51 protein-coding genes (1 of these 51 running past the window's edge) are annotated in these 57,671 nt (G+C 50.4%); 43 read left to right on the top strand and 8 right to left on the bottom strand.

The features are described from left to right. The 6 genes from rsmI to FD07_RS01855 form a co-directional block, all read left to right on the top strand. Positions 1 to 353 carry the end of a 16S rRNA (cytidine(1402)-2'-O)-methyltransferase gene (rsmI, locus tag FD07_RS01880; protein WP_020088170.1) on the top strand. The gene continues 529 nt to the left of window position 1, outside the view, so only the last 353 of its 882 coding nucleotides appear in the window; its start codon lies beyond the left edge, outside the window; it ends in the stop codon at positions 351 to 353. A 5-nt stretch (positions 354 to 358) separates the two neighbouring features. Continuing rightward, positions 359 to 1,102, top strand: coding sequence for an acyl-[acyl-carrier-protein] thioesterase (locus tag FD07_RS01875; protein ID WP_020088171.1), 744 nt, complete (start codon positions 359 to 361; stop codon positions 1,100 to 1,102). Positions 1,103 to 1,381: 279 nt separating this feature from the next. Further along, positions 1,382 to 2,104: a tRNA (adenosine(37)-N6)-threonylcarbamoyltransferase complex dimerization subunit type 1 TsaB gene (tsaB, locus tag FD07_RS01870; protein WP_020088172.1), complete on the top strand. Its 723-nt coding sequence runs from the start codon at positions 1,382 to 1,384 to the stop codon at positions 2,102 to 2,104. Then, complete coding sequence (gene rimI / locus FD07_RS01865) at positions 2,088 to 2,732, top strand: ribosomal protein S18-alanine N-acetyltransferase (RefSeq protein WP_033388466.1); 645 nt, start codon at positions 2,088 to 2,090, stop codon at positions 2,730 to 2,732. Before tsaB ends, rimI begins: the two co-directional genes overlap by 17 nt. Positions 2,733 to 3,292: 560 nt before the next feature. Further along, the gene (gene tsaD / locus FD07_RS01860; protein ID WP_020088174.1) at positions 3,293 to 4,336 is read left to right on the top strand and encodes a tRNA (adenosine(37)-N6)-threonylcarbamoyltransferase complex transferase subunit TsaD; all 1,044 of its coding nucleotides are present in this window, start codon (positions 3,293 to 3,295) and stop codon (positions 4,334 to 4,336) included. Positions 4,337 to 4,366: 30 nt separating this feature from the next. After that, positions 4,367 to 5,440, top strand: a complete 1,074-nt coding sequence (locus FD07_RS01855; RefSeq protein ID WP_020088175.1) for a winged helix DNA-binding domain-containing protein — start codon at positions 4,367 to 4,369, stop codon at positions 5,438 to 5,440. A gap of 82 nt (positions 5,441 to 5,522) precedes the next feature. On the opposite strand, the gene FD07_RS01850 is transcribed toward FD07_RS01855, so the two are convergent. Continuing rightward, a complete protein-coding gene (locus FD07_RS01850) occupies positions 5,523 to 7,475 on the bottom strand; it encodes an ABC-F family ATP-binding cassette domain-containing protein (RefSeq protein ID WP_020088176.1) in 1,953 nt (650 codons plus the stop codon). 388 nt (positions 7,476 to 7,863) lie between these two features. On the opposite strand from FD07_RS01850, the gene FD07_RS01845 reads away from it, so the two are divergent. From FD07_RS01845 to groL, 3 genes are all read left to right on the top strand, one after another. Beyond that, positions 7,864 to 8,502 carry a redox-sensing transcriptional repressor Rex gene (locus FD07_RS01845; protein ID WP_020088177.1) on the top strand — a complete coding sequence of 213 codons (639 nt, stop codon included), beginning with the start codon at positions 7,864 to 7,866 and terminating at the stop codon, positions 8,500 to 8,502. Between the two features lie 707 nt (positions 8,503 to 9,209). Further along, a complete protein-coding gene (gene groES / locus FD07_RS01840) occupies positions 9,210 to 9,494 on the top strand; it encodes a co-chaperone GroES (protein ID WP_020088178.1) in 285 nt (94 codons plus the stop codon). A gap of 67 nt (positions 9,495 to 9,561) precedes the next feature. Next, the gene (gene groL, locus FD07_RS01835) at positions 9,562 to 11,184 is read left to right on the top strand and encodes a chaperonin GroEL (RefSeq protein ID WP_020088179.1); all 1,623 of its coding nucleotides are present in this window, start codon (positions 9,562 to 9,564) and stop codon (positions 11,182 to 11,184) included. A gap of 84 nt (positions 11,185 to 11,268) precedes the next feature. Here groL and FD07_RS12745 read toward each other — a convergent pair whose 3' ends face one another. Further along, entirely contained in the window at positions 11,269 to 12,111 is an 843-nt protein-coding gene (locus FD07_RS12745) for a CatB-related O-acetyltransferase (protein ID WP_020088180.1), read from the bottom strand. A 600-nt stretch (positions 12,112 to 12,711) separates the two neighbouring features. Between FD07_RS12745 and FD07_RS01825 the strand changes: the two genes are divergently transcribed. Beyond that, on the top strand, positions 12,712 to 14,547 hold the full coding sequence (locus tag FD07_RS01825) for an APC family permease (protein ID WP_020088181.1): 1,836 nt from the start codon (positions 12,712 to 12,714) through the stop codon (positions 14,545 to 14,547). A 145-nt stretch (positions 14,548 to 14,692) separates the two neighbouring features. Here the strand turns inward: FD07_RS01825 and lrgB are convergent, their stop codons facing one another. The 4 genes from lrgB to FD07_RS01805 all read right to left on the bottom strand — a co-directional run bounded on the left by lrgB (position 14,693) and on the right by FD07_RS01805 (position 17,828). After that, on the bottom strand, positions 14,693 to 15,499 hold the full coding sequence (gene lrgB / locus FD07_RS01820; protein ID WP_020088182.1) for an antiholin-like protein LrgB: 807 nt from the start codon (positions 15,497 to 15,499) through the stop codon (positions 14,693 to 14,695). Positions 15,500 to 15,523: 24 nt separating this feature from the next. Next, the gene (locus FD07_RS01815) at positions 15,524 to 15,973 is read right to left on the bottom strand and encodes a CidA/LrgA family protein (RefSeq protein ID WP_020088183.1); all 450 of its coding nucleotides are present in this window, start codon (positions 15,971 to 15,973) and stop codon (positions 15,524 to 15,526) included. A gap of 336 nt (positions 15,974 to 16,309) precedes the next feature. Continuing rightward, the gene (locus FD07_RS01810; RefSeq protein ID WP_020088184.1) at positions 16,310 to 17,116 is read right to left on the bottom strand and encodes an LrgB family protein; all 807 of its coding nucleotides are present in this window, start codon (positions 17,114 to 17,116) and stop codon (positions 16,310 to 16,312) included. 271 nt (positions 17,117 to 17,387) lie between these two features. Then, the gene (locus FD07_RS01805) at positions 17,388 to 17,828 is read right to left on the bottom strand and encodes a CidA/LrgA family protein (protein WP_020088185.1); all 441 of its coding nucleotides are present in this window, start codon (positions 17,826 to 17,828) and stop codon (positions 17,388 to 17,390) included. Between the two features lie 401 nt (positions 17,829 to 18,229). Between FD07_RS01805 and FD07_RS01800 the strand changes: the two genes are divergently transcribed. Beyond that, positions 18,230 to 19,324 (top strand): glycosyltransferase family 4 protein, encoded by a 1,095-nt coding sequence (locus FD07_RS01800; RefSeq protein WP_020088186.1) that lies wholly within the window; start codon positions 18,230 to 18,232, stop codon positions 19,322 to 19,324. 134 nt (positions 19,325 to 19,458) lie between these two features. Here FD07_RS01800 and FD07_RS01795 read toward each other — a convergent pair whose 3' ends face one another. After that, on the bottom strand, positions 19,459 to 20,121 hold the full coding sequence (locus FD07_RS01795; RefSeq protein ID WP_020088187.1) for a YigZ family protein: 663 nt from the start codon (positions 20,119 to 20,121) through the stop codon (positions 19,459 to 19,461). 77 nt (positions 20,122 to 20,198) lie between these two features. On the opposite strand from FD07_RS01795, the gene FD07_RS01790 reads away from it, so the two are divergent. The 30 genes from FD07_RS01790 (at position 20,199) to whiA (ending at position 55,200) form a co-directional block, all read left to right on the top strand. Next, positions 20,199 to 21,515: a DEAD/DEAH box helicase gene (locus FD07_RS01790; protein WP_020088188.1), complete on the top strand. Its 1,317-nt coding sequence runs from the start codon at positions 20,199 to 20,201 to the stop codon at positions 21,513 to 21,515. Beyond that, positions 21,512 to 22,189, top strand: a complete 678-nt coding sequence (locus tag FD07_RS01785; RefSeq protein ID WP_051089581.1) for a ComF family protein — start codon at positions 21,512 to 21,514, stop codon at positions 22,187 to 22,189. Before FD07_RS01790 ends, FD07_RS01785 begins: the two co-directional genes overlap by 4 nt. A gap of 138 nt (positions 22,190 to 22,327) precedes the next feature. Next, on the top strand, positions 22,328 to 22,882 hold the full coding sequence (gene hpf, locus FD07_RS01780; RefSeq protein WP_020088190.1) for a ribosome hibernation-promoting factor, HPF/YfiA family: 555 nt from the start codon (positions 22,328 to 22,330) through the stop codon (positions 22,880 to 22,882). Positions 22,883 to 23,807: 925 nt separating this feature from the next. Next, positions 23,808 to 26,171 (top strand): preprotein translocase subunit SecA, encoded by a 2,364-nt coding sequence (secA, locus tag FD07_RS01775; RefSeq protein ID WP_020088191.1) that lies wholly within the window; start codon positions 23,808 to 23,810, stop codon positions 26,169 to 26,171. A 262-nt stretch (positions 26,172 to 26,433) separates the two neighbouring features. Beyond that, positions 26,434 to 27,550, top strand: a protein-coding gene (prfB, locus tag FD07_RS01770) for a peptide chain release factor 2 (protein WP_155823016.1) whose coding sequence is annotated in 2 segments (ribosomal slippage) — positions 26,434 to 26,505 and positions 26,507 to 27,550 — 1,116 coding nt in all. Because the reading frame shifts where the segments join, the coding sequence is not laid out codon by codon here. Between the two features lie 208 nt (positions 27,551 to 27,758). Beyond that, positions 27,759 to 28,928, top strand: coding sequence for a PDZ domain-containing protein (locus FD07_RS01765; RefSeq protein ID WP_020088193.1), 1,170 nt, complete (start codon positions 27,759 to 27,761; stop codon positions 28,926 to 28,928). 3 nt (positions 28,929 to 28,931) lie between these two features. Then, positions 28,932 to 29,639, top strand: coding sequence for a response regulator transcription factor (locus tag FD07_RS01760; RefSeq protein ID WP_020088194.1), 708 nt, complete (start codon positions 28,932 to 28,934; stop codon positions 29,637 to 29,639). Beyond that, positions 29,636 to 30,985: a sensor histidine kinase gene (locus FD07_RS01755; RefSeq protein WP_020088195.1), complete on the top strand. Its 1,350-nt coding sequence runs from the start codon at positions 29,636 to 29,638 to the stop codon at positions 30,983 to 30,985. Before FD07_RS01760 ends, FD07_RS01755 begins: the two co-directional genes overlap by 4 nt. Before the next feature lie 296 nt (positions 30,986 to 31,281). Next, positions 31,282 to 33,024 (top strand): DUF5776 domain-containing protein, encoded by a 1,743-nt coding sequence (locus FD07_RS12575; RefSeq protein ID WP_020088196.1) that lies wholly within the window; start codon positions 31,282 to 31,284, stop codon positions 33,022 to 33,024. 514 nt (positions 33,025 to 33,538) lie between these two features. Beyond that, positions 33,539 to 34,423 carry a phosphate ABC transporter substrate-binding protein gene (locus FD07_RS01745; RefSeq protein WP_020088197.1) on the top strand — a complete coding sequence of 295 codons (885 nt, stop codon included), beginning with the start codon at positions 33,539 to 33,541 and terminating at the stop codon, positions 34,421 to 34,423. Beyond that, positions 34,423 to 35,352 carry a phosphate ABC transporter permease subunit PstC gene (gene pstC, locus FD07_RS01740; protein WP_020088198.1) on the top strand — a complete coding sequence of 310 codons (930 nt, stop codon included), beginning with the start codon at positions 34,423 to 34,425 and terminating at the stop codon, positions 35,350 to 35,352. Before FD07_RS01745 ends, pstC begins: the two co-directional genes overlap by 1 nt. Positions 35,353 to 35,354: 2 nt before the next feature. Next, complete coding sequence (gene pstA, locus FD07_RS01735; protein ID WP_027825863.1) at positions 35,355 to 36,239, top strand: phosphate ABC transporter permease PstA; 885 nt, start codon at positions 35,355 to 35,357, stop codon at positions 36,237 to 36,239. 49 nt (positions 36,240 to 36,288) lie between these two features. Then, the gene (gene pstB / locus FD07_RS01730) at positions 36,289 to 37,077 is read left to right on the top strand and encodes a phosphate ABC transporter ATP-binding protein PstB (RefSeq protein ID WP_235804776.1); all 789 of its coding nucleotides are present in this window, start codon (positions 36,289 to 36,291) and stop codon (positions 37,075 to 37,077) included. Between the two features lie 17 nt (positions 37,078 to 37,094). Continuing rightward, complete coding sequence (gene pstB, locus FD07_RS01725; RefSeq protein WP_020088201.1) at positions 37,095 to 37,853, top strand: phosphate ABC transporter ATP-binding protein PstB; 759 nt, start codon at positions 37,095 to 37,097, stop codon at positions 37,851 to 37,853. 11 nt (positions 37,854 to 37,864) lie between these two features. Further along, complete coding sequence (gene phoU, locus FD07_RS01720; protein ID WP_020088202.1) at positions 37,865 to 38,542, top strand: phosphate signaling complex protein PhoU; 678 nt, start codon at positions 37,865 to 37,867, stop codon at positions 38,540 to 38,542. An 847-nt stretch (positions 38,543 to 39,389) separates the two neighbouring features. Continuing rightward, a complete protein-coding gene (locus tag FD07_RS01715; protein WP_020088203.1) occupies positions 39,390 to 39,728 on the top strand; it encodes a PspC domain-containing protein in 339 nt (112 codons plus the stop codon). Between the two features lies 1 nt (position 39,729). Next, positions 39,730 to 40,101 (top strand): phage holin family protein, encoded by a 372-nt coding sequence (locus FD07_RS01710; RefSeq protein WP_020088204.1) that lies wholly within the window; start codon positions 39,730 to 39,732, stop codon positions 40,099 to 40,101. An 89-nt stretch (positions 40,102 to 40,190) separates the two neighbouring features. Continuing rightward, positions 40,191 to 41,126, top strand: a complete 936-nt coding sequence (gene hprK, locus FD07_RS01705) for an HPr(Ser) kinase/phosphatase (RefSeq protein WP_020088205.1) — start codon at positions 40,191 to 40,193, stop codon at positions 41,124 to 41,126. Between the two features lie 5 nt (positions 41,127 to 41,131). Further along, positions 41,132 to 41,995, top strand: coding sequence for a prolipoprotein diacylglyceryl transferase (lgt, locus tag FD07_RS01700; protein ID WP_020088206.1), 864 nt, complete (start codon positions 41,132 to 41,134; stop codon positions 41,993 to 41,995). A gap of 15 nt (positions 41,996 to 42,010) precedes the next feature. Beyond that, positions 42,011 to 43,024, top strand: a complete 1,014-nt coding sequence (locus FD07_RS01695; protein ID WP_020088207.1) for an NAD(P)H-dependent glycerol-3-phosphate dehydrogenase — start codon at positions 42,011 to 42,013, stop codon at positions 43,022 to 43,024. Positions 43,025 to 43,053: 29 nt separating this feature from the next. Next, complete coding sequence (galU, locus tag FD07_RS01690; protein ID WP_020088208.1) at positions 43,054 to 43,959, top strand: UTP--glucose-1-phosphate uridylyltransferase GalU; 906 nt, start codon at positions 43,054 to 43,056, stop codon at positions 43,957 to 43,959. Between the two features lie 63 nt (positions 43,960 to 44,022). Next, a complete protein-coding gene (gene trxB, locus FD07_RS01685; protein ID WP_020088209.1) occupies positions 44,023 to 44,964 on the top strand; it encodes a thioredoxin-disulfide reductase in 942 nt (313 codons plus the stop codon). Between the two features lie 146 nt (positions 44,965 to 45,110). Beyond that, positions 45,111 to 45,749 carry a YfbR-like 5'-deoxynucleotidase gene (locus FD07_RS01680; protein ID WP_020088210.1) on the top strand — a complete coding sequence of 213 codons (639 nt, stop codon included), beginning with the start codon at positions 45,111 to 45,113 and terminating at the stop codon, positions 45,747 to 45,749. A 2-nt stretch (positions 45,750 to 45,751) separates the two neighbouring features. Beyond that, complete coding sequence (locus tag FD07_RS01675) at positions 45,752 to 46,273, top strand: hypothetical protein (RefSeq protein WP_020088211.1); 522 nt, start codon at positions 45,752 to 45,754, stop codon at positions 46,271 to 46,273. Between the two features lie 264 nt (positions 46,274 to 46,537). Further along, entirely contained in the window at positions 46,538 to 48,544 is a 2,007-nt protein-coding gene (gene uvrB, locus FD07_RS01670) for an excinuclease ABC subunit UvrB (RefSeq protein ID WP_020088212.1), read from the top strand. Positions 48,545 to 48,565: 21 nt separating this feature from the next. After that, positions 48,566 to 51,415, top strand: a complete 2,850-nt coding sequence (gene uvrA / locus FD07_RS01665) for an excinuclease ABC subunit UvrA (RefSeq protein ID WP_020088213.1) — start codon at positions 48,566 to 48,568, stop codon at positions 51,413 to 51,415. Between the two features lie 155 nt (positions 51,416 to 51,570). Next, entirely contained in the window at positions 51,571 to 52,113 is a 543-nt protein-coding gene (locus FD07_RS01660; protein ID WP_020088214.1) for an HdeD family acid-resistance protein, read from the top strand. A 249-nt stretch (positions 52,114 to 52,362) separates the two neighbouring features. Next, positions 52,363 to 53,247: an RNase adapter RapZ gene (rapZ, locus tag FD07_RS01655; protein ID WP_020088215.1), complete on the top strand. Its 885-nt coding sequence runs from the start codon at positions 52,363 to 52,365 to the stop codon at positions 53,245 to 53,247. Continuing rightward, a complete protein-coding gene (locus FD07_RS01650) occupies positions 53,244 to 54,257 on the top strand; it encodes a gluconeogenesis factor YvcK family protein (protein ID WP_020088216.1) in 1,014 nt (337 codons plus the stop codon). The genes rapZ and FD07_RS01650 overlap by 4 nt, the downstream gene beginning before the upstream one ends. Positions 54,258 to 54,261: 4 nt before the next feature. Next, complete coding sequence (gene whiA / locus FD07_RS01645; protein WP_020088217.1) at positions 54,262 to 55,200, top strand: DNA-binding protein WhiA; 939 nt, start codon at positions 54,262 to 54,264, stop codon at positions 55,198 to 55,200. 158 nt (positions 55,201 to 55,358) lie between these two features. Here whiA and clpP read toward each other — a convergent pair whose 3' ends face one another. After that, positions 55,359 to 55,955: an ATP-dependent Clp endopeptidase proteolytic subunit ClpP gene (gene clpP / locus FD07_RS01640; protein WP_020088218.1), complete on the bottom strand. Its 597-nt coding sequence runs from the start codon at positions 55,953 to 55,955 to the stop codon at positions 55,359 to 55,361. Between the two features lie 308 nt (positions 55,956 to 56,263). On the opposite strand from clpP, the gene FD07_RS01635 reads away from it, so the two are divergent. Beyond that, a complete protein-coding gene (locus FD07_RS01635; RefSeq protein ID WP_020088219.1) occupies positions 56,264 to 56,710 on the top strand; it encodes a LytTR family DNA-binding domain-containing protein in 447 nt (148 codons plus the stop codon). Between the two features lie 6 nt (positions 56,711 to 56,716). Further along, positions 56,717 to 57,454, top strand: coding sequence for a LiaF transmembrane domain-containing protein (locus FD07_RS01630; RefSeq protein ID WP_020088220.1), 738 nt, complete (start codon positions 56,717 to 56,719; stop codon positions 57,452 to 57,454). Positions 57,455 to 57,671 lie beyond the last annotated feature (217 nt).

Genomic DNA, 57,671 nt, shown 5'->3' with positions numbered 1-57,671 from the left:
AGAAGACGCTGGCCAACTTGGCTGTGGGGATGGGGGAAGATCGGCCCGCTGTTTTGTGCCGTGAACTCACGAAACGCTACGAAGAATTCTTGCGTGGAAGCCTGAGCGACTTGGCCGAATGGGCCGCCACGGATACGGTTCGGGGCGAGTTCGTTGTGTTGGTTGGGGGAAATGATCACCCAACGACTACGGCGACCGCTGCGGTTGATCTCAGTGAACCCATTGAGACACAGGTCGACCGTTTGATTGCGGCCGGTGACAAGCCCAACGCAGCTATCAAAGAAGTCGCGAACCTCCGCGGCCTGAAGAAACAAGAAGTTTATCGAACTTACCACCACTTAGATGAGGAGTGACCTGCGTGGCCGAAAATGAATTCAGTGAATCCCACCGGGTCGTCTACTACGAAACGGATGACACCGGCCATTTAACCCTCGCCATGCTAATCAACTTGTTCGTCCTGGTCTCCGAGGATCAGAACGCCGCGTTGAAATTAACCACGGACGACATCCACAGTCTAGGGGTTGGCTGGGTTGTGACACAGTATCACTTGCAGGTCGATAAGCTTCCCCAGATTGGGGATCAGGTGACCCTCAAGACGCGGGCAACGGCCTTTAATAAATACTTTGCCTACCGGGAGTACTGGTTGCTCGATACTGAGGGCAATCAGTTAGCTTACGGCGAGGGCATCTGGGTCACCATGAGCTACGCGACCCGGAAGATTGCGACGATTCCAGCAGCCATCATGGCACCGTACGGAACCGAGCCCGTCAAACGGTTACCGCGTTTACCCCGACCAGAGAAGGTTGACCAAACGGCGACCAGCGTCGCTAAGCCGTATACGGTGCGCTACTTCGATATCGATGAGAATGGCCACGTGAACAACGCCCATTACTTCGATTGGATGTTGGACACCTTGCCCGCCGAATGGCTCCGGCAACATCAGCCGGTTGACGTCCGGATTCGCTTTGAAAACGAAGTGAAGTACGGTCATCAGGTAACGAGTGAGGTTGCTCACAGTCATGCGACAACGACCCAGCACACGGTAAAGATCGGGGCAACGATCGCGGTTCTGGCCACAATCGATTGGCAACCACGGCGTTAAGGCGTCAAGGTGTGTCTGTGACGACGTGCGCTGCCCCCTTGGCGTTGAAATGAATGCGTCAGCTTTTTTGAATAAATTGATTAATTTTGATAAAGACAGGCAGAGAAGATGTGCCGTGCCAGTCTTTGTGGTAATATAAGACACTGATATGAATAGTACACGAGAAAAAGTAAGTAACCGGTTATTGGGAAGCGGCGGGCCGGGAACAACAGTCGCCGCTTTTACCAGTTTCACTACTGGCTGTGGTCACCATACACATGAAGGGGAACCCAAGCAAATATGAAGATTTTAGCAATTGATACATCGAACCGTCCGCTCAGCGTCGCTGTCTTGGATGATGCCACAGTGTTGGCCGCCATCACAGTCACGGTTCATCAGAAACATGCGGAATACCTGCTGCCAGAGATTGAACGGCTCTTGGCAATGGCGGAACTCAAGCCAACCGACCTGGATCGCGTCGTGGTTGCGGCGGGACCAGGCTCCTACACGGGGATTCGGATTGCCGTGACGACCGCCAAGACCTTGGCCGCAACGTTGAATATCGACCTGGTTGCTGTGTCGAGCTTAGCAACCCTGGCCGCCAATGTGCCGGTTGAAGGCGCCCTTGTTGCCCCAATCTTTGATGCACGGAATCAAAACGCCTTCGCCGGGTTGTACCGGATCAAGAATGGTGTGCCAACCGCAGTGATTGCGGACGCCCATACTGGAATTGCGGACTTTCTGGCCGCTGTCAACAAGTACGGTGAGCCTGTGTGGTTCTTGGGTGATGCCGCCAACTTTAGCGACTTGATTGCCACCACGATCTCCGCGGCGACACCGGCAATCAGTCCGTGGCTGAATTTGCCGCAAGTGGCCACGATTGGCTTGTTGGGGCAGAAGCTGACCCCTGTGAGTGATGTTGATCGGTTCGTGCCGAACTACCTACGTTTGACGCAAGCCGAAGCCGAATGGCGTGCTAAGAACCCAGAAGAGGATACCGAATCGTATGTTGAAAAAATTTAAAAATTGGTATAAAAATGTATTTGGTAGTCGGCGAGAAGTCGTACGCGAGGAGACCATGGATGTTAAAAATCATCGGGTCGAGATTCACGACGTCACGTATTTCGTGGCTAAGGCCCTATTTACCGATATTCCAGAAATGATTGAAATCGAGCGGGCCGTGTACGCGGGTCAAGCCCCATGGGATTCAACGGCCTTCGCCAATGAGCTCCGGCGGGAAAAGGATCGGCTGTACTTGGTTATTCGTAAGAATGACAAGTTGCTGGCGTTTATCGGGAGTACCTTTGACGAACGTAACCGCGACGCCCACATCACCAACATTGCTGTCTTACCAGAGTATCAGAGCAAGGGCCTTGGTCGTTTCCTACTGGGAATCATGATCAAGAAGGCGCGCAAGCTGAACTATAAGACGGTCAGCCTGGAAGTACGTGTATCTAATAAGAGTGCCCAACGGCTCTATCGTGACCTGCAGTTTGAACAGACCGGCATCAAGCGGGGCTACTACTTTGGTGATCACGAAGATGCCGCCGATATGGTGCTGTACCTCAATGAAAATGAGGACGAAGCACTGGCGGATGCGGACGACACTCAGGATCAGGACACAGAACGCCAGACGCGTGAACAGAATTAACAACGACAACATCAAGGCGGGCGAGGCATCGGGCCACCCGCTTTTTGTGTGTGATGGGTGTTAGCCGTGTTTAGAAACTTTCGCCGTTTCGTGGTATAGTTAATGCCGGAATTGAAGTCGGATTTGTTAAGTGAACGATCAATCCAGAATGTGGTACAAACCAAAATTAAAATAGTTAATCTATTATTTTGACTTTGGTGAGATCCACGTGACTTAGTGGTTGACCTAACATGGTAAAAAGTAGCGATAGTAGATAAGAAAAAAGGTTATTGTTTGGTCGTGTCGGTTCAGTAGATATCAGCTATGAAAGTGCTGATGACGGTGCGCGGGTTAAACCTGTGTGAGCCGTGAGGGCGGTGGCAATAGACCCTGTTGTGGGAATTCTCTAAGCGGCTGTGCCGCTTAGAGAATTGGTGTCTTTGAAACTCGGTTCGCAGAGGTTCAAAGCAAGTCCAGAGACCGTTCTTTGGCTCTGGACGTCCGCCCTCAGCGTTCCGGTCTATTGCCACCGCCCGGCAAGGCGCAAATGAGAGTTTAACCCAGTGTGAAGAGGAAGAGGAGTGAGTCCAACGGAAAAGCGAAATTTGATTTTAGCATTTGAATCGAGTTGTGACGAGACCAGTGTGGCGGTTATCGAGGACGGTCACAAGATCTTGTCCAACATCGTGGCGACCCAGATCAAGAGTCACCAACGGTTTGGCGGGGTCGTTCCCGAAGTTGCCAGTCGGCATCACATTGAAGAAGTGACGTTGTGCATTAAGGATGCGTTGGCCGAGGCCGAGGTGGGCTACGAAGATTTGGATGCCGTTGCGGTGACGTACGGTCCCGGATTGGTCGGTGCACTGTTGATTGGGGTCACAGCTGCCAAGACGGTGGCGTTCGCTCACAACTTACCGTTGATTCCAGTCAACCATATGGCGGGGCACATCTACGCGGCTCGTTACGTGGAACCCATCGAATTTCCAGCGTTAGCTTTGCTGGTTTCCGGTGGTCACACCGAGTTGGTCTACATGCCTGCCGAGAATCAATTTGAAATCATCGGTGAGACGCGCGATGACGCTGCCGGCGAGGCTTATGACAAGGTCGGCCGGGTCATGGGTGTTAACTACCCAGCCGGAAAAACGGTCGATGAGTGGGCTCATCAGGGGAAAGATACGTTTAAGTTCCCGCGGGCCATGGAGAAGGACGACAACTTTGACTTTAGCTTCAGTGGGTTGAAGAGTGCGTTCATCAACACGACCCACCACGCTGACCAAATCGGCGAAACGCTGAGCAAGCAGGACCTCTCTGCCAGCTTTCAGCAAGCCGTTGTGGATGTGCTAGCCGAAAAGACCAAGCATGCGTTGGCCGATTATCCTGTGCATCAGCTGATCTTAGCTGGTGGGGTGGCTGCCAACAAGGGCCTGCGTGAACGCTTAGAACGTGATCTGCAGAGCAACCCAACGACGCATTTGGTTAAAGCACCGCTGAAGTTGTGTGGTGATAACGCCGCCATGATCGGCGCTTTTGCCTACGTGGCGTATCAGCACGGCGTCTTTGCCGATGCTACGCTGAATGCCGATCCTAGTCTGGAGTTTGACTGGGCGGCAGATTCTGTTAAATAATAAATGCGTATAACTAGAGGAGGACGTCCCATGAATCAAGCCGAATTGTTTGCCTATCGCCTGTACCAACAGGGATTGTTAACGACGAGCGCTGAATTGGCGGCGCCCTTTTTTAATATCGTGGGGATTCAGGCACAGAACCAGCGCGCAGCGGAGCTCAACGTTGCCTTGCAAACGGGGATAACCCGACCCGAGCTCCTGAAGTTTTATCGGGAGCAAGGCATCGTCCGGTCGTGGGCCCAGCGGTGGACGATACATCTGCTGACACCGGCGGACTTACGTTTGGTTGTGTCGGCCCGCCAAAATGAGCGGCTACCCAAGGCTTACTTCTTGGGTGCCGAAGAGCATGTGCGTGCGGCGGCCACTGCGATTGACCAGCTCCTGCAACAGACGGGGCGCTTGACGCGGGCGGCATATACTGCTCATCTACAAGCAACTTTTGCCTGGTATACCGAACGGCCCCATAACTTGGATTACGCCGTTCTACAAGTATTGACGGCGCAGGGTAAGCTGCAGATGGCACCAAGTGTGAGTGGTCAGGACTGGCTGCTCCTCGCGCCCGCGACATCCACGCTATTGGATCAGCAGGCTGCGACGGCGGAATTGATTCGTCGGTACCTGCACGGCTTCGGTCCGGCAACGCTGGCTGATTTTGTGAAATGGTCCGGCATTAAGGTCAGTCAGGTCCGACCGGCTTGGCAGGTAGTTCTGCCGGAATTGACGCCGGTGATGGTTGGACAGGAACAACTCTGGACGATTGATCCAATTTCCGCTGGTCAACTCACGGCGATTGCGGATCAACTGACTCATCTGACCGTGGTTGCGGCTAGTTTTAGTTCACCCATGACGGGCTACCTTGATAAATCCTGGTTGGCGCCAGAACCGGTTCGCCAGCAGTTATGGTCGAAAAATGGCCTTCTCCGGGCACCGATTATTGCAAACGGTGTTGTCGTGGGAAAATGGACGACGCAAATCGGCCAGCGACAGATTGCGTTTGCAGTCGATGGCTGGGGGGCGTTCGACCATAATCAATTGGAAGAAGGTTTCGACCGTGTGGCCCGGTTTTTAGAGCTCGACTACGCTGGTTTTACTGAAAAGGTCTAATTCTGAAGGCTTTAGAAATAACTAAAAACGCGCCGCAACAGTTCACAATGAAGTGAGTTGTTGCGGCGCGTAGTTATTGGGGTTAATCGTCAAACTCTTCCAGTTCCAGACTCTTCTCCGTCCAAGCATCCTCAGTCTCGCTGAGTTGCGTGGTCACGGCGGTGAGTTGTTCTTGAAGGTCGGCGAGCTTGCCCGCATCGTTGAAGTTTTCTTCCTTACTCATTTCAGTTTCAACGGCGGTCTTTTGCTTTTCCAGATCACCCATTTGATCTTCCAGGGCAGTGACTTGACGACTCAGCTTACGTTTAGCCTTCGCCTGGTCCTTCTGCGCTTGGTAATCCACCTGTGTCTGCTTAGGGACGTCGACAGTAGGGTGAGCCGCCTCGGCTTCGGCAGCTTCCTTAGCGGCGTACGCGTCCTGCTCGGCTTTCTTAGACACATAGTAATCGTAATTTCCCAGGTAGCGCGTGGTACCTTCGGGGCTCAGCTCGACCACTTGCGTTGCCACTTGGTTGATGAAGTACCGGTCATGGGAAACGAACAGGATGGTCCCGTCGAATTCATTCAGGGCGGTCTCCAAGACTTCACGGCTATCGATATCCAGGTGGTTGGTCGGTTCGTCAAGCATGAGGAAGTTGTCGTGTTGCAGTGCTAGTTTCGTCAGCAGTAACCGCGCCCGTTCACCACCACTTAGGCTGTGAACGCTCTTGTCGACATCGCTCCCGGTGAAGAGAAAGCTACCAAGTATGGAGCGGATATCGCCCTCGGGGGTCGTGGGATGGTCGTCCCACAGCTCATGTAGCACGGACTTCTTGTCGTGCAGCGTGGCTTGATCCTGGTCGTAGTAACCGGTATCCACGCCGGTACCGAAGATGATCTGTCCCTGAATGGCTGGAATTCGACCGAGAATTGTCTTGAGCAGGGTGGACTTACCGATACCGTTGGGACCGACAATAGCAACGGCCTGATGTTTCTTGATATCTAAGGTAACGGGGGCCGCGAGAATCTGGCCATCGTAACCCACAGCACCGTTGACGACGTCCAGCACAACGTTACCGCTTTGGCGCTTCGGGTGAAAACTGAAACGGGCAGCTTTTTCGTCGCCTTCTGGTCGGTCCATCTTATCCATCTTTTCTAATTGTTTGCGTCGGGCCTGAGCCCGTTTAGTGGTGGATGCCCGGACGATGTTCTTGTTGACGAAGTCTTCCAGTTTACCAATCTCGGCCTGTTGCTTGTCGTATTCCTTCCAAGCTAATCGCAACCGCTCTGCCTTGGCGGCGATGTAGTGCGAGTAATTACCGGGGTAGTGGTCGAGGCCACCATGAGCCATGTCGTAGACGTCGTTGACCACGTGATCGAGGAAGTACCGGTCATGGGAAACGACGAGGATGGCACCGGGATAACCTTGCAGGTAGCCTTCCAACCAGGTCAACGTTTCAACGTCCAAGTGGTTGGTGGGTTCGTCCAAGATCAAGAGGTCGGGACGTTCTAGTAGCAGTTTAGCCAGAGCCAATTGCGTCCGTTGGCCACCGGAAAGTTCATTAATTGGCTTATCATAGTAGCTTTCGTCAAACTCAAATCCGTGGAGCACGCCACGAATTTCGGCTTGGTAGCCGTAGCCGTTTTGGTCGCTGAAATCTTGTTGGAGTTGATCGTAACTCGCCGAAACTTGTGCGAACCGTTCCTGATCGGCGGTCACGGCCGGGTCACTCATTTGCTGTTCCAACTCATGCATCCGGTTTTCCATGGCGATGAGCTTAGCAAAGACACTGAGCATTTCGTTCCAGACAGTCTTGGTTGACGCGAGACCGGCGTTCTGAGCTTGATAGCCCAGGGTCAAGCCGCGTTTGGTCGTAATCTGACCGACATCTGGGGTGGTTTCACCAGCAATCATTTTTAATAGGGTTGATTTCCCTGCACCGTTGCGGCCGACGAGGGCCACCCGTCCGTGTTCAGGAACGTCCATACTGACGTTTTCGAATAGGACGGCGGCACCAAAGCGCCGGGTAACTTGTTGGACTTGTAAAAGAATCACGGTGAGCCAACCTCCTTTAGTGGTTTTTTGTGTTAGTTTTAGGGTTAAAGTTACGTTAGAAGTTGCCGCTGTTACGAACTGGCTAGCTTGCACGGTGTTAAATGCTGCCGCTTATCCGAAGCAAGTTGCCGTTATCCCTGTTGTCGGGTGAAAATGATCCCAATGATAAGGGGAGACAGCGGACACTGATACCCACTATTTTAGCATATTCTCGAGAGAGACCGAAATTACGATTTAAATAGTGAAAAAAACTTGCAAATTCTTTCACAAGATGAACGGTTATGCTATAATCTATAAGAAAGTTGATTTCACAATCCAGACAATTATTTAAATAAGAGGCTATCGCTTGTGAACGATAGCCAGTTTCTTTGATTAGGAGGTCTCGTTTTTGACAGAACAAAAAATTCCCCGGGCGACCGCCAAGCGCTTGCCCATCTACTACCGTTACCTTAACATTTTACTCGATGCCGACAAAACCCGGGTGTCTTCGACTGAATTGTCCGAAGCCGTTAAGGTCGATTCCGCAACAATTCGTCGGGACTTCTCGTACTTTGGGGCCCTCGGTAAACGGGGCTATGGTTACGACGTTGAAAGTTTGATTAAGTTCTTTAAGAAGATTTTGAATCAGGACCGCTTAACGAGTGTTGCCCTGATTGGGGTTGGAAACTTAGGTCACGCCCTGTTGAACTTCAACTTCCATCAGGACAGCAACGTGCGGATCAGCGCCGCCTTTGACGTGAAGCAAGAGATTGCCAACACGATTCAAAGTGGGGTTCCCATCTATCCGATGACGGATCTACGGACGCAGTTGGAAGAACAGCAGATTGAAGTGGCCATCTTGACCGTTCCATCCCAAGTGGCACAAGAGGTAACCGATGAAGCCGTGTCTGGCGGTGTCAAAGGTATCTTGAACTTTACACCACTGCGAATCACCGTGCCAAAGGGTGTCCGTGTCCAAAACGTGGACTTGACCAACGAGCTTCAAACGTTGATCTACTTCCTGGAACACTACAATAATTTAAGTTAATGGTTGAATCGCAGTCCTCATTTGGGGATTGCGATTTTTTTTGATTGTCCTTATAATCTCGTCTGCGGCTGCCAGAGTTTCCGCCGGCCATGGGGACGCTTCAGACTGGGAGATCACCAGTCTTCTCGCTCGATTTGAAGCCTCGAAAATCATGAGTCTTCAAAGTCGCCCGTGCTGTAAGCTGGCTCCGGAATGAATCGCCAGCTAACACCACCTCCACGGCCGGCTACATCTCTGGCCTCCTCCGACTCTGATTGTATGCGGTCAATCCTAAATGGAAAATGGTTGTCCTAGTTGTGTCATAAGAAGGAGTGGCTCTAACGGGTAGTGTTTCCATATGATTGGGAGGATGAGTTCAGCATAACACTTCGTTATTCCGGCACTGATTCAGTTGGTGCTTAGGATGAAAGCACGCTTGGCTGGAAGCGGTCCCCACAGCGGCAGGATTCCTGGCAGTCGTAGGCGACAGTTCTCATCTAATGTGAAAAGACATCTAGACCGAAGCAACTGTTATCTGGAAAATCTAAAATTCGCTAAGCCTCTCAGCCACACCGGATAGCGCGTGGTGGGGGTGCTGAATCAAGGAATTTGTTTGTCAAATTCCTTGATTTTTAGAGGGAAAAACCATATATTAGATATTGTTGATTAGCACTTATGTTAGTCAAGTGCTAACAGTGCTAATAAGTAAGTTCATTGGAGGGATTCAAGTGTTAAAACCATTAGGAGACCGCGTCATTTTGGATCAACCAGAAGAAGAAGAAACCACGGTTGGCGGCATTGTGCTCGCAAGTAACGCTCAAGAAAAGCCACAAACGGCAAACGTTGTAGCTGTCGGTGATGGCCGTGTGTTAGACAATGGCGAAAAGGTAGCCCCAGCTGTTAAGGTTGGCGACAAGGTATTGTTTGATAAGTATTCCGGTACCGAAGTTAAGTACCAAGACACGACTTACCTTGTTTTACACGAAAAGGACTTAGTCGCAGTCGTCGACTAATCCCGTTTTCACTTAAGAAGACTATCCAAGATAATTCAAAAATTTTAGTATGAGGTGAATTTTTAAAATGGCTAAAGAATTAAAATTTTCTGAAGACGCCCGGAGCAAGATGCTTGCCGGTGTTGATAAGTTAGCTGATACGGTTAAGACTACCCTTGGACCTAAGGGACGTAACGTCGTTTTGGAACAAAGCTACGGCAACCCAACCATCACGAATGATGGTGTCACGATTGCTAAGTCCATCGAACTTGAAGATCACTTCGAAAACATGGGTGCTAAGTTGGTTTCCGAAGTTGCTTCCAAGACCAACGACATCGCTGGTGATGGGACGACCACTGCCACTGTTTTGACGCAAGCTATCGTTAACGAAGGTATGAAGAACGTGACTGCCGGTGCTAACCCTGTTGGTATCCGTCGCGGGATCGAAAAGGCTACGAAGGCCGCCGTTGATGGGTTACACAAGATGTCCCATGACGTTAAGACCAAGGACGATATCGCCCAAATCGCTTCAATTTCATCTGCTAGCCAAGACACCGGTAAGTTGATTGCCGATGCTATGGAAAAGGTTGGTAACGATGGGGTTATCACGATTGAAGAATCTCGTGGTGTTGATACCAGCTTAGACGTTGTTGAAGGGATGCAATTCGATCGTGGCTACATGTCACAATACATGGTTACCGACAACGACAAGATGGAAGCTAACTTGGACAACCCTTACATCTTGATCACTGACAAGAAGATTGCTAACATTCAAGACATTTTGCCATTGCTGCAATCCGTTGTTGAACAAAGCCGTTCACTCTTGATCATTGCCGATGACATCACTGGTGAAGCCTTACCTACCTTGGTTTTGAACAAGATGCGTGGGACCTTTAACGTTGTTGCTGTCAAGGCTCCTGGCTTTGGTGACCGTCGTAAGGCTACCTTGCAAGATATCGCCGTTCTGACTGGTGGGACTGTCATCACCGATGACTTAGGTCTTAACTTGAAGGACACGACGATCGATCAATTGGGTCAAGCACAAAAGGTCAACGTTACCAAGGACAACACCACGGTCGTTGAAGGTGCTGGTGCCAAGGATCAAATCGCTGCCCGGGTTGCTGAAATCAAGGGCCAAATCGAAGAAACGACTTCTGACTTCGACCGTGACAAGTTGAAGGAACGTCTGGCTAAGTTAGCCGGCGGGGTTGCCGTTGTTCGTGTCGGTGCCGCAACTGAAACTGAATTAAAGGAACGTAAATACCGCATTGAAGATGCTTTGAACGCAACGCGTGCCGCTGTTGAAGAGGGCTTCGTTGCTGGTGGTGGGACTGCTTTGATCAACGTCATCAAGGACGTTGCCAAGGTTGAAGCTGAAGGCGACGAATTGACGGGTGTTAACATCGTTCTCCGTGCTTTGGAAGAACCTGTTCGTCAAATCGCTGAAAACGCCGGTGTCGAAGGCTCCGTTGTTGTTGAACACCTGAAGGGTGAAAAGGAAGGCATTGGTTACAACGCCGCCGACAACAACTACGAAGACATGGTTAAGGCCGGTATCACCGACCCAACCAAGGTTACCCGTTCTGCTCTGCAAAACGCTGCATCCGTTTCCGCTCTGTTGTTAACGACTGAAGCCGTTGTGGCTGACAAGCCAGAAGACAACCCAGCACCAGCAGCTCCTGCTAACCCAGGTATGGGCGGCATGATGTAAACATTAAATCACTAGCTTGCTAGTGTGAAATTGAAGAAGCCAACCGGCGATTGTCGGTTGGCTTCTTTGTGTTAGATTAGTGGGTTAGACGTTGAGCTTACCGGCCGTAGCCAGGTCAGTAAAGGTCGTCGTCGGTGGTGTAAAGGGGTGGAGATCGCCGGTTGCCACGAGATTACCAACCGTATCGATGAAGGTTTCGATGTCGTCATCGGGAGCCACACCGTGGAAGTCCCCGAAGCCGTACTGCCACCATTTCAGATTAACGAGTTGTTCAATAATGTAACTGGGGAAACGGAACTTGAGAATGCGCGCGGGGACACCGCCCACTACCGCATAGGGGGGCACGTCCTTGGTGACGACAGCTCCGCCCGCAATCACGGCCCCATCACCCACAGTAATCCCGGTGGGGGCGAAGCGTACGTCCTGACCAATCCAGACGTCATTGCCGATGACAATTGGCCCGGCATTTGGAACGGGATTGGGTACGCGCTTGAACGTGTTGGCCGTATCTGCTAAGTAGTCGTTGAAGGCATCCACTGAGTGACTGTACGTCAGCATCGATGTGGTAAATCGCTTGGTTGGATGGCTTCCTTGCATGCGGTTCACATTACTGGCAATTGATGAGTAGCGGCCAATAATGGTGTTTACCGGTAGGGCACTGTTAGCGGAACTGAAAGCGCCCATGCTAAAGAAATGCCAGCCAGTGAGAAAGATACTGTAGGCTTCGGCCTGGAGGCCCGTTGGCACACAGATCATCCGACCAAATGGGATTCGTGGTTGCGCAGTTCTCCGGGGTTGTGTATAGATGCGTCGTTGTGTTAGGAGCCGATCAAGCTCTGGTGTATAGGGCATGAGTTGATTCTCGTGCGACCGTGTTGCCAATAGATTGTCTTGGAAAAAGGTGACGCCGTTGATTGTCGTTGTCATCGTCGAATTCCCCCCTTAAGTGTAAGTATACTATAAATTGCTTATAGGTTGATTAGCCGTGTTCGAAAGATTCAGTTGCTGGGGGACAGAACACTTGTTGACGGGATGACTTGTAGGTGACAGTTGTCTTCACCGGGGCACTGTGCGGATCCGTAATGGTTTCGTAACGGCGTTTGTGAGTCGTATAGGGCTTGATAGTTACTTGGATATAGAGGGGCTAAATGAGGGATACAGATGGGACGGAAATTAAGCGAGTTTGTACGGTAGATTAAATTAGTCATCTCGGTTAGGGCATTGTAAGCTGGGAAGAGTCGTGGTCAGGCAAGATTAGAACGGGCAAAGTTAGTGAATTTTCACAGCGGGAGTGCCCAGTGTATGAAGCGCTTTCTTTTGCCGCTGGTCGGCAATGCTGAATGGGCAGTCAATTGATGCGACCACACCGTTTGCAGTTTTCTTAGTTGCTAAGCTGAACAAGAGTGGTATTGTTGAGCTAGTTGTAGTAGAATTACGTTTGCGTTTGAAATTGAAACGATTATAGAGACTTTAAAAGGCGGGTGTAAGCCCGTTTTCATTATTTATGGAGATAAGGAGTAAGTAGTCATGTGGCGTTATTTAAAGCGGGTTTTAATTGGTAAACCCCTAAAGACCATGGATGAAGGCGGTCAGGCGTTGACCAAGTTTAAGGCATTAGCCTTACTGTCATCTGACGCGTTATCCTCCGTGGCTTATGGTACTGAGCAAATTACCACAGTCTTAATCACCTTGTCTGCAGCGGCCCTGATGTATCAATTGTGGGTTGCGGCGCTGGTCTTAATTCTGCTGTTTGCGATCACGCTTTCTTACCAACAGATCATTCATGCCTATCCGTCCGGTGGTGGCGCCTACGTGGTTGCCAGCACGAACTGGGGGCAATCGGCAGGGTTAGTTGCCGGGGGATCACTGTTGGTCGATTATATGCTGACCGTGGCCGTTTCAACGACATCTGGGACCGAGGCCATTACCTCGGCGATTCCGGCATTGTCGCCATACTCGGTGTTGATCTCAGTCCTGATTGTGATTGGGATCATGCTGTTAAACCTACGGGGGATGCGTGAGTCTGCAGCGTTCCTGACGGGGCCAGTTTATTTCTTCATTCTGATGATCTTCATCATGATCGGTGTCGGCTTCTACAACATCGTGACGGGAAATATTACCTACCACGCTTCGGCACAGTTAGGTGGGTCCGTTTCCGGTATGACGCTGTTGCTGTTCTTGCGGGCGTTCTCGTCCGGGTCTTCTTCCCTGACCGGGGTGGAAGCACTCAGTAACGCGGTGCCAAACTTCAAGAAACCGAAGAGTCATAATGCGGCGGCAACGCTGGCCATTATGGCAACGATCCTGGCCATCTTCTTTGCTGGCATCACGTTCCTCAGTTACTACATGGGGGTTCGACCACAGGCTGGCCAAACGGTCCTCTCACAGATTGCGAGCGGCGTTTTCGGTCACGGGGTCATCTACTATGTTCTGCAATTATCTACGGCACTGATCTTAGCCGTTGCGGCCAATACCGGGTTCTCGGCATTCCCAATTCTAGCGTATAACCTAGCCAAGGATAAGTTCTTACCACACGCGTACTTGGACCGGGGAGACCGGTTGGGTTACTCCAACGGGATTATTTCTCTGGCTGTCGGGGCCATCGTCCTGATCTTCATCTTCCATGGGCAAACCACGCTCCTGATTCCGCTGTATGCAATCGGGGTTTTCGTGCCATTTGTCCTGTCACAATCCGGAATGATCATTCACTGGTTCCGAACGCGTGAGGGCTTCTGGCAGGGAAAGGCGTTTATCAACCTTATCGGTGCGTTGATTTCACTAGCGCTGGTTCTGATTCTGTTGTTCATCCGCTTCGCCAATGTTTGGCCATACCTGATCATCATGCCACTGTTACTCTTATTGTTTAACCGAATTCATCAGCACTACAAGCGAGTTGCCCGGCAACTGCGGGTAGCGGCGAAGACGAAGGCGGATATGCACGAGTATGACGGCGCAACGGTCATTGTCTTGGTCAGCAATATTACGCGGGTGACGGCTGGTGCCATCAACTACGCCCGATCCATTGGGGATTATGTGATCGCGATGCACGTGTCCTTCGATGAAAATCCAGAGAAGGAACACAAGACGGCGCAGGAGTTCAAGGAAGAGTTCCCGGACATTCGGTTCGTGGATATTCACTCGTCCTACCGTTCTATTGCGACGCCAACGTTGCGGTTCTGTGACGTGATCGCCAAGCGGGCGGTTGAACGGAACTTCACGACGACGGTCTTAGTGCCGCAGTTCGTGCCGCGGCATCCATGGCAGAATATCCTGCATAACCAAACGGCGTTGCGCTTACGGACGACGTTGAACTCGCGGGAAAATATTATCGTATCGACTTATAACTATCACTTGAAAGAGTAGTGACTTCGCCCTCCAAAACCAACTTGGCTTTGGGGGGCTTTTTGATGTGAACGGTTGGTGTGGCGGATTATAAAAAACGGTCCCCCAACCGTTGACGATTGGGGGACCGGGTCATTTTTGCCGTGTGATGAGCGTGGTAGGTGAATCAACGTAAGCCAACTAAAGAGGCGAACGGTGGAACCAGGAGATCGACGACGATTGAGATGATGACGACGGCAATCGAAGCCATGGATCCTTGAATTGAGCCCAGTTGAACGGCTTTAGCTGAACCGACCGTGTGTCCGGCGGTTCCCAGCCCTAACCCAGCACCGATGGGATCTTTGTCGATTCGGAAGAATTTGACCAGCCAGTCACCTAGAGCGTAGATGATGACCGAGTTCAAGATGCAGGCGGTCGCGGTGACCGCGCCGACACCACCGATGGCATTGGAAATCGGCATTGCAATGGCCGTTGTCGCTGCTTGTGGCAGCATTGAAGCAATTCCTACCTGGTCGAGGCCAATGAGCTTAGCGGCCTCGTAAATCACTAATAACGAGATGCTGAGTCCAATGATTAGCGACAAAATAATTTCGAGCCAATACTTTTTGACAATGTCGTTCCGTCGATAGAGCGGGACGGCAAAGGCAATCGTCGCCGGGTTCAAGAACCAGAAGATGATGTCACCGCCGGGTTTGTAGGCGGACCGGTAAAAGTTGGCTGTGGTTGTGCCAAAGGTTTTGGCAAGGAGAAAGAGGACGAAGATCCCCAGGACCATCCCCACGAAGAGGGGTTGGAAGAGGAAGAAGCCCTTGCTGATTTTGAAGAGCCATTGGCCGATTAAGTAAACGACGAGTGACAAGAAGATGCCAAAGATGGCGTTACCAGCGGTGGAGCCGTCGGCGTTGGTTCCAAGACCATCGCCGAGCCATTTGCCCCACAACGCTAAATTGGGGTTTTCCGCTAAAATAATCATTTTATAACCTTCTTTATTTAGGCGCTAAAGGGTCGACTCCTGTTCGGCCGCTGTTGTCCGGCGGAACAGGTGCTGACGAAGCCAAATCAGTCCGACGGCGGTGTAGCTGACCAGCACCAGCATGACGATGGTGGCAATGAGCACGACCGCGGTAATTTGGAGTCCCTGGGCCTTCAAGATATCGAGGCTCGCGGCGAGTTGGACGCCGGCAGGGACGAAGAGAAAGGCAATCAGGCTGATCATAAAGTCAGCGAATTTTTCAACGTTACGTAATTTTAGAATGTGAGTGGCCAGTAGAATGTAGAGAATAACAATCCCGATTACTGGCGTAGGTACGGGAAGGGAGGCTGGGAACAGAGGCGAAATGAGACTTGCCACAAATAAGATGGCAGCGAAAATGCTCATTTGGCCTAGAATCGGTGTCGGTTGTTCCGCGACAGTCTCCGATGGTGTGGTGTGATTAGTCGAAGCCAAGATAAAATCTCCTTTCAAGCACGAAGCGTGCTACGGCGATTGAGGAGATTTCACAAAGAAAACCTTGGCAGAGGCAGAATGAAACTAGCTGTGAAACCGCTCTCAATCGTTCATAATCATTATATGGGATTTGAGCGGAATGCACAAGGACAATCTGCGTTATGACGCGGTTTGTCCGCTTGTTTGTGCAGTGATATAGGTCTGCAAGTAGCCAGACTAGGTTTCAAAAAGCTTTTCAGGATAACTATTTTTTCACAAGCCATCGGTTTCGGCGGCAAATGATGAAATTTAGTCAAAAAAAGAGTGAGAGATTGGTCTACGCTCTTTCGATTCGCGTTACTTTAAGCCCATAAAGGCGGCAAAAGGTGGCACGACGATATCAACCACAATTGAAATGATGACGACGGCAATTGAAGCCATGGAACCCTGAATGGACCCCAATTGTAAAGCCTTGGCGGAACCCACGGTGTGGCCGGCGGTTCCTAGACCGAGGCCAGCGCCGATGGGATCATTGTTGAGCCGGAAGAACTTAACCAACCAGCCACCCAGTGCGTAGATAATGACGGCGTTGAGGATGCAGGCCATGGCTGTGATGGCCGCATTCCCACCCGTAGCCGCCGCAATTGGCATGGCAATCGCGGTCGTGGCAGCTTGTGGTAACATGGAGGCAATCCCAACGTCGTTCAAGCCCAATAAGCGAGCAGCTCCGTAGATAAAGAACAGGGAAACCACAAGACCAATGATAAGGGACAGGGTGATTTCGAGCCAGAAACGCTTGACGATGTCGTTACGTCGGTACAGCGGAATGGCAAAGGCAATCGTCGCTGGATTCAGGAACCAGAAGATAATGTCGCCGCCTGGTTTGTAGGCCGACTTATAAAAGGTAGCGGTTGTGGTGCCAAAGACCTTGGCCATCAAAAACAGGATAAAGATACCGAGGACCATCCCAACGAAAAGGGGTTGGAATAGGAAGAAGCCTTTGCCCACTTTAAAGAGCCATTGACCAATCAGATAGACTAACAGGGACAGAAAGATACCAAAAATTGCATTACCAGCGGGGGCGCCGGCCGCGTTTGTGCCGAGTGCATCACCCAGCCATTTCCCCCAGACCGCCATGTGCGGTGCTGCTGTAAGAATAATCATGGACACTCATCTCTTTTATGCTTTATGCTAAAGATTGAAGGTTGTCGCCTGTGGTTGCCAGAATGGTGGCTAATGTGACGGTTGCCTATCGGTTAGACCAATAAGCTGTTGGCAATCGCATTAGATGGTATTCAGAGTCGGTTTGAGCCAGACAGCATTGCTATATTAAGCTGAAACAGGTTTAGGCATTTTCAATCTTTATGTTTTTGAAGAATGAAACGTGATGGGACTGACAGATTAAGCCGAAATGTTGTGGTCGCCGTTTTCTTAACTAGGATTTGACGTCAGCACTGCGATGAAAGACGTGCTTGCGAATCCAAATCATACCAGCTGTGGTGTAAGCGACAACGACCAGCATGACGATCGTTGCAATCAGAACCACGCTAACGATTTGAATCCCTTGCGCCTTGAGAATGTCGAGGCTGGCGGCCAATTGAATTCCAGATGGGACAAAGAGAAAGGCAATCAGACTGATCATGAAATCACCAAACTTTTCGACGTTCCGTAACTTAACGATGTGAGACGCCAGCAGTAGGTAAAGGATAATCAAGCCGATAACCGGTGTCGGTACGGGGAAGGATGGCGGAAACAAGGGTGAAATTAAACTGGAGACGAACAAAACTGCGGCGAAGATTGCCATCTGCACAATAATGGGAGATGGTTTCTCTTCGGTGGTGGTTTCCGTTTGGGGAACTTTATCTTGGCTAGCCATAGAAAAATCTCCTTTCAATGAAACACCAAATCCAACCAACAATTACTAAAATTTCACAAGAAAATTAGGCACTAATTATAAAAATATCAATAAGAGCTTAATTGCTCTTGAACTAACCACATTATATGGGGCCAACTCCGAATACACAAGCTTAATCTCCGCCATTTCGGCGATTACCGAATATTTATATACTTATAATTAGCGGAATCCAGTAGGCATTTGTTTTCATTGGATTTTCGCTGAACTAACTAAGCGATGATTGAAGTGGTTGTGCTTGTGAAAAGTGATGTGGGGACTTGCAAACCTTAACTTTTCTGAACATTCTTCAAATGGCGGTTGTGTTTAATTTGGGAGATTTGTATAATTAGCAAAAGATATGTAGGAAAGAAAGAGGACACTTTATGAGATTTGAGATTATTGTTAGCTTATTTGCTACCATGATTATCTCCGCAGTCCTAACGCCGTTTGTACGCCGCTTTGCGTTTCAAATTGGTGCGGTGGATAAACCGAATCAACGACGGGTCAATAAGGTGCCAATGCCGACACTTGGTGGCCTAGCAATCTTTATTGCGTTTACCTTTTCAACCATGTTTCTCTTGCGTGATCAAATGCCAACGCAACAGTTGTGGGGCCTGTTCGGTGGTGAATGTATTATCATCGCGGGTGGTATGATTGATGACGTTTTTGAATTGAGACCGCGGCAGAAGGTGATGTTTCAATTAGCTGCTGCGTTGGAAGTTTACTTTGTGGCCGGCGTTCGCATGCGCTATTTGACGCTGCCCTTTATTGGGGTCTGGCACTTTGGCTGGTTGGCATTGCCCATCACGCTGCTGTGGATCGTGGCAATCGTCAACGCCATCAACCTGATCGACGGGCTCGATGGCTTGGCAACAGGGGTGTCGATCATTGCACTGACGACGACCGGGATTATTGGTCTCTTCTTCCTTAACGTGGCAAACACCTGGGTAGCCATCATGATCTTTGCGCTGGTTGCCGCGATGGTCGGGTTCTTGCCCTATAATTTCTTCCCAGCACGGATTTACTTAGGGGATACCGGGGCCCAATTCATTGGGTTCATGATTGCCTGCTTCTCGCTATATGGGTTGAAGAACGTTACCTTTATTTCCGTCATCATCCCCGTGATTATTCTCGGGGTACCCATCACGGACACCGTGTACGCGATGATTCGGCGGATTTTAAACAAGCAGCCAATCTCACACGCCGATAAGCACCATCTGCATCACCGGTTGATGCAGCTAGGATTGACCCACCGCCAAACGGTGTTGGTCATCTACGGAATTGCACTGATTTTTTCCTTCATTTCACTGCTGTATCCGTTATCGACGATTGTGGGCTCGGTCCTCTTGACGGTAGCCATTCTGATTGGTTTGGAACTGTTCGTCGAGGCAATTGGGTTGGTAGGCTCGAACCACCAGCCGCTATTGCACTGGATCAAGCGCATCGTGAAGCAATTAACGTCTAAAAATTCAGATTAAACGAAAGCAGCACGCCGTTAAATTGGCGTGCCGCTTTTTTCATATTTATTAAATGGGGATGAAATCAGTTGTCTGCGGCTACCAGGGGTTCTACCGCGAGCCGCAGGCGAAACTGACGACTGTTTTTTACAAGGTTAGTCCGTTTCGCGGCTACTGGCGTGGATCTCAACGGGAACTTCGTGGTAGTCAATGTCACCCACAGTCACGGTCAATCGGTTGCTGAGAAGATCCGTAATGGCTTGCTGGGTGGCGTCAACTTTGTCTAAATCGACCGCAATTGTGACGGCTACGGCATCCGTGTAGGCGGTGTCTAGCGTGGTGATTTTTTCTTCGGTCAGGTAGTGGTTCAGTCGGTCGTAGTTGGCATAATCGACCGCTAGGGTCAGGGCACGTTGGCGGACACGTTTGACGACGCCAACAGCTTCGATTGCCGTCGATGTAGCGTTACTGTAGGCGCGGATTAAACCACCGGCACCTAGCTTGATGCCACCAAAGTAACGGGTGACGACGGCAATCACGTTGTGGAGCTGATTGCGTTGTAGCACCGTTAGAATAGGAACACCGGCCGTTCCCGAGGGCTCACCGTTGTCACTTTCCCGTTGAATCTCATCGTGTTCACCCAAGACGTAGGCCCAGCAATGATGGTTGGCTTTGGGTTCACGTGCACTGACGGTGGCAAGAAACGCCTTGGCTTCGTCTTCAGTCGCCACGCGAGCGATATCGGTGATAAAGCGAGATTTTTTGATTTCTAGGTCGTGTTGGCCAGTTGCTTGAATCGTTAAATAGTCGGTTTCCATAAAAAAACACCTTTCTCAAAAATATTTCGCCGCTTTTTACGGAGTTAGTTCCTGTACCACCAGATGGGAGGAACTTCATGATTAATTTATCAGAGTATTTTGGTCGCCGCTTACCAGCTACCACCGGGACGGACCGGTTGGGAACGGGAAAGCTGGCCGTAAAGCGAGTTGGTCAGCGGTATCAGTGCCAACGGTGTCAGCAGTGGTTGGCGAACTCGGATCAGCTGCCGAATGGGGCGTGGTACTGCCGCCAGTGCCTACAGCTAGGGCGGGTGACCTCACAGACTAAATTATACACTATTCCGGAGCCCAATCGGTTCTCGCCATCAGAGTCACCGCTGACTTGGACGGGAAAATTGAGTCCGGATCAGCAACGGGCCGCCGAGAAGATTCGCCAGCACGTCCAGCAGGGCCAAAGTCAATTGTTGTGGGCCGTGACTGGGGCTGGAAAGACTGAGATTGTTTACCCGGCATTGGCATGGGCTGTTGCACGAGGATGGCGAGTCGCCTGGGCTTCACCTCGGGTGGACGTCTGTTTGGAGCTCGCTCCACGAATTCAAGCGGCATTTGCGGCAGTCAGCCAGTGTGTATTGTACGGGGAGCAACCGGCTCCGTATCGCTACAGTCAGCTGACCGTCTGCACAACCCACCAGTTGTTACGGTTCGAACACGCCTTTGACTGGATCATTGTGGATGAGGTCGACGCCTTTCCATTGGCAACGAGTCCGTTACTCCAATTGGCGATTACACGCGCCGAGAAGCCCACGGGCCAGCATCTCTACCTCACAGCCACGCCAGGCGAAAAGCTGCAGCGTCAGATTCGCCAACGGACGCTGGTCGCGACTTATTTACCCTTGCGCTACCATGGTTATCTCTTGCCACAACTGCGGGTGAAATTGGCGTGGCGGTGGCGAGAATATTTACGCAAGGGGCGATTACCGCGTCCCCTCATTCAACAACTCCTAACTTATCTACAGAAGGGGCAACGATTTCTGCTGTTCGTCCCCCACGTCCGTGACCTCCCAGAGATCATGGCTGAGTTAGGACGACAAGGCATCCGTGGTGGGGTTAGTGTCCACGCCGCCGATCCAGAACGAACGTGCAAGGTTCAGGCGTTACGCGATCAACGACTCTCTTTTCTAGTGACGACCACGATTCTGGAGCGGGGGGTGACCTTTCCCAATATTGCGGTGGTGATTCTGGGTGGTGACGATGCCGTCTTTTCAACGGCGGCACTGGTTCAGATTGCCGGACGAGCTGGGCGGAGCGCAAAATTTCCAGGGGGCGAAGTGACCTGCTACGTCCAAACGCAGACCCGGGCCGTTCGGCGTGCGCAGGTGATGATTACGCGACTCAATCGACAGGGAAAGCAACGGGGAGGGCGGCGACCATGACTATCTGCGTGTGGTGTGCCCGAACTTTCGAGCCCCCGGTGACCCTGCAGGACTTGTTGCGCTGGCGACCGTTGCCGGTACCAGCCCTCTGTCTCAACTGTCAGGAGCGATTTACGCCGATTACTGGCGCTCACTGTCCGGCGTGCGGTCGGCAGCAGGCGACGACAGTTCGGTGTCATGACTGTGAGCGTTGGGGGGCAGAGACACTGACGAATCGGGCGCTTTTTCAGTACGATGCGGGGATGAAAGCTTACATGCAGCAGTATAAATTCCAAGGAGATTATGCCCTGCGTAAGGCGCTACAGACCCCACTGTACCAAGCTTTAGCCCAACAAAGTTATGATGTGTTGGTCCCAATTCCAGTGGATCAACGGACGTGGCTGACCCGGGGCTTTAACCAGGTCACAGGGTGGCTGCATGGTCAGCCCTTTCAGCAGGTGTTACGAGTGAAAGCGGATCACAAATCTCAGCCTCAATCGGCTAAGACTCGAGCAGAGCGATTGGTGACGCCACAACCGTTTATGTTGGACGCCGCTGCAGCAAAAATCATTGTGAATCAGCGGGTGTTACTGTTGGATGACGTCTACACGACGGGGAGAACATTGCGACAAGCGGCGAGCCAAATTTATTTAGGGGGCGCGAAAGCGGTTACTAGCTTGACTTTAGCGCGTTGAGCACCATTAAATTTCGTGAGAATAATTGTTTCTGATAGGGCTTTCTATTATAATAATAGTAAGCAAAGCATATTAGAAGAGTGGTCCTTCTAATGCTGAGCAAGCCAAGTGTTTCTTGGTTGAAGGGAGAGAAGTTTTATGCTCACATTTAATATTCGTGGTGAAAACATCGAAGTTACTGACGCAATACGGGATTACGTTGAAAAGCGTATCAGCAAGTTGGAGAAATATTTCGACAACAAAGTTGAGGCAATTGCGCATGTCAACCTGAAGGTCTACCAGAACAAGACAGCGAAGGTTGAAGTAACAATCCCACTCCCATACTTGACATTACGGGCAGAGGAAACTTCTCCGGACTTATATGCAAGTGTTGATTTGGTTACCGATAAGCTGGAACGGCAAATTCGCAAGTACAAGACCAAAGTTAACCGTAAGTCCCGGGAAAAAGGTTACAAGAACCTTGATTTCGCACCCGAAGCTGCGGAGCCAGAACCAGCTGAAGGTAAGGAGTTAGAGGTTGTTCGGACCAAGCGCGTTTCGTTGAAGCCAATGGATAATGAAGAGGCTGTCCTGCAAATGGACATGTTAGGCCACGATTTCTTTATCTATGAAGATGCTGAAACGAACGGCATTAGCATTGTGTACCGTCGTAATGACGGCCGCTACGGTTTGATCGAAGCCGATGACCAATAACCAATAATGTTAACTAAACTAATGAAGCACCGCCTTGTGCGGTGCTTTTTAGTTTGCACCGAGAACGTTAATGTTCATTCGCCTCACTACCACCCTCACGGCTAACCTTGATAGTCAATGTGCTATTAACGTTAGCTAAGCGACTTTTAATATAACCTCAGATTGATGATTTTCAGTTCGGTCGTTTGCCAAACAATGCGTCTTATATAAAAATAAGTTGATATTGCTGAGCATTCTGGAACGTTGGATACGCTATTTCAAAATGACTGTTATGGCGTTATTGGCAGCGTGTCGAGGATAATAGGCGTTTAGAATTACCGCTTTTGCCGGAATTGTCGAATGATTAAGGGGGCTAACCCATATGCCAATCTGTCATGGGATTGTTAAGCAACTGTTATGCAAAAAGCGATACATTCAGCGGTTAATCTGGTAAAATTAATAAGATTACTCTTAGGGACTAGACCAGCTGAAACGACGCGATTCCCGCTTGGGAGGAGGTTGGCGTAGACCTGGGGTCAATAAGGGTGATAGTTTAGTGACTATTTTAGTCAATAATCATGCGAAAGAAAGCGGTTTTACGGCATTTACATGATTAGAAAAGTTTCATATTGGCTGGGTTAGTGTTAAAATGTAGATTGATTTATTGCCAAAATAAACGGTTGAAATCACTGTCTCGTGCGCGGCAAGTTTAACTTGCTGGCAACGAGGATTATTCTTGCAAAAGAATGAGCGATTTTATTAAGATTATCCAGCTGTCCGCCCAGCAACCTGTGGGCAGCAATAACTCCTAGGATTGGGGCTAACTCAGTTCAATTTGGGGGTAATTGTGGTGGCAGCGCTGTTCGGCGTTGGATCCACAAACTACCGGTGTAAGCCGGGAGTGGTTGACGCAGACTTATTAAAATGTACTGAAGGGAATTCTCACATGGCAAATATTTTGAAACGATGGGTCGAAAGTGATCGACGGACTTTACGACGCCTCAGTAAATTAGCGGATGAAGTCGGTGCTTACGCTGATGAATACGCAAAGCTTTCAGATGCAGATCTGCAAGCAAAAACGCCAGAATTAAAGCAACGCTATCAAGACGGCGAAACCTTGGACGATTTACTGCCTGAAGCCTTCGCTGCCGTTCGTGAAGGCGCAAAGCGGGTCCTCGGCCTCTATCCATTCCACGTCCAAATTATGGGGGGAATTGTGCTTCATGAAGGTAACATTGCCGAAATGAAGACCGGTGAAGGGAAGACCTTGACCGCGACCATGCCCGTTTACCTGAACGCCTTAGCTGGCGAAGGGGTGCACGTTGTTACGGTTAACGAATACTTATCCGCACGTGATGCCACTGAAATGGGTGAACTTTATAACTGGATGGGCCTTTCCGTGGGGTTAAACTCCGCTGAAAAGTCCCCTGAAGAGAAGCGTGAAGCCTACAAGGCCGATATTACGTATTCGACCAACGGGGAAATCGGGTTCGATTACCTGCGTGATAACATGGTTGTCTACAAGGAAGATATGGTTCAACGGCCCCTGAACTTCGCGATTGTCGATGAAGTTGACTCCATCTTAATTGATGAAGCGCGGACGCCATTGATCATTTCTGGTCAGTCTGAAGGAACGAGTGCCCTTTACAAACGGGTTGACCGTTTCGCCAAGACGTTACACGAAAAAGAAGACTTTAAGATCGACCTTGAATCCAAGACGGTGGCTTTGACCGACGTTGGGATTGAAAAGGCTGAAAAGTACTTTAACCTGAAGAACTTATACGACACCGATAACACGGCGTTGACCCACCATATGGATCAAGCCTTACGGGCAAACTTCATCATGCTGCGGGACAAAGACTACGTGGTTCAAGACGGCGAAGTTCTGATCGTTGATTCCTTTACTGGGCGGGTTATGGAAGGTCGTCGGTACTCCGACGGGCTGCACCAAGCCATTGAAGCCAAGGAAGGCGTCGAGATTCAAGAAGAAACGAAGACGATGGCCAACATCACGTACCAAAACTTATTCCGGATGTACAAGAAGCTTGCCGGGATGACGGGTACTGCGAAGACCGAAGTTGAAGAGTTCCGGGAAATCTACAACATGGACGTTATCTCCGTGCCAACCAACAAGCCGGTTGTCCGGGTCGATGAACCTGACCTGTTGTACCCAACCTTGGAATCCAAGTTTGATGCCGTGGTTAATGAAATCAAGATGTTACACGAAAAGGGTCAACCAATGTTGATTGGTACCGTTGCCGTTGAAACGTCCGAATACATTTCACAACGGTTGGATGATGAAAACATTCCGCACGTGGTCTTGAACGCTAAGAACCATGCGAAGGAAGCCGATATCATTCAAAACGCCGGCCAACGTGGTGCTGTTACCATTGCGACCAACATGGCTGGGCGGGGGACCGATATTAAATTGGGACCCGGCGTGGTTGAAATTGGTGGTTTAGCCGTTATCGGGACTGAACGACACGAATCTCGGCGGATTGATAACCAGCTTCGTGGGCGTTCCGGTCGTCAAGGTGACCCTGGTATGACCCAGTTCTACCTGTCCTTGGAAGATGATTTGATGCGTCGGTTCGGTTCCGAACGGGTCAAGAACTTCCTCGAACGGATGAACGTTGACGGTGAAGATGCCGTTATCCGTAGCCGGATGATTACGAAGCAAGTTGAATCTGCCCAAAAGCGGGTTGAAGGGAACAACTACGATTCCCGGAAGAACGTGCTGCAATACGATGATGTTATGCGGCAACAGCGTGATGTCATCTATGGCGAACGTAACCAAGTCATTAACCAAGACAAGTCCCTCAAGTGGGTCTTGATGCCAATGATCCAACGGACCGTTGACCGGGTGGTTAACTTACACACCCAGGGTGACCAATCCGATTGGGATTTGGATACGTTACTCGACTTCGGGATCTCCGCAATGGTTTCACCAGAAAAGATCAGCCTGGATGCATTGAAGGGCAAGTCGGCTGATGAGATCAAGGCCTACTTCATGGGCTTAGCCGAAGATGTCTACAATGAAAAGCAAAAGCAACTCTACGATCCAGCTCAAATGTTGGAATTCGAAAAGGTTGTGCTCTTACGTTGTGTGGACTCTCACTGGACGGACCACATCGACACCATGGACCAATTGCGTCAATCAATCGGTCTGCGGGGCTATGGTCAGTTGAACCCATTAGTTGAATATCAACAAGAAGGATTCCGGATGTTTGGTGAAATGATCTCTGACATCGATTACGATGCCACCCGATTATTCATGAAGTCAGAAATTCGACAAAATATTACCCGTTAGTACGGGAGACGAGGCGGGAAGAGATTCCGGCCTCGTTTTTTGAAAAAGAGTGTGATCATGGGTGGTTAGTCAGCGAGCATTAACGTCGCTAAGGTAAAAATCCCGGTCTTGGATTTTTGGCTTAGCGGGGTTAAGCGGAACTGACTGCCCATGAGCACACGTTTCGGCAATATAGCCAATAAGCATGTAAATGTGGCCCATCGAAACGCAACACACAAAAAACGAAAAATCACAAAATCAATAAAAAAAGGAGCCAACCACTATGGAACTCAGCGATGCCAAACGTAACATTGCGACCATGAAGGAACAACTTGCCGGCTTTAGGGGGTCACTTTGACTTTGATGCCCTGAACGAGAGCATCAGTATCAATGAAAGTCAGATGGCCCAACCTGATTTTTGGAACGATGCGCAGTCGGCCCAAAAACTGATTGATGAAACCAATGAAATGAAGAAAAAGGTTGAAGAATTCCAGAGCCTCAACGATCAGATTGATGACCTGGAAGTTGCCGTGGAATTGTTGCAAGAAGAACCCGATGCAGATATGCAGGTGGAGTTCGAACAGAATTTCAAAGCCGCTCAGGATGCCTTACATCAGTACAGCCTGAATCAGTTATTGAACCAGAAGTATGACCGGAACAATGCGATTCTGGAAATTCATCCGGGCGCTGGGGGCACTGAATCCCAAGACTGGGGTGAAATGCTCATGCGGATGTATACGCGCTGGGCAGATCAGCACGCCTTTACAGTCACGGTGCTGGATTACCAGCCAGGTGAAGTTGCTGGCTTGAGTAGCGCAACACTGTTGATTGCCGGGCACAACGCCTACGGTTATCTAAGATCCGAAAAAGGGGTGCACCGTCTCGTGCGGATCTCACCATTTGATTCGGCGGGTCGGCGTCACACGTCCTTTGCTTCCGTGGATGTCTTACCCGAGCTGGACGATACCGTGGACGTGGACATCAATCCGGCTGACTTGAAAGTCGACGTTTATCGGGCGTCCGGTGCCGGTGGGCAACACGTTAACAAGACGTCATCGGCCGTGCGGATTACCCATATTCCAACCGGAATCGTGACCCAGAGTCAGGCACAACGGTCACAGCTCCAAAACCGGCAGACGGCGATGGGGATGTTGCGAGCTAAGTTGTATGAACGTGAAGAGGAAAAGAAGGCTCAGGAAAAAGCCGCCATCGAAGGTGAACAGATGGATATTGGCTGGGGGTCGCAGATTCGCTCCTACGTCTTCCATCCGTACACGATGGTTAAGGATCACCGGACGGATTACGAAACCGGGAATGGGCAAGCCGTTATGGATGGGGATCTCGATCCCTTCATTGACGCCTACTTGCAATGGCAACTCAGTCAGAAGAATCCAGACTGAACCTAGCGTTAACAGGAGTCTGGAACAAAACCTCAACCATCTTATATGGTTGAAACGTGCACCAAAAGGCTGCTGGTTTCGCTCTCAGTCGCCAGCGGTAGTAGTCATTTTGTAAAATCATTAGGCGGGTAACACGAATGTCGTGCGACCCGCTTTTCTTTCATGCTATACTGGGGACAGTTATTTTTTCAAGAAAGGTGTCGATGACATGCGGATGTTTATAGCGTGTGGCAGTTACCTCCTGCAGCTCATGGTGTGGGTCGCGGTACTGCGGTTGTGGGTGACGAGTCGCTCACGGATCAAACGCGAACGGCGGAGCTTTGGGAGCGCCGTCTATAGTGATCATTTTGAATTACGTCACTTTCTGACGCAGGGAGTTGTTTTGGGCCTGGGTCTTTCAGTGGTAAATTTGGCGGTAGGATTTAGCCTACCACTACTGTGGATCGTGATTTATGAAATCTTGGCAACCCTCACGTTGGTGATCTTACCAACAACGGTGTTGCCCTTAACGTTGATTGTGGTGAGTTCGCTTGCCACTTACTTTGGGGGAGCTTACATAACCGACTGGCCGAGTTTGGCGCCGACCGGATTGATTTGGGGAAATGGCGCAGCAAGCCAAGTTCCAGCACAGAATTACTTGTGGTTGGCGGCGTTTTTCTTTCTTTTTCTCGGGCACTGGTTGTCCCATTACGGTGGCCGTTTTACAGCACCACGAATTTATGCCAAGCAACGGGGAAAGCGTATCGCCGGATATCCGTGGCGTGAGTTCTTAGTCTTACCCATGGTGACGCTGGTTCCGGGAGACTGGTTCGCTAGTCACTGGGCCTTTTGGCCACTTCTGACCATTCATGGTCATTCCTTCGCTATTTTAGTGGTGCCGCTATTAGTTGGGTTGCGGTTTACAGTCTTCCGGCAGATTCCCCGCGTGGTTTATCAAAAGCTTGCTAAATGGATGATCAGGTTAGCAGTCATTGCCATGGGCTTCTTTGGCTGGACGACCGCGCGACCACAGGACTTTTCAGTCTTACTGATCCTGTTGCTGGTTGGTTACGCTATCGTCCTATGGCGGGCAAAACGTTATGACGAGCACCAACAATTCTGGTATTCTCAAGTTGACGATGGGGTGCGGGTCCTCGCAATTCGCCCCCAGACGCCGGCAGTAAAACTCGATCTGGTTGCTGGTGATATTATTCTTGAATGTAATCACCAACCAATTGACAGCGAAACATCCTTTTATGAAGCGTTACTGATTAATCCAACTTACTGTCACCTGAAAGTTCGGAACATGGCGGGTGAGTTAAAAGTGACGGAGACGGCAATTTATGCCGGTGCGCCACACGAAATCGGTATCGTTCTATTCAGAGATCAGGAGGCATAACCCATGAGCAGAGTCCTAGTCGTCGATGACGAGCCGGCAATCGTGACGTTGCTGCAGTACAACCTGGAACAAGCAGATTATCAGGTGGTTACGGCAATTGACGGTGAGCAGGCGTTGAATTTGGCATTACACGAAAAGTTTGATGTCATTCTGTTAGATTTAATGCTACCGAAGTTAGATGGTGTTGAAGTGACCAAACGGTTGCGGCAGGAGAAAATCAGCACACCCATCATCATGATTACGGCTAAGACCAGTGAGTTCGACACCGTGTTTGGACTCGAACTGGGGGCCGATGATTACATCACCAAGCCCTTCAGTCCGCGTGAGGTGATTGCCCGGATGAAGGCGGTCATGCGCCGGTACCACGAGGATGAGCCAGAAGAAAAGCCCGTTAAGTCGGTTGCGAGTCGTTTGCAAGTGGCTGATCTGACGATTGATCAGGACAAGTTCCAGGTCAAACGGGGGGACCAGTCGATCGACCTAACGCCCAAGGAGTTCGAACTCTTACTCTTCTTTGCCAAACGGCCAGGGAAGGTCTGGAGTCGTGAGCAATTACTGGAAGGTGTCTGGGGCTTCGATTACAGTGGACAAACGCGGATGGTCGATATTCACGTGTCCCATTTACGCGAAAAAATTGAAATTGATCCGAAACATCCGGTGCTGTTAAAAACAGTGCGGGGTTTCGGCTACACCTTTGAGGCACAGTCATGAGGCGGCTACTCGCCGTGCTGGTGATCTGCGGGAGCCTAAATAGTCTGCTCGTTTGGTGTGTGCGGCCCTCGCAATTGGGGATTGCTCTCCTGATAGCGTGGTCGTTGGCATTGATCGAGATGGCCGGCGTCAGTTACCTCTTGCGTTGGGGCAATCAGCGGATCGGCATTCTCACCAAAAAGGTTGAGGGGATTCGGCACGAAGAGACACCAGCCCACGTGTTGCTGTCGCCGCATGACCCCTTCTACCAGTTAGCGTTGCAAATTAATTATTTACAGACGCACCAGCGCAAGGTTCAGCGTAAGATTGCCGGTCAGAATCAGGAATTCGCGACGCTACTGGATTACCTGCCAATCGGGGTCATGGTAATCGACCGTTATCGTAAGGTTGAGTTAGCCAATCCGGCAATGGAGCAGTTTCTACAACAACAGATTTCGCCACGTCGGCATCCATTTACACAGGATGTTCGCCAGTTTGAGTTGGCTAGCTTGATCAACTCGGCACTGAGCGAGTCGGCGACCCAGCATCGTGTGTTAAAGTTACCGGGGACGCCGAACGAGCGGACTGTCGATGCTCAGGCCATCTATACCGAGACCTCCCAGGATTACTTTCAGGTGTTGGTCTTGCTGTACGATGTGACCGAAGTCTACGCGGTCGAGCAGATGCAGGTGGACTTCGTGTCCAATGCCTCGCATGAACTGAAGACGCCAGTGACGGCGATCTCTGGTTTTGCCAAGACCCTCTTAGCGGGGGCTAAGGACGACCCCGAGAAGTTAACGGAGTTCCTAGAAATTATCGACCAGCAGAGTGAACGGCTGGTTGAATTGATTAACGACGTGCTGACGATTTCACATTTGGAATCGGGGAACGCCGTGGAGGCTGCTGAAGTGCCGGTGGGGCAACAGGTTGAGATGCAAGTCTCCCTACTGAAACCGCTGGCTGCCGTCAACCAAGTGACCCTGGTCAATCAGGTGCCAGCGGATCTGGTTGCCGTGACGGATCAGCACAAGTTCGATCAGATCTTGAAGAACGTGCTGGGAAACGCCATCAAATATAACCGATCCGGGGGCAGCGTGACGCTCACTGCAGCGGTGACGACTAAGACTTGGTCGCTAAGCATCGCGGATACTGGCGTGGGTATTTCACCACAGGATCAGTTGCGAGTCTTTGAGCGGTTCTACCGGGCTGAGGTGTCTCACTCCAATCAACGGGTCAGTGGGAGTGGGTTAGGTTTGGCCATTGTGCGTGAACTGGTGGACTCGTTGAATGGTAAGATTGACTTGCAGAGTCAGCTGGATGAGGGGACCACGGTCACGATGACTTTTCCAGTGAGTGCACCGAGTTAAATGAGAATAATTGAAAATTATGTGTAAATGAAATGGTGGTGCTCGTCAGCGATGATGGGACCGCCATTTTTAGTTGGTTCGCTAGTGAAGACGGGGACGATGAGGACCTGTTTTCATAAAATTTACCCAGTATTTGGATTATGTGTAACACCCTGATTTGGCTAATCATTGGCCTAACCAAGTCTTTGCTCAGAGAAACCAATGCTGTTCTAATAGGAAAATAAGCGCGACTAATCAGGCTGACCATGATATACTGTCTATAGATATAACGGCGAAAAGTTTAAGGGGTGAGCCAAATGAATAAGATAATGAAGCGACTTACCATTTCAGGACTGACATTACTCTTACTAGGGGGGATTTTGAGTCCTAGTATTGCACTGGCGGACACGACGGCGGTTGGGACACAACCGATTGCCAGAGTGGCTGCCGCTGAAAAAACGTACCAGATTGGTACAGTGGAGATGCCTTACACGCTAATCAGTGGTAAAGACGGGACACAAAAAGTTTATTGGTACCCTGAGTGGGGGACTAGCGTGACCCGGGCTCAAGCGGAGCAGCCGGGATTTATTCAAGCGATGATCGCCAAGTATCCTAATGACGACAAGGCGGCAGAATTTGCCAACAGCATTCCGGAACTGGCGAGCTCTCAGATTTCGTTGCTACCCGGGGAAAGCCTTTATGATTATGTGATTAGAGAGGCTGGCGGTGAAGAGGCCACTGGGATGACCGCGGCGGACTATATCAAGTCGAATGCAGTTGCCGCATATTATTTTGCCTGGGACTTCAGCACCGGGGCCAAGGTTTTCTTGAACCAAACGACGCAGGCAGAAGTTCAGGCGGACTATGAGGCTAATCTCAAACCTAAACTAGCCGAGACTCCTGAGGGTGCGGGCATCATGAAGCAGGTTGAACAGACGTTAGCCACGACTCCTGAGAATTTCTATCAAATTATGATTGGGAATTGCAAGATGTATCTTAGGACGTATCATTTAGGTGATTTAGATCAGGCCACTGCAAAACTGGCTGCTATGGTTGATCCGGATGCCACCGAACGGCAGTTGACGGCCTTATCGACTAAGCCGCTGACGGATTACCTGCAGCTACAGGCTGATGGGACGTACAAATACGATGGGATGCTTTCAACTGAATTTAAGTCCTTCAGCTCTTGGTATGAGGACGTTGTGACGCCTGATCCCGGACCTGACCCGCTGCCGGTGACGAGTCAACCAGTGACGGTTCATTACGTGGCCGAGGATGGCACCCAGGTCGCACCGAGTCAGACACTGACGGGAAGCTTGGGCAGTGCCTACCAGGCAGAGGCGGCTAAAGTTAAAGGGTACACGTTGACCAAGACGCCGGCGAACGCAACCGGGGAATTTACCAGTACGGCACAGACCGTGACCTACGTCTACCGCGCTGATCTGCAAACCGGTGGGGATGGCGACACGGCGGTACCAGAGGGCACGGTGATTTACGCCACTAAGAAGATCGGTCTTTATCAGCAGGCAACCTTTACGAATCAGGCCCGTAAGCAGTGGTATCAACGCAAATCACGTTTGAACCGGCCAATGTTTGTGGTAACCGGGTATGCGGAATCCAAGAATGGCGTGGCACGTTATAAGGTCAAAGATGTCAATCATCACAGCAAGACGGCCGGTAAGACTGGTTACGTGACGACCAACAGCAAGTACACGACACCCGTTTACTATGGGTCAAAGCACAAGCAGGTCACGGTTATCAATCCGCGAGGCATCAATGCATATAGTAAGAAGAATTTGACGGGCAAGGTGGCACACTACCGTCAGGGACAGGTTCTCACCGTTAAGAGAGTCGTGGAACACAACCTGACCACGCGGTTCGTGCTCAGCAACGGTCGTTACGTGACGGCCAACAAGACATTAGTCCAAGCGGGAAAGAAGACGATGCCTAAGCGGGTTCGAGCTAAACAAGCATTGAATCGCTACAACACCGTTAACTTGACAGCGCGCAACCACCACTACGCCAAGAACACACAGGCCGTTTTCAAAGTTCGGGGCTGAGACTACTCCAACGCCAACAACTTTAGTAAGGGTGACACGTTACGCTACCAGGTGGCTGGCGGTTATATCAGTGGGAATCCACGGTTAGTGAAGACGATCAAATAGAGTGGCCGTACTGTTGGATATAATTGGCGAGAATTTGAAAGATGAGAATGATTGGCAAGGCATAGATCGAGATAATTAGCCGCAATGGGATGACTGCCATTGTGGCTTTTTGGTTTAGATTCTTTCCTGGTGGAGGTGTTTTGGGGGATGACGTCATTCACTGCGGTTAGAGTTAATCTAAGTCGGAGGAGGTCAGAGGTGTAGCCGGCCGTGACCAACTAGAAAGTCCAGTTAGTAGTTAGCCACGCCAGTAATCAGGGGCAGACACCCATTCGCCTAAAAAAAGTTGCGTGAATGGGCTATATTTACATAACCTTTACAATACGTCTACATGACATTTACATTCGTTCGGTATACTTATTTTCGAAAGGGTCGGATGGCAACATTCGGCCGATAGGAGGTTAGCGGTATGTCGAAGAAACGCTGGTGGCAAGGACTGGGCTTATTGGTTATCGTAGGTCTGGGCCTCTTTGCTTACCAAACGCGCGAGGTCAGTCACGCGGGTGAATCTATTACGGCGGTGGGGTCTACGGCCTTGCAACCCTTAGTAGAAGCAGCCGGTGAAGAATACACAAGTGATCATTTAGGAACGTTCATCAACGTTCAAGGTGGGGGAACCGGAACGGGGCTGAGTCAGATTCAAGAAGGTGCCGTTCAAATTGGGAACTCCGACCTCTTCGCGGGCGAACAGAAGAGCATCCGGGCGGACGAGCTAGTCGATCACCGGGTAGCTGTTGTCGGCATTACGCCGATTGTGAATAAGAAAATTGGCATCAATAACCTGACGACTGCCCAATTGATTCAGGTCTTCACGGGTAAGGTCACCAACTGGAAACAGGTTGGTGGTGCCGATGTTCCCGTTGTATTGATCAACCGCGCTCAGGGGAGTGGCACCCGGGCGACCTTTGAGCAGTTTGGCCTCGCAGGTCATCAATCGAAGACCTCGCAAGAGCAAGATTCATCCGGGATGGTGCGCCAAATCGTGGCGACCACACCGGGAGCCATTAGTTACGTGGCTTTTTCCTATGTCAATAACACTGTACAAGACATTGCGCTGAACAAAGTGGCGCCCACGGAAGCCAACGTCAAGACCAACGCTTGGAAAATCTGGTCTTACGAACATCTCTATACCAAGGGTCAGCCGACAGGTTTAACGAAGGACTTCATTCGTTACGTGCAGTCACCGGCCATTCAGAAGACGTTGGTTCGGCAGTTAGGCTACCTGTCGCCGGATCAGATGAAGGTCGAACGTGACGTTAACGGCCAAATTAAGCAGTTAGGAGGCGCCAAATGATGAAGTCTACCCAGCAACTGGAGCAACAGCTCAAACGCCACTCCAAGGCAGCTAAACTAGAAATCTGGGGTAAGGTCGTCAGTTTTTCGGCGCTGATCCTGATCGTCGCGGTCGTGGTCGGAATTATTGGGTTTGTGGCCTCCAAGGGGCTTGCCACCTTCTTTACCAATCACGTTAGTCTCTGGGACTTCCTATCGGGGAAGAGCTGGAACCCGGGCGTTACGGATGCCAATGGTAAGCCGGAAGTTGGGGCATTGCCGATGATCATGGGGTCATTCCTGATTACGGTGCTTTCAGCGATCGTCGCAACGCCGTTTGCTATTGGGACGGCGGTCTTCATGAATGAAATTTCCCCGAATAAGGGGGCCAAGATTCTCCAACCGGTCACCGAACTTCTGGTAGGAATTCCGTCCGTAGTTTACGGGTTCATTGGGCTTTCCGTTGTTGTTCCAGTAACGCGGGCTATCTTTGGTGGGAGCGGGTTTGGGATTCTCTCGGGAACCTGTGTCCTGTTCGTCATGATTTTACCAACGGTGACCTCAATGAGTGTCGATGCGCTTCGTGCGGTTCCTCGGTATTACCGGGAAGCCTCGCTGGCTTTAGGGGCGACGCAGTGGCAGACCATCTATAAGGTGGTCCTTCGGGCGGCAACACCCGGCCTGATGACAGCCGTGGTCTTCGGTATGGCACGGGCCTTCGGTGAAGCATTGGCCGTTCAGATGGTCATTGGGAACGCCGCGCTGATGCCGGGGAGCTTAGTTGACCCGTCATCCACGTTAACCTCCGTGTTGACCACGGGGATTGGAAACACCGTCATGGGCTCCTTGCAGAACAATGCCTTGTGGTCATTAGCATTGGTACTGTTGCTCATGTCGTTAGTCTTTAACCTGATCGTTCGCTTGATCGGTCGAAAGGGGCGTCTCCAATAGTGATGAATCCAAAAACGCAAAATAAAGTGGCAATTGGGACGTTATACGGCGTTGCCGGGTTAGTTGTCTTGATTTTGTTGGCCCTCCTCGGCTATATTCTGGTCAGTGGTTTGCCACAGTTGAGTTGGCACTTTCTGACGGCTCCCGCGAAAGCCTTTCTCAAGGGCGGTGGGGTCGGCGTTCAATTGTACAATTCCTTCTATCTTTTGATTCTGGCCATGCTCATTTCCTTTCCAATTGCATTGGGCGCGGCCATTTACCTCTACGAGTATGCCAAGGATAACTGGGTTACAACCACGATTCGAACGGCAATTGAAATTTTGAGTTCGCTACCCTCCGTGGTGGTGGGGCTCTTCGGCTTCCTGTTCTTCGTAGTCAAGTTGCGCCTGGGGTTCTCGATTCTGTCCGGGGCCTTTGCTTTGACCTTCTTCAACCTCCCTTTGCTGACGCGAAGTATCGAGGATTCCTTACGGACCATCGACACGACGCAACGCGAAGGGGGCCTGGCACTGGGGCTGTCGCGGTGGGAAACGGTCACTCGGGTCATCCTGCCCGCAGCGGTGCCAAGCATCCTGACCGGGGTTATCCTGAGTGCTGGCCGAGTTTTCGGTGAGGCTGCTGCCTTGATCTACACGGCCGGTCAGAGTGCACCGGCGTTGGACTTTACCGACTGGAATCCATTTAACATTTCCAGTCCGCTGAATCCGATGCGACCGGCCGAAACGTTGGCGGTTCATATTTGGAAGATCAACTCCGAGGGAATTATGCCGGATGCTAAGGCAATTTCGTCCGGTTCCTCGGCAGTGTTGGTCCTCGCCATCTTATTATTCAACTTCGCGGCCCGTTACCTGGGTAAGCGGCTATACAAACGATTAACGTCAGCGTAAAGGAGGGTCAGCCATGTTTCTAAGTAATGATGTTCAGGGCAACACAGAAATGTTGGAACGGCACATTGTACAACCAGCAGACGCAGACCATCCGACCATCTTATCTACGGAGGACCTGCACGTTTACTACGGTAAAAAGGAGGCCATCTCCGAGGGTGACTTGCGGTTCGCCAGCAATCAGATTACGGCGCTGATAGGGCCGTCTGGTTCTGGTAAGTCGACGTTCTTGCGTTCCTTAAACCGGATGAACGACCGGATTGCCACGGTGACGGGGCGCATCATGTACCGGGGCGTCGACATTAATCAGCCCAGCATCGACGTGTATGAGATGCGGCGGCGCGTGGGGATGGTCTTCCAACGACCGAATCCATTTGCCAAGTCTATCTACGATAACATTGCCTTTGCGCTACGACTGCGGGGGACGACCGATAAGCACGAGCTTGATGAAATTGTTGAGACGTCTTTGAAGCAGGCGGCTCTCTGGAATCAGGTCAAGGATGACCTGAATAAGAGTGCGCTGGCGTTATCAGGGGGGCAGGCCCAACGACTCTGCATTGCCCGAGCCATCGCTGTCAAACCGGACATCCTCTTGTTGGATGAACCAGCGAGCGCGTTGGACCCCGTGTCGACCAGTCAGTTAGAAGATACGTTGTTAGAACTCAAGCAGAATTACAGCATCATTATCGTCACGCACAACATGCAACAAGCTGGACGGATCAGTGAATATACGGCATTTTTCAATCAGGGGCGGGTATTGGAATACGATACCACGAGCCATATTTTTACTAATCCACAGGTTCAGATCACAAGCGATTACGTTTCGGGGAACTTCGGTTAAGAGGAGGAAAATTGAAAATGAGTAAGGAAATTTTAACGACCCAAGATCTACATTTGTACTACGGGGACAAGGAAGCTTTGAAGGGCATCAACTTGAACTTTGATGCTAAAGGAATTACGGCATTGATCGGGCCATCCGGGTGTGGGAAGTCCACCTATTTACGGACACTCAACCGGATGAATGACCTGATTCCCAACGTCACGATTACTGGGACCATTAAGTTTAAGGGCCAGGATCTCTATGCACCGAGTGCCGACACCGTGCAGATTCGTAAGGAAATTGGCATGGTGTTCCAACAACCTAATCCGTTTCCGTTCTCCATTTACGACAATGTTATCTATGGGCTGCGAATCGCCGGTGAGAAAGATAAGGAAAAGTTAGATGCGGTCGTTGAAAAATCCTTACGGCAGGCTGCTGTGTGGGATGAAGTCAAGGATCACCTTCACGAAAGTGCGTTAGCCTTGTCCGGTGGGCAACAACAGCGGGTCTGCATTGCGCGGGTCCTCGCCGTTTCACCAGAAATTATCCTCTTGGACGAGCCGACCAGCGCCTTGGATCCCGTTTCCAGTAGCCAAATTGAAACAACCCTCTTGAATTTACGCCACGATTATACGGTTATTACAGTAACCCATAATCTCCAACAAGCCTCTCGGATTGCAGATCGAACCGCTTTCTTCATGAACGGTGAGTTGGTGGAAGTGGACCAAACCAAAAATATTTTCATGAATCCCGCTGAAAAGCAAACGGAAGATTATATCAGCGGCCGATTCGGTTAAGGAGGCAAGTTATGCGCAGATTGTTTGATGATGAGTTAGCAGAACTAGACGCTGACTTTACGGAAATGGGCATGTTGGTCAGTGAGGTCGTGCAACAAGCGGTCGACGCCTTTATGAACCGCGATGCTGTTGCGGCACAAAAGCTGATCGATCATGACCACGAAATCAACCAACGCGAAATTTCGCTGGAGCAGAAGACCTTTGAAATGATTGCGTTGTATCAACCAGTGACGACCGACCTACGGGAAATTGTCACGATCTTGAAGGCTGTTTCGGAATTGGAACGGGCAGCGGACCACGCGAGAAACGTGGCCCACTCCGCCATTAAATTTGGGAGCAAGCAGAAGATTCCCGTGCTCGAGCAATTGATTGGTGAAATGAGTCAGATTACCACGCAAATGATTCGCGATGTACTGACCGCGTACGTCAACAAGGATGAGCATGCCGCACGCGAGTTGGCAGAAGTCGACCGCAAGCTGGACCAGCTGAACCACCAGATTCGAGCGGACAGCTATCAGCAAATGCGGTTGGACCCAGCATTCGAGACTGGCGCTTCAATTTACCTCAATGTGGCGCAGGACCTGAGCCGAATCGGGGATTACGTGACGAACGTGTGTGAGTGGATCGTCTACCTGAAGTCCGGCCAGATCATCGAACTCAATCCCGCCAATTCAGACAGTCCCAACTAGCAATCTGATTGGCCACATGGCTGATGTCTGGGGCCTCCGGGATGGCTAAAATGGGCCGTGACGCTGTGGGGGGACGCTTGAAGCCAAAGAGCGGTCTTCAAGCTTGGATTTAAGCCGCTAAGAGTCGCGTCTTAAATCCACCAATTGACTAGTTGGCAAGCTTGCCAACTAGTCAATTCCCACGGCTGAGCCCATTTTAGCCATCCCTGCGGCTGACATAGGCGTTATCTATCAGTGTAGTTTGAACATTCCCAATTGTTTCCGTGACTACAACTGAAAATTGAAAGTTGATATAGGCGTCTCCGTCAGCCGGAAATTCCACCTGCTGATGGGACAATCATCGTGTGTACCATACAATAGAACCATGTTTATCAGCAGTCAATTTGGACTGCTGTTTTGGTATCATAGGTTTAATCAATGTAGTGGAACGGAACTAAGGTGACGGTGCGAATGGTGCGGAGGCCAAACGGATGTGAGCCGTGAGGGTAGTGGCAATCAACCCAGCCGTGGGAGTTCTCTTAGTGGTGAACTTTGCCACTTAGAGAACTGGTGTCTTTGAAACTCGGTTTTCAGAGGTTCAAAGCAAGTTCAGAGACCGCTCTTTGGCTCTGGACGTCCACCCACAGCGTTCCGGTTGATTGCCACTGCCCGGTAAGGCGTTGACAACATCTGTATCGACTCCAAAGCAGTCGGAATTCTGGCAACCGCAGGCGATAACAGACACCCAAAGCTTAACCTAAGATGAAGATTTAGACGAACGGTCACTGGAAACTTGCTTTCAGTGGCCGCTTTCGTTATTCTTGCCATAAAAGGAAATCTAATGACTTTAAAAAAGGAGTGGCCGTCAATGGCAGCAAAAAAAGGATTTACACGTTCACGGACTAATCGCCTATTGGGCGGTGTATTGGGAGGAATCGCTGAACATTTTGGCTGGAATGCGAATCTCTTACGGTTGATCTATGTTTTGGTTACCATCGCTATCCCATTTGTTCACGGAATCTTGGGCCTGGCAATTTATGTGATCTTATACACGTTCATGCCGCTAGAAGAACGCGCAGAGGGTGAGGGCCCGAACTTTCGGGACCTCTTCCGTGGAGCGAGCCCAGCACCCAAAGATAATGGGCGTAAGGTGATTCATGATGTCACGGAACAGGACGTTAAGGACTCACACAAGGACGGTGAGTAATGTGCGTTTTTGGACCCGAATCTTGGTCAATGCCGTCATTTTTCTGGCTCTAGCGGGGTTCTTTCAAAGCTCACTCGCGGGTGGCTTTCAAAATGACTTCTACGTTTCAAGTATCTGGATCGCGCTCGTTGCCAGCTTTGTTTTAGCACTACTCAATGCGGTGGTTAAGCCAATTCTATTTGTTCTGTCGCTACCAATCACGGTTCTGACACTAGGATTATTCAGTGTGGTCATCAACGCCATCATGCTAGAACTGACATCCTGGTTTGTGGGTAGTAGTTTTGCCTTCGCCTCATTTGGGGTCACATTGATTGTGGCGATTATCATGTCAGTGTTTAACGCAATCATCAGCGACCATTTCGCCCGTAATTAAGTTACCCAATACGGGCGAATTTGGTAGGAGTCGTCCAGGTAAAGTGCTAAAATTAAAGGTAGTTCACTATGCAATAAGGAGGAACTCCTATGCCAGAGAGTGTTACAGTGGCTGATCTTGTGAAAGCAAATCGCCTGGATGTTTATTCCGGTGAGGATCACTTGGATCGGCTGATTACGACCAGCGATATTTCACGTCCCGGTTTGGAATTAACCGGGTACTTTAACTACTATCCAGCAAAGCGGATTCAGCTGTTGGGGATTACGGAAACGTCCTTTGCCAAAGGGATGACGCACGAGAAGATACTCGACGTCATGCGGAAAATGTGTCAACCTGAAACGCCGGCGTTCGTGATTTCCACCCAATTGGATCCACCAGAAGAACTCAAGCAATCCGCCGAGGAAGCTGGGATTCCAATTCTGGGAACGAAGCTGACGACGTCCCGAGTCTTGAGTAATATGACGAACTTCCTTGAAGGCAAATTGGCTGAACGCCAGTCGGTTCACGGGGTCTTGGTCGACATCTATGGTGTCGGGGTCATGATCACCGGGGATTCCGGCGTTGGTAAAAGTGAAACCGCTTTGGAATTAGTTAAGCGGGGTCACCGGTTGATTGCTGATGACCGGGTTGAAGTCTATCAACAAGATGAACAGACCTTGGTTGGGGCCGCTCCCGCCATTCTCAGTCACCTCTTGGAAATTCGAGGGATTGGGATCATCGACGTGATGAATCTGTTTGGTGCCGGGGCCGTTCGTGCGGAAACGGACATCGATCTCATTGTCCACTTGCAAGCCTGGAAAGATGACAATCATTTTGACCGGTTAGGGAACAACAGTGAATCACAGAAGTTCTTTGACGTTGTCGTGCCTAAGATTACCATCCCAGTGCGGACTGGGCGTAACTTGGCAATCATCGTTGAAGCAGCGGCCATGAACTTCCGGGCCCGTTCCATGGGTTACGATGCTACCAAGGTATTCGACGAAAATCTGAATCGTTTGATTAAACAAAACTCACAAAATAAATAGGGGAGATGGGCGTTATTTTTTCACCAATCATGGCGGCGCTTAATCCCATCGCCATTCACTTAGGCCCCATCGCTGTGCACTGGTACGGCGTGATTATTGCTACTGGGGTCGTCATCGCGGTCATCTTAGCGGTGCGCGAAGGTCGTCGCCGGGGCATCAATCCCGACGATATTTACGATATGATTCTGTGGGCACTACCAGCGGCATTGATTGCGGCCCGCACGTACTACGTGGTCTTTCAGTGGCCGTACTACGCCAAACATCCCGGCGAGATTATTGCCATTTGGGATGGGGGCATTGCCATCTATGGCTCCCTGATTGGGGCCGGACTTGTCGTGTTCTTTTTCTGCCGGTCCCGGTTCATCCCGGTCTGGCTAATGCTCGATGTGGCCGCACCGACGGTTATTCTAGGACAAGCCATCGGTCGTTGGGGCAACTTCATGAATCAAGAAGCCTTCGGTCGCATCACCAGCCTGGCCTTCTTGCAGGGCCTGCACCTGCCAAACTTCATCGTTAATCAGATGTTGATCAACGGTGCTTACCGGCAGCCAACCTTCTTGTACGAGTCAACCTGGGACCTCTTGGGGTTCATTGTGTTGATGAGTCTGCGGCACACGCCCGGACTCTTTAAGCAGGGAGAAGTCTTCCTGAGTTACGTGCTATGGTATTCGTTTGGGCGTTTCTTCGTTGAAGGAATGCGGACGGATAGCCTGATGTTGTTCGGGGGTCTGCGGGTCTCACAACTACTTTCGGTGGTGTTGTTCATTGGCGCGTTGATTATCTGGACTTACCGTCGGCGGCAAGCAGTTGCCCCGGCGGCGTATCTGGATGGCAACCCGTTTCGTGAGTCATCTAAACTTTCTAAATAAGGAGAATCCATTACTATGTCAGAGAAAATTGCAGTACTCGGTGCCGGTTCATGGGGATCAATCTTAGCGAGCGTCTTGGATGAAAATGGGCATGACGTTCGGCTTTGGTCGTACAATCCCAAGCAAGTTGAGGAATTGAACACGGAACACACGAACGCGCACTATATCAAGAATTTTAAGTTTTCTCCCTCGTTAGTAGCCTACTCTGACTTGGCAAGTGCTTTGGATGGGGTGCAAACGATCCTGTTTGTTGTCCCAACCAAGGCCGTACGTTCCGTTGCTGGACAAGTGGCCACGATCCTACAAAAGACAAAAAATCAGCCAGCCTTGATTCATGCCAGCAAGGGGATCGAACAGAAGACCTACAAACGAATCTCACAGGTTTTGGCGGAAGAGATTCCAGCAGCTAACCGCAAGTCAATCACGGTCTTATCTGGGCCTAGTCACGCCGAAGATGTTGCTCGGCATGATTTAACGCTGGTTACGGCTGCGAGTGAAAGTTTAGATGCTGCCAAGCATACGCAACAGTTATTTATGACGACTTACTTCCGGGTTTACACCAACCCTGACATCATTGGGGTTGAAATTGGCGCGGCACTAAAGAATATCATTGCTTTAGGTGCCGGTGCCTTACACGGGCTGGGCTACGGCGACAACGCTAAGGCTGCCTTAATGACCCGGGGATTGGCCGAAATTTCACGTTTGGGGACGTCATTTGGTGCCGATCCAATGACCTTCATCGGGTTATCCGGTGTCGGTGATATCATTGTAACCGCAACGAGTTCCAACTCACGGAACTGGCGGGCCGGCGATGAATTGGGTCGCGGCGAAGCCCTTGACGACGTGATTAACCACATGGGAATGGTCATTGAAGGGTTGGCAACGACGAAAGCCGCTTATGAACTTTCTAAGAAGCGCGGCGTTTCGATGCCAATTACCGAAGCCATTTACCAAGTGCTTTATGAAGGTAAGGACATCCGTAAGGCAATTTCAGACTTGATGCAACGTGAAGGCCGTTCGGAATTTTAATTACAGGGGATACAGGAGGAATAAGAATTATGCGAAAAGTTAGAAAAGCAGTCATTCCAGCCGCCGGTTTAGGAACCCGTTTCCTGCCAGCAACCAAGGCTTTAGCCAAGGAAATGTTACCAATCGTGGACAAACCAACGATTCAGTTTATTGTCGAAGAAGCCCGGAAGTCCGGCATCGAAGATATCGTTATCGTTGATGGGAAGTCGAAGCGGTCCATCGAAGACCACTTTGATTCCAATCCAGAATTGGAAGCCAACCTGGAAGCTAAGCACAAGGAAAAGATGCTGCGTCAAGTGCAAGAAACGACTGGAATGAATCTGTATTTCATTCGGCAACCCTATCCACGTGGCCTGGGGGACGCTGTGTTAACGGCGAAGGCCTTCATCGGTGACGAACCGTTCGTGGTGATGCTGGGTGATGACATGACGGATAGCAAGGTTCCGTTGACCAAGCAGTTGATCGACCGGTACAACGAAACTGGCGCCTCAACCTTAGCAGTGATGCGGGTGCCTCACGAAGAGACCGCTAAGTATGGGGTCATTAACCCGTCCGAAGAAACGGCACCGGGGCTGTATAACGTCACGAACTTCGTTGAAAAGCCACAACCCGATGAAGCACCAAGTGACTTGGCCATCATCGGGCGGTACCTCTTCACGCCAGAGATCTTCGAAGCGCTGGAGAACACGCCAGTCGGTTTGGGTAACGAACTTCAACTGACGGATGCCATTGATAATTTAAACAAGACTCAGCGCGTCTTTGCCCACGAATATACGGGTAAGCGTTACGATGTCGGCAATAAGTTTGGCTGGTTGCAGACGAACATTGAATACGGCCTGCGTCACCCAGAAACGAAAGAACCCTTACGGAAGTACATTGAAGAGATGGGTGCTAAGCTCACCGCTGAAGATGAAAAGGGCAATAAGTCAAAATAGGTGACAAACTTCCTTTTTGATAGTAAAGTACACTAAAGGCTAAGAGCAGAAGGGAGCGTTAAAATGAAAAACTATGATGTTATTGTGATTGGTGCGGGTCCTGGTGGTATGACTGGTGCGTTATACGCCTCACGGGCTAACCTGTCCGTCTTGATGTTGGATCGCGGAATTTACGGCGGTCAAATGAACAATACGGCAGCCATCGAAAACTACCCGGGCTTCAAGTCCGTCCTTGGACCAGACTTGGCTAAGGATATGTACGATGGGTCCACGCAATTCGGCGCAGAATTTGCGTATGGTAACGTGGAAAGCATCGAAGATCACGGTGATCACAAGGTCGTCAAGACCGATGATGGTGATTACAGTGCCGGTGCCATACTGATTGCGTCTGGTTCCGAATATAAGAAATTAGGCGTTCCTGGCGAAAATGAATTTGGTGGTCGTGGTGTGTCTTACTGCGCGGTCTGCGATGGTGCGTTCTTTAAGAACCGTGAAGTCGTTGTTGTCGGCGGTGGTGACTCAGCCGTTGAAGAAAGTATCTACCTGGCAGGAATCGTTTCTAAGGTAACGGTTGTGGTTCGGCGCGACCAATTGCGGGCCCAAAAGGTCATTCAGGACCGGGCACTTGCAAACGATAAGATTGAATTTGTTTGGAACACCAACGTTACTGAAGTTTTAGGTGACGAGATGAAGGTGACCGGTGTGGCCACGAAGAACAACCAAACTGGCGAGACCGGTGAGATTGCGGCAAGTGGGGTCTTCATTTACGTGGGGAACTTACCAATGACCGACGCCTTCACTGACTTGGGCATTACTGATGACAAGGGCTGGATCAAGACTGATGACCAGATGGCCACAGCCGTTCCCGGCATCTTCGCTATTGGTGACGTTCGCCAAAAGACCTTGCGGCAGATTACGACTGCCGTTGGGGACGGTGGGATTGCTGGCCAAGAAGCTTTCAGTTTTCTGGAAGACTTGAAGGCTAAGGCGGCTTCCGCCAAATAATGGACGATTTAGCGGGAACAACCTCACTGGGGTGGTTTCCGCTTTTTTTGAAGGTTTAGTTGTCCATCAGGGTGAGAATCGGTATCGTCGAGGGCGGCTGGTTCCACTGTACATATATGGAAAATAAAATAGAGGAGTGTTAAAACATGGGGATGAATCAATTCTTACAGAGCTTGAGTGACCTGGAAACAATCGATCGCGCACCGGGGTATTTTAAATTTGAGCAACATTCTGTGGCGGCCCACTCGTTTAAAGTAGCCGAGGTCGCTCAGTTTCTAGGTGATGTTGAGGAGCAGGCTGGGCATGAAGTAAACTGGCGGTTACTCTACGAGAAGTCCTTGAATCACGACTACACGGAGCGATTTATCGGTGATATCAAGACGCCCGTGAAGTACGCCACCCCCCAGTTGCGGCAAATGTTGGCCGATGTGGAGTCGTCATTGACCGCGAACTTTATTGAAAATGAAATTCCGAAGCAGTTCCAGACGGCCTACACCCGACGCTTGGGTGAGGGGAAGGACGATACCTTGGAGGGGCAGATCCTTTCTGTGGCCGATAAGGTGGACCTACTTTATGAATCGTTTGGTGAAATTCAAAAGGGAAATCCGGAACCCGTCTTTACTGAGATCTACCGGGAAAGTTTAACGACGATTTTGAAATTTAAGCAGATGGCCTGCGTGCAGTATTTCTTAGCGGAAGTCCTACCAGAAATGCTGGCGGCGGACTTTAGTGACCGCCAGAAGCTGGCCACGTTGACGGATAATTTGTTGAAGCAGGGAGATTAAGCATGAAATTAGCTGAAGTATGGAATCAAATGATTACGGGAGCCACGGTGCGGCCGTTGACTCACGCTGATGACGATTTAATTTATAAGTTCCAGGCGGCCCATCCCGATTATTTTAATCATTTTCAGGATCACCCGGTGACCCGGAACGAAGCGATTCAGGACGTGACCGATGTTCCCATGAATGCGATGCCAGATCAAAAAGCCTATTTGGGTATTTTTAAGGATGATCAGCTGGTAGTTCTGGTAGATTTGATCATTGATTATCCGTTGCCTAGTCTGGTTTGGCTGGGAATGTGGCTGACCGATAAACAGTTAACGACCGAGCAAGCAGCCGACTACTATCACAGCTTAGTGGCGACATTGCGAGCGGCTGGGGCGGTTCAATTACAGCTCAGCGTCTTCATGGGTGACCGGCAAATGAAGCAGTTCTGGGAAAGCCAACAACTTCAGCCTATTCATACGACGACGGTCATTCGTGGTGAACGTGCGGCCAACGTGACCATTTATCAGGATAAGTTCTGAGCATAGAGCGTCAAGCTGGCGAAAGTATGTTCGGTATGGTAAAATATTTGAGCATGATGGGAAACGGATTGTTTCCCATCTTTTCTGATGATTAAAAATATTTTTATACTGTCAAACGCTGATGTGCCGGGAATTAGTAGCTGTATCTGCCATATAATTATTATGGACGTTAAGCAGTTTTTCGCTGACGAACAGACGGCTGTTTTGAGTCGGAATTTGACGGTAAATTAAAGTAAACTAGAGATTTGGTAGGGAGGTTATGCCATGATTGATCGACAATCGGACCGTAAGTTTGACCTGGTTTCGAAGTACCAGCCTACTGGTGACCAGCCAGAGGCAATTGCACAGCTGACTAAGGGACTCAATGAACACGAGAAGGCGCAAATTTTACTGGGAGCTACTGGGACCGGGAAGACGTTTACGATTTCTAATGTGATTAAGAATGTGAATAAGCCCACGCTGGTTCTGTCCCACAACAAAACGTTGGCGGGCCAGCTTTATGGGGAATTTAAGGAGTTCTTCCCCAATAATGCGGTGGAATACTTTGTCAGTTATTATGATTATTACCAACCGGAAGCTTACGTGCCTTCGAGTGACACTTACATTGAAAAGGATTCGTCGATCAACGATGAAATTGATAAGCTTCGGCACTCGGCAACGAGTTCGCTGCTGGAGCGAAACGACGTCATCGTCGTGGCTTCCGTGTCCTCCATCTTCGGTTTGGGGGACCCAACCGAGTATAAGAACCACGTGGTTTCACTGCGCGTGGGCCAAGAGATCGAGCGGGACGCTTTACTTCGCAAATTAGTAAACATTCAATTTGAACGGAACGATTATGATTTTCAGCGGGGCCGGTTCCGGGTCCACGGTGACGTGATCGAAATCTTCCCGGCGTCGCGTGATGATCGGGCGTTGCGGGTCGAATTCTTTGGCGACGAGATTGATCGGATTCGTGAAGTCGACTCGCTGACCGGGGAAATCGTTGCGGATCGTGAACACGTAGCCATCTTCCCAGCGACCCACTTTATGACGAATGATGATATCATGGCCAAGGCTACGGCGGGCATCGAAGGCGAAATGAAGGATCGGGTTGCCGAGTTAGAGGGTCAGAGTAAGCTACTAGAAGCACAACGGCTCAAGCAACGGACGACCTATGATCTAGAAATGATGCGCGAAATGGGCTACACCAGTGGAATCGAAAACTATTCGCGCTGGATGGACGGTCGTAAGGCTGGCGAGCCACCATACACGCTGTTAGATTTCTTCCCTAAGGACTTCCTACTCGTGGTCGATGAGTCTCACGTGACGATGCCACAAGTTCGCGGAATGTATAACGGGGACCGTGCGCGGAAGCAGCAACTGGTTGACTACGGTTTCCGGCTGCCTAGCGCGCTGGATAACCGGCCTCTCAAACTGTCTGAGGTTGAGCAACACATCAATCAGGTGATCTACATGTCCGCCACGCCCGGTGATTACGAGCACGAGCAGACTGACCACGTCGTTCAGCAGATCATTCGGCCAACCGGCTTGCTTGACCCGACGATCGATGTCCGGCCAATCATGGGTCAGATGGACGATCTCGTGGGAGAAATCAACAAGCGGGTTGAAGCCAACGAGCGGACGTTTGTGACGACGTTGACCAAGAAGATGTCAGAAGATTTAACCGACTATCTGAAGGACTTAGGCATCAAGGTGGCCTACCTGCATTCCGATATCAAGACGCTGGAACGAACGCAGATTATGCGGGATCTTCGGCTGGGTAAATATGACGTTTTAGTCGGAATCAATCTGTTGCGGGAAGGGATCGATATTCCTGAAGTTTCCCTGGTGGCAATTTTAGATGCCGATAAGGAAGGGTTCTTGCGTAACGAACGGTCGTTGATTCAGACGATTGGTCGGGCGGCCCGGAACTCTCACGGGTCAGTTATCATGTATGCTGATTCCGTGACGGCGTCGATGCAGGCCGCAATGGACGAGACGGCTCGTCGGCGGAAGGTGCAGATTGCTTATAACAAGAAGCATGGCATTACCCCAACAACAATTATTAAGCCAATCCGTGACTTGATTGCGGTGACGAAAAAGAATGATCACGAGGGCGAAAAAGATGACTTCGTTTCGAGTGACTTTGAAGATATGTCCAAGGATGACCAACGCAAGTTAATCTCTCGGTTGGAAGACGAGATGCGGGCCGCCGCTAAGAAGCTGGACTTTGAACAGGCCGCTTCGTTGCGGGATACCGTCATGGATATGAAGACCGAGATCGGCGATTAGGTCGAGTAAGGAGAATGTTAAGTGTTAAACGATAAAATCGTGATTCATGGTGCCAGAGCGCATAACTTAAAGGACATCGACGTCACTATTCCGAAGAATAAACTGGTCGTTATCAGTGGCTTGTCCGGCTCGGGGAAAAGTTCCCTGGCCTTTGACACGTTGTACGCTGAAGGTCAGCGCCGCTACGTGGAAAGCCTGTCGTCGTATGCGCGTCAGTTCTTAGGACAAATGGACAAGCCTGACGTGGATTCCATCGACGGGCTCAGTCCAGCTATTTCAATCGATCAGAAGACCACCTCGAAGAACCCCCGTTCAACGGTGGGAACCGTTACTGAAATCAATGACTACTTGCGGCTGTTATGGGCGCGGGTCGGGACCCCCATCTGTCCGAATGATGGCACGAAGATCACTAGCCAAAGTGTTGAACAGATGGTCGGTCAGGTGCTGGATCTTCCTGAACGGACGAAGCTCCAGGTCCTGTCGCCCATCGTGCGGGCTAAGAAGGGCCAACACAAGAAAATCTTTGAAAAGATTCGGCGTGAAGGCTTCGTGCGCGTCAGAGTCGACGGGGACATCATGGATCTGGACGATGTACCCGAATTAAATAAAAATCAGAATCATGATATTGCAATTGTCATCGACCGAATCGTGGTCAAGGCGGGCATTCGTTCCCGACTGTTTGATTCTTTTGAAGCTGCACTGCGGTTGAGTGGGGGCTATGCGATCGCTGATGTGATCGGTAGGGATCCTCTGATCTTTTCCGAACACTACGCTTGTCCCGTCTGTGGGTTTACAGTGGGCGAGCTGGAACCCCGGTTGTTCTCCTTTAACGCACCATTCGGGGCCTGCCCGGACTGTGATGGGTTAGGCGTCAAGCTGGAAGTTGACTTGGATCTTGTCGTGCCTGACAAGACGAAGACGTTGCGTGAAGGGGCTTTAGCACCTTGGAATCCAATCAGTTCGCAATACTACCCAGCTTTGCTGGAACAGGCTTGTGACGCCTTTGGTGTGGATTTGGATACCCCGTTCAAGGATCTATCGAAGGCCGATCAACAGCTCGTGCTTTACGGATCTGATGGGAAAGAATTCCATTTCCACTATGAGAATGACTTTGGCGGGGTTCGGGACGTCGACGTGGCCTTTGAAGGGGTTGTGCCTAACGTAGATCGTCGTTACAAGGAAACGAATAGTGACTTTACGCGCGACGTCATGCGTAAGTACATGGCTGAATTGACCTGCCAGACGTGTCACGGCTACCGGTTGAACCGGCAGGCCCTCAGTGTGCAGATCAATCACCAACACATTGGTGCCGTATCTGACTTGCCAGTTGATAAGGAACTGGCCTTCTTCAAGGATCTGACCTTTGGCGAACAGAACCAAGTGATCGCCCAACCAATCTTGAAGGAAATTCGGGATCGGTTGACCTTCTTACGGAACGTGGGTCTGGACTACCTGACATTGAGTCGGTCCGCCCGCACCCTGTCCGGTGGGGAGGCCCAACGGATTCGGTTGGCCACGCAGATTGGCTCTAACTTGTCGGGTGTGCTCTACATCTTAGATGAACCCTCAATCGGGTTGCATCAGCGGGATAACGACCGGTTGATTGCCTCATTGAAACAAATGCGTGATCTCGGGAACACCCTGATTGTGGTGGAGCATGATGAGGACACCATGCGCGCTGCCGACTACATCGTGGACATTGGTCCGGGTGCCGGTGAAAATGGGGGCCACGTGATGGCCGCCGGAACACCTAAGCAGGTCATGCGTTCCCGAAAGTCTTTGACGGGTCAGTATCTAGCGGGCAAACGCTACATTCCCGTGCCATTGGAACGTCGGACCGGTAACGGAAAGACTATCCGCGTGACCGGGGCCGCCGAGAATAACCTGAAGGACATCACAGTTGATTTTCCGCTGGGTGAATTTGTCGTCGTGACCGGGGTCTCTGGTTCCGGGAAGTCGACGCTGGTAAACACGATTTTAAAGCGAGCGTTGGCGCAGAAGTTGAATCGTAATTCTGAAAAGCCTGGGAAATACAAGAGTATTGCTGGCGTGAAGAACATCGAACGACTGGTCGATATTGACCAAAGTCCGATTGGCCGAACACCACGGAGCAACCCAGCCACTTATACCGGAGTCTTTGACGACGTTCGGACGCTGTTCGCACAGACCAACGATGCCAAGCTCAGAGGGTATCAGAAGGGCCGCTTTAGCTTTAACACTAAGGGTGGTCGTTGTGAGGCTTGTCATGGGGATGGTATCTTAAAGATCGAAATGAACTTCTTGCCCGACGTCTACGTGCCGTGTGAAGTCTGCCACGGGACGCGGTACAACTCGGAAACGCTGGAAGTTGAATACAAGGGGAAGAATATTGCCGACGTGTTGGACATGACGGTTAGTGAAGCCCTGAAGTTCTTCGAAGCCATTCCTAAGATTACGCGTAAGCTCCAGACGATTCAGGACGTGGGATTGGGCTACGTAAAATTGGGCCAACCTGCGACGACCTTATCTGGTGGGGAAGCGCAGCGGATGAAGTTAGCTTCCGAACTGCACAAGCAGCAGAACGGGAAGAACTTCTACATTCTGGATGAACCGACTACTGGGTTGCACACTGACGATATCAAACGGTTATTGACGGTGCTGCATCGCCTGGTAGATAAAGGAAACACGGTTTTGGTTATTGAACATAATCTCGATGTGATCAAGACGGCGGACCACTTGATTGACCTTGGTCCTGAGGGGGGAGAAGCCGGCGGAAACGTTGTGGCTACCGGGACCCCCGAAGAGTTGGCTGAAGTGAAGAATAGTTATACCGGTCAGTACCTGAAGCCCGTTTTGGAACGGGATAAGGCACGGACGGAAGCGGATGCTTAATCAGTGTTAACAAATTGTAAATTAGGGCGTTGAGACTGCCACGTGGCGGTTTCAACGCCTATTTTAGTTAAGTGAACTTGTTTACCTTGCCGAAAACCAGTACAATAGTTGGAAACCGGTCAACACCTGACCGAAGTTGTGAGGAGATACAGACAATGTTTAATTTGAATCGTACCCGTTGGGGCTTTGACTGGAGCGAATTTGTTCTCGGCATTTTATTCCTAGTTGCTGCGTTTGGACTTTTTCGCTCACCTAAAATAGGTTTAACTGGTCTAGCCATCATCTTTGCCATTATGGCGCTGCTGAGTGGGATGACAACGATTGCGGGTTACAGTAAGCTGCACGAGGCAACCGGTTTGCGGGCCAACTTTGCGTTAGTTTTAGGAATCTTGGATATTCTAATTGCGGTGGTTTTCTTCTTCGATATGAACAGTGCCATCGTGACACTGGGGTACCTATTCGCACTGTGGTTTATTGTTGATTCGTTAGAACGTTTACTGGTTGCCAGTCATCTGCGAAGCTTCGGTGGCGTTTACTTCTGGTTGTCAATCATCTTTGACGTGTTGGCTCTGGTTGTGGGGATCATGTTATTCGTTCACCCCGTCGTAGCGGCCTTGTCACTGAACGGGCTGATCGCCATTTTCTTCGCCATCTTTGGGGTCAATGCCATCTGGATCTCCATCGCGCGTAGCCGTTAAACTATCACGCTTAAATTGAACGTAGAGCAGTCGTCTTGGCCAATTCAGGTTAAGACGGCTGCTTTTTTGGAGACTGCTGATAAAAGCCGAAAGTTTAACGCGACTATTTTGCGGTTGGGACTGTTAATTGCGCAAAGTTAACCGCAGTTTAGGCACTCTTTTTCGGAATTTAAGGGAATTGTTAGGAAAAGACACGCCCGGTGTGTTATACTGCTTAAAGACGTTTTTAAAAGAAGCTGGAGGAGAGCCATGACAAATGAAATCCATTTAGTCATCATAACTGGGATGAGTGGTGCCGGGAAGACCGTCGCCATGCAGAGCTTTGAAGATTTGGGGTATTTCTGTATTGATAATATGCCGCCTTCGTTACTCCCCAAGTTTTGGGATTTGGTCCGTGAATCTGGCAAGCTTTCGAAGATTGCCTTGGTTATCGATTTACGGTCCCGGGCATTTTACGATGAAATCGTCAATATGTTGAACGATGTGGCGGTCCACGGTACGATGAACGCACAGGTCTTATTCCTGGACGCGTCCGATGAAGAGCTGGTTTCCCGTTACAAGGAGACCCGGCGTTCCCATCCACTGGCTAGAAATGGTCGGGTTATGGAGGGCATTCAGCGTGAACGGCGCCTGCTGTCACCAATTCGACAGGCGGCCCAGCTCGTTATTGACACGACGTCGCTGAGTCCGCGTAAGTTGCGGGAAGAAATCTTCCATAACTACGAGACCGAATCCGCACAGGTCTTTCACATCGAGGTCATGTCGTTTGGCTTTAAGTATGGGTTGCCCATCGATGCCGATATCGTCATGGACGTCCGGTTCCTACCCAATCCGTACTACATTCCGGCGTTGCGGAATTTAACGGGGAAGGACCAGGAAGTTTACGATTACGTCATGGCGCAACCACAAACCGAGGAATTCTACGAACAATTTATCAAGCTCCTCACGACCATCGTGCCGGGCTACAAAAAGGAAGGTAAGGCTAACCTTACCATTGCGATAGGGTGTACGGGCGGTCAACATCGTTCCGTTGCCTTGGCAACGCGTATTGGTCGGGAGCTGGGAAACACGTATCCAGTTCACATGACCCATCGCGACATTGAGAAGCGAAAGGAGTCCGCTAACCGATCATGAGAGATCCATTGCGTACCCGCCGGCCCAAGATTGTGGTCATTGGCGGGGGGACTGGTTTGCCAGTCATCCTAAGCAACCTGCGCGACCGCGATGTTGATATTACCGCGGTGGTTACGGTTGCCGATGACGGCGGTTCTTCAGGCATCATTCGGCATTACGTGAACGTGGTGCCGCCTGGAGATATTCGAAACGTCATGGTGGCGCTTGCCGAGATTCCCAACATTTATAAGGAACTATTTCAATACCGATTTGAAACGACTGATGATTTCTTTGCCGGCCATGCCATTGGAAACCTAATCATTGCCGCCTTGTCGGAAATGCGGGGCGGTATTTTTGATGCTGTCCAAGAGCTTTCCCAACTGATGCGGGTCAACGGCCACATCTATCCGGCCGCAAACGAACCCTTGGAATTGCACGCGCAGTTCGCCGATGGCAGTACGCTGAGTGGGGAGTCTGAGATCACCGCGGCGCACAAGCTAATCAAACGGGTGTGGGTGGAAACCAGTGATCACCACGATCAACCGCATGCGGTTCAGCAGGTGATTGACGCCATCATGGATGCCGACCAGATTGTGTTGGGCCCTGGGAGTCTGTTTACCAGTATCCTCCCTAACCTGATGATTGAAAGTGTGGGCAAAGCCGTGAAGGAAAGTCCAGCGGAAGTCGTCTACATCTGCAATATCATGACGCAGAAGGGTGAAACCGAGAACTTTACCGATGCTGACCATGTTCGTGTTTTGAATCAACACTTAAACGAAAACTTTATTGATACCGTACTGGTCAACACACGCAAGGTGCCTGACCAGTACATTGACTATCAGCGCTGGGATGAAATGTCTCAGCCGGTGCGTCATGATTTCCAGGGACTCCGTGATCAGGGGTGCCGGGTCATCTCGACGGACTTTCTTGAATTACGCGATAACGGGGCTTTTCACAACGGGCAAGAGGTCGTTCATGAACTCTTGAACTTGATTGGCCAGCCACGTTATCGGATGAAACGGAGGCTTTAACGAAATGTCGTATGCCAGTGAAGTGAAGAAAGAATTAACGACCCTTGAGGTCCACCGTGAGAACGCCAAAGCCGAGCTGGTTGCGTTGATCCGGATGAACGGTGCCTTGGGGTTAGCGAACCACCATTTCGTACTGAACGTTCAGACGGAAAATCCTGCCATCGCCCGGCGGATGTACCAGTTACTTAAGCGGTTCTATGATTTGGAAAGTGAATTGCTCGTGCGGCGCAAGATGAAGCTAAAGAAAAACAATCTGTACATTGTCCGGGTCAAGACGGGGGTAACGGAAGTCTTGTCCGACTTGGGTATCTTTGACGGTATGCAGCTATTGGAGTCGGTTCCGGCCGAAATTTTGGATTCCGACATGTCCGTGCGGTCGTACCTGCGTGGCGCTTTCTTGGCTGGGGGTTCGGTCAACAATCCCGAGACCAGTCGTTATCACTTGGAGATCTACTCTCTATATGAAGAGCATAACCAGATGATTGCCGAGATGATGAATCGCTATAACCTGAACGCGCGGACCATTGTGCGGCGGAGTGGTTACATCACCTATTTGAAGAGTGCTGAGGAGATCGCAGACTTCCTGTCTCTGATTGGCGCCACGACGTCCATGCTAAAATTCGAAGACATTCGAATCATGCGGGATATGCGGAACTCCGTCAACCGGCTAGTTAACTGCGAAAATGCTAACTTGGACAAGGTAGCCAACGCCTCAACACGGCAGATCGATAACATCCAGTTCATCGAGTCCACGGTTGGTTTGAGTCAGTTGCCAGTAAAGCTGCGTGAAGTGGCTGAGACGCGGTTGGCACACAAGGAAGTTAGTCTGAAGGAACTGGGCGATCTGGTTCCTGGTGGGCCAATCTCTAAGTCCGGGATCAATCATCGCTTGCGAAAGATCAACGACTACGCTAAGCAGTTACGCGAAGAGGCTTCGGCCTAATCTGGTATTGTGAGTAGTGCAATTAAAAATTCAAATTAAAATGGAAGTAGCTGGGCATGGATGCCGGTTACTTCCATTTTTGTTGTATTGTGGAGACGACGGTTAATTGGAAAAAAATCGCCTACCGACCGGAGTCGTTAGGCGATTATGAAACACGTTTACTTCTTTTGTTCGCTACTGTTCGTCATGATGTGGTCGATTAAACCATAATCAACGGCTTCTTGAGCGCTCAAGTAGTTGTCCCGTTCAGTATCCTTGTTGACCCGTTCAACAGGTTGACCAGAGTTGTCGGCCAAGATCTTGTTGATCAATTCACGCGTCTTCAAGATTTCACGAGCGGCAATCTCAATTTCAGTCTGTTGACCTTGAGCACCACCGGATGGTTGGTGAATCAAGACTTGGGCGTGAGGTAAGGCAAACCGCTTGCCCTTAGTCCCGGATGAAGCCAAGACACTAGCCATGGAAGCTGCCATCCCCAACGTGATCGTTTGCACGTCGGATTGGATGAAGTTCATGGTATCGTAAATGGCTAAGCCGGAAGAAACCACACCACCAGGTGAGTTGATGTAAAGTGAGATGTCCTTGGTGGAGTCTTGGGCGTCCAAGAAGAGCAATTGTGCAATGATGGCGTTTGCCATGTCATCTTCGATTGGGCCGGAAAGCATAATGATCCGGTCTTTTAAAAGTCGTGAATAGATATCATAGGCCCGTTCGCCACGGGATGATTGTTCAATAACTGTAGGTACTAAATTCATGACAAGATAGCCTCCCTTATTAATTTAACGTAGAAATGGCTAGCGTTTTGCTAACATGTTGTTAGTGTACCGCTATGGTCAAAGTAGGTCAAACAATATGACTTCGTTCTTTTAACCTTTGATTTGGCGTCTCTGGATTCACGCCCACAACCATTTGACTAGAACTATCATACCAGAATTTGACTAAACGTCACGTATTCTATCACTCAAAATGACCGGTTACGCCAAGAAAGTGACCACTTACGGTTAACCTATTTATTTTTAGGTAAGCCTATGGTTAACTTATAGAGACGAGAGGGGGTGGCGACTTGAAGATTCATGTGGAGGTTGATCCCGAATTATCCGATTCGGAGGTCACTATTCGGGTACCGGCGCGGACGGCCGCGGTCGATCAGCTAGTCGCGGCGATTCACGCGGCCGATACGACGCAGCAGTTGACGTTCAGCTGGCACGGTGAGAACTATCGCGTTAACCTGACGGACATCTTGTTCTTTGAGGCGAGTGACCATCAGGTGGCGGTGCATACCGCAACGGCCATGTATACCACAGGCCAGCGACTCTATGAATTGGCGGCGGATTTGCCACCGCAGTTTATGCGCGTTTCCAAGTCGGCCATTCTCAATCGCACGCAGGTTTTCTCACTGACCCGATCAGTTACGGGTAATCTGGTTAAATTTCAAAATTCACACAAGCAACTCTACGTTTCTCGTCGCTACTATCAAGCGTTGAAACGTGCATTAGAGGAAAAGGGGTAATGAATGATGCGTAAACGCGCAAATTGGTTCTGGGGTGTCTTTCTGGTACTCGGGGCAGTCGTTCTCGTGACGAGTCAGTTGGGTATCTTTAGCACGCACATAGGTGTCTGGACGTTGCTGCTCGGAGTGTTCCTGGTCGCCGCGTTCGTTGAGAGCTTGATGCATCTAGCCGTGTGGGGGATGGTATTCTCGTTGGCTTTTCTAGCAATTATTTTTGCTAAGCCGCTGGGGATCGTTGCCTTGGCTCCGTGGACAATTCTAATTGCGGCAGTTTTGTTGTCGCTAGGGTTGTCACTGATCATTCGGCCCAAGCGCTGGTACCGCTATAATTGGAAGACGCAGGGAAATTGGTCGCACCACCATCACGGCGACTGGTCCCATCATTATGAAGAAGACGTGAAAACGCTGAACGATCCGGATATCACGGTCAATGTCAGCATGAGTAGTAGTATTCGTTACCTGCAGTCGGTCGATTTTCGACGGGCGGATGTTCAGGTCTCCATGGGGGATGCCAAACTATACTTTGATGACGTGACGCTGAGCGACCAGGGGGCGACGATTAACATCGATGCTCACCTGGGTGGGGTGCAATTGTACTTGCCAACTTCCTGGAACGTTAAGACGGATGTGGATGCAAACCTGGGAGCCATTGAGACGACAGGCGAACCCGTAGGAACAGATGGCCCACTGGTCGTCATTACCGGACGTGTCTCGCTGGGTGGCCTGACAATCATCTATATTTAATTTAAGTGACGAACGAAGAGCTTGGAAATGGCCACCAAGCTCTTTTTTTGCGGCATCGCTTCTGAGAAGAGAACTTGGGTGAGCCAGCGGGCACTCTAGTCAGGGGCACCACTGACTGTACTGACTAGTGATGGGGCGACTTAATCCTGGGGTAACAAAAAGTCCCATCCACGAGGGATGGGACTTGCCGCTTTGGTAGTGATGCGCCCGGAGGGAA

The organism is Levilactobacillus parabrevis ATCC 53295 (genome assembly GCF_001434055.1).
In the GTDB taxonomy this organism is placed as follows: domain Bacteria; phylum Bacillota; class Bacilli; order Lactobacillales; family Lactobacillaceae; genus Levilactobacillus; species Levilactobacillus parabrevis.
Note: the sequence above shows the minus strand (reverse complement) of the source record. Positions and strands in the feature narration are given on the sequence as shown.

Coding starts and splice junctions, on each gene's coding strand:
- groL (WP_020088179.1), top strand. CDS start 9,562: ATGGCTAAAGAATTAAAATTTTCTGAAGACGCCCGGAGCAAGATGCTT.
- rapZ (WP_020088215.1), top strand. CDS start 52,363: ATGACAAATGAAATCCATTTAGTCATCATAACTGGGATGAGTGGTGCC.
- lrgB (WP_020088182.1), bottom strand. CDS start 15,499: ATGATTATTTTAGCGGAAAACCCCAATTTAGCGTTGTGGGGCAAATGG.
- FD07_RS01760 (WP_020088194.1), top strand. CDS start 28,932: ATGAGCAGAGTCCTAGTCGTCGATGACGAGCCGGCAATCGTGACGTTG.
- FD07_RS01795 (WP_020088187.1), bottom strand. CDS start 20,121: ATGGAAACCGACTATTTAACGATTCAAGCAACTGGCCAACACGACCTA.
- FD07_RS01650 (WP_020088216.1), top strand. CDS start 53,244: ATGAGAGATCCATTGCGTACCCGCCGGCCCAAGATTGTGGTCATTGGC.
- FD07_RS01805 (WP_020088185.1), bottom strand. CDS start 17,828: ATGGCTAGCCAAGATAAAGTTCCCCAAACGGAAACCACCACCGAAGAG.
- hprK (WP_020088205.1), top strand. CDS start 40,191: ATGCCAGAGAGTGTTACAGTGGCTGATCTTGTGAAAGCAAATCGCCTG.
- trxB (WP_020088209.1), top strand. CDS start 44,023: ATGAAAAACTATGATGTTATTGTGATTGGTGCGGGTCCTGGTGGTATG.
- FD07_RS01765 (WP_020088193.1), top strand. CDS start 27,759: ATGCGGATGTTTATAGCGTGTGGCAGTTACCTCCTGCAGCTCATGGTG.
- uvrB (WP_020088212.1), top strand. CDS start 46,538: ATGATTGATCGACAATCGGACCGTAAGTTTGACCTGGTTTCGAAGTAC.
- pstB (WP_020088201.1), top strand. CDS start 37,095: ATGAGTAAGGAAATTTTAACGACCCAAGATCTACATTTGTACTACGGG.
- FD07_RS01680 (WP_020088210.1), top strand. CDS start 45,111: ATGGGGATGAATCAATTCTTACAGAGCTTGAGTGACCTGGAAACAATC.
- pstA (WP_027825863.1), top strand. CDS start 35,355: ATGAATCCAAAAACGCAAAATAAAGTGGCAATTGGGACGTTATACGGC.
- FD07_RS12575 (WP_020088196.1), top strand. CDS start 31,282: ATGAATAAGATAATGAAGCGACTTACCATTTCAGGACTGACATTACTC.
- FD07_RS01675 (WP_020088211.1), top strand. CDS start 45,752: ATGAAATTAGCTGAAGTATGGAATCAAATGATTACGGGAGCCACGGTG.
- FD07_RS01660 (WP_020088214.1), top strand. CDS start 51,571: ATGTTTAATTTGAATCGTACCCGTTGGGGCTTTGACTGGAGCGAATTT.
- lgt (WP_020088206.1), top strand. CDS start 41,132: ATGGGCGTTATTTTTTCACCAATCATGGCGGCGCTTAATCCCATCGCC.
- FD07_RS01825 (WP_020088181.1), top strand. CDS start 12,712: ATGTGGCGTTATTTAAAGCGGGTTTTAATTGGTAAACCCCTAAAGACC.
- pstB (WP_235804776.1), top strand. CDS start 36,289: ATGTTGGAACGGCACATTGTACAACCAGCAGACGCAGACCATCCGACC.
- FD07_RS01745 (WP_020088197.1), top strand. CDS start 33,539: ATGTCGAAGAAACGCTGGTGGCAAGGACTGGGCTTATTGGTTATCGTA.
- hpf (WP_020088190.1), top strand. CDS start 22,328: ATGCTCACATTTAATATTCGTGGTGAAAACATCGAAGTTACTGACGCA.
- FD07_RS01715 (WP_020088203.1), top strand. CDS start 39,390: ATGGCAGCAAAAAAAGGATTTACACGTTCACGGACTAATCGCCTATTG.
- secA (WP_020088191.1), top strand. CDS start 23,808: ATGGCAAATATTTTGAAACGATGGGTCGAAAGTGATCGACGGACTTTA.
- FD07_RS01790 (WP_020088188.1), top strand. CDS start 20,199: ATGATTAATTTATCAGAGTATTTTGGTCGCCGCTTACCAGCTACCACC.
- FD07_RS01755 (WP_020088195.1), top strand. CDS start 29,636: ATGAGGCGGCTACTCGCCGTGCTGGTGATCTGCGGGAGCCTAAATAGT.
- phoU (WP_020088202.1), top strand. CDS start 37,865: ATGCGCAGATTGTTTGATGATGAGTTAGCAGAACTAGACGCTGACTTT.
- rimI (WP_033388466.1), top strand. CDS start 2,088: ATGTTGAAAAAATTTAAAAATTGGTATAAAAATGTATTTGGTAGTCGG.
- FD07_RS01855 (WP_020088175.1), top strand. CDS start 4,367: ATGAATCAAGCCGAATTGTTTGCCTATCGCCTGTACCAACAGGGATTG.
- tsaB (WP_020088172.1), top strand. CDS start 1,382: ATGAAGATTTTAGCAATTGATACATCGAACCGTCCGCTCAGCGTCGCT.
- galU (WP_020088208.1), top strand. CDS start 43,054: ATGCGAAAAGTTAGAAAAGCAGTCATTCCAGCCGCCGGTTTAGGAACC.
- pstC (WP_020088198.1), top strand. CDS start 34,423: ATGAAGTCTACCCAGCAACTGGAGCAACAGCTCAAACGCCACTCCAAG.
- FD07_RS01630 (WP_020088220.1), top strand. CDS start 56,717: ATGCGTAAACGCGCAAATTGGTTCTGGGGTGTCTTTCTGGTACTCGGG.
- whiA (WP_020088217.1), top strand. CDS start 54,262: ATGTCGTATGCCAGTGAAGTGAAGAAAGAATTAACGACCCTTGAGGTC.
- FD07_RS01810 (WP_020088184.1), bottom strand. CDS start 17,116: ATGATTATTCTTACAGCAGCACCGCACATGGCGGTCTGGGGGAAATGG.
- clpP (WP_020088218.1), bottom strand. CDS start 55,955: ATGAATTTAGTACCTACAGTTATTGAACAATCATCCCGTGGCGAACGG.
- FD07_RS01695 (WP_020088207.1), top strand. CDS start 42,011: ATGTCAGAGAAAATTGCAGTACTCGGTGCCGGTTCATGGGGATCAATC.
- FD07_RS01800 (WP_020088186.1), top strand. CDS start 18,230: ATGAGATTTGAGATTATTGTTAGCTTATTTGCTACCATGATTATCTCC.
- FD07_RS01785 (WP_051089581.1), top strand. CDS start 21,512: ATGACTATCTGCGTGTGGTGTGCCCGAACTTTCGAGCCCCCGGTGACC.
- FD07_RS12745 (WP_020088180.1), bottom strand. CDS start 12,111: ATGACAACGACAATCAACGGCGTCACCTTTTTCCAAGACAATCTATTG.